At 67.1% G+C, this 50,949-nt stretch carries 47 protein-coding genes and 1 tRNA gene; 25 read left to right on the top strand and 23 right to left on the bottom strand.

The genetic code is table 11. The features are described 5' to 3' along the window. The 4 genes from AB1I47_RS23185 to AB1I47_RS23170 all read right to left on the bottom strand — a co-directional run. On the bottom strand, positions 1 to 474 hold a 474-nt coding region (locus tag AB1I47_RS23185), incomplete at its 3' end, for an ABC transporter substrate-binding protein (RefSeq protein WP_354686057.1). A gap of 72 nt (positions 475 to 546) precedes the next feature. After that, on the bottom strand, positions 547 to 1,836 hold the full coding sequence (locus AB1I47_RS23180) for an NAD(P)/FAD-dependent oxidoreductase (RefSeq protein ID WP_354686056.1): 1,290 nt from the start codon (positions 1,834 to 1,836) through the stop codon (positions 547 to 549). 28 nt (positions 1,837 to 1,864) lie between these two features. Continuing rightward, complete coding sequence (locus AB1I47_RS23175; protein WP_354686055.1) at positions 1,865 to 2,530, bottom strand: haloacid dehalogenase type II; 666 nt, start codon at positions 2,528 to 2,530, stop codon at positions 1,865 to 1,867. Positions 2,531 to 2,752: 222 nt separating this feature from the next. Beyond that, positions 2,753 to 4,276 (bottom strand): aldehyde dehydrogenase family protein, encoded by a 1,524-nt coding sequence (locus AB1I47_RS23170; protein WP_407935889.1) that lies wholly within the window; start codon positions 4,274 to 4,276, stop codon positions 2,753 to 2,755. 415 nt (positions 4,277 to 4,691) lie between these two features. On the opposite strand from AB1I47_RS23170, the gene AB1I47_RS23165 reads away from it, so the two are divergent. The 6 genes from AB1I47_RS23165 (at position 4,692) to AB1I47_RS23140 (ending at position 13,038) form a co-directional block, all read left to right on the top strand. Next, positions 4,692 to 6,095, top strand: a complete 1,404-nt coding sequence (locus AB1I47_RS23165) for an aspartate aminotransferase family protein (RefSeq protein WP_354686054.1) — start codon at positions 4,692 to 4,694, stop codon at positions 6,093 to 6,095. Between the two features lie 49 nt (positions 6,096 to 6,144). Beyond that, complete coding sequence (locus AB1I47_RS23160; protein WP_354686053.1) at positions 6,145 to 6,519, top strand: (2Fe-2S)-binding protein; 375 nt, start codon at positions 6,145 to 6,147, stop codon at positions 6,517 to 6,519. After that, positions 6,516 to 7,916, top strand: coding sequence for an FAD/NAD(P)-dependent oxidoreductase (locus AB1I47_RS23155; protein WP_354686052.1), 1,401 nt, complete (start codon positions 6,516 to 6,518; stop codon positions 7,914 to 7,916). The genes AB1I47_RS23160 and AB1I47_RS23155 overlap by 4 nt, the downstream gene beginning before the upstream one ends. Continuing rightward, on the top strand, positions 7,913 to 9,079 hold the full coding sequence (locus tag AB1I47_RS23150) for an NAD(P)/FAD-dependent oxidoreductase (protein ID WP_354686051.1): 1,167 nt from the start codon (positions 7,913 to 7,915) through the stop codon (positions 9,077 to 9,079). Before AB1I47_RS23155 ends, AB1I47_RS23150 begins: the two co-directional genes overlap by 4 nt. A 514-nt stretch (positions 9,080 to 9,593) precedes the next feature. Then, positions 9,594 to 11,717: a TonB-dependent siderophore receptor gene (locus AB1I47_RS23145; RefSeq protein WP_354686050.1), complete on the top strand. Its 2,124-nt coding sequence runs from the start codon at positions 9,594 to 9,596 to the stop codon at positions 11,715 to 11,717. Positions 11,718 to 11,937: 220 nt separating this feature from the next. Next, positions 11,938 to 13,038 (top strand): tartrate dehydrogenase, encoded by a 1,101-nt coding sequence (locus AB1I47_RS23140; protein WP_354686059.1) that lies wholly within the window; start codon positions 11,938 to 11,940, stop codon positions 13,036 to 13,038. Positions 13,039 to 13,291: 253 nt separating this feature from the next. Here the strand turns inward: AB1I47_RS23140 and AB1I47_RS23135 are convergent. The 6 genes from AB1I47_RS23135 to cysS form a co-directional block, all read right to left on the bottom strand. After that, positions 13,292 to 13,385: transfer RNA gene (locus AB1I47_RS23135), tRNA-Ser, on the bottom strand. Between the two features lie 129 nt (positions 13,386 to 13,514). Then, a complete protein-coding gene (locus tag AB1I47_RS23130; protein ID WP_354686049.1) occupies positions 13,515 to 14,765 on the bottom strand; it encodes an aspartate kinase in 1,251 nt (416 codons plus the stop codon). Positions 14,766 to 14,885: 120 nt separating this feature from the next. Then, positions 14,886 to 16,349 carry a tRNA lysidine(34) synthetase TilS gene (gene tilS / locus AB1I47_RS23125; protein ID WP_354686048.1) on the bottom strand — a complete coding sequence of 488 codons (1,464 nt, stop codon included), beginning with the start codon at positions 16,347 to 16,349 and terminating at the stop codon, positions 14,886 to 14,888. Next, the gene (locus AB1I47_RS23120; protein ID WP_354686047.1) at positions 16,315 to 17,286 is read right to left on the bottom strand and encodes an acetyl-CoA carboxylase carboxyltransferase subunit alpha; all 972 of its coding nucleotides are present in this window, start codon (positions 17,284 to 17,286) and stop codon (positions 16,315 to 16,317) included. The genes tilS and AB1I47_RS23120 overlap by 35 nt, the downstream gene beginning before the upstream one ends. 115 nt (positions 17,287 to 17,401) lie before the next feature. Continuing rightward, positions 17,402 to 18,241: a DNA-3-methyladenine glycosylase gene (locus tag AB1I47_RS23115; RefSeq protein WP_354686046.1), complete on the bottom strand. Its 840-nt coding sequence runs from the start codon at positions 18,239 to 18,241 to the stop codon at positions 17,402 to 17,404. Further along, positions 18,238 to 19,626 (bottom strand): cysteine--tRNA ligase, encoded by a 1,389-nt coding sequence (gene cysS / locus AB1I47_RS23110; protein ID WP_354686045.1) that lies wholly within the window; start codon positions 19,624 to 19,626, stop codon positions 18,238 to 18,240. The genes AB1I47_RS23115 and cysS overlap by 4 nt, the downstream gene beginning before the upstream one ends. A gap of 272 nt (positions 19,627 to 19,898) precedes the next feature. Here cysS and AB1I47_RS23105 point away from each other — a divergent pair, with 272 nt between their 5' ends. The 4 genes from AB1I47_RS23105 to AB1I47_RS23090 all read left to right on the top strand — a co-directional run bounded on the left by AB1I47_RS23105 (position 19,899) and on the right by AB1I47_RS23090 (position 22,683). Beyond that, entirely contained in the window at positions 19,899 to 20,639 is a 741-nt protein-coding gene (locus AB1I47_RS23105) for a tetratricopeptide repeat protein (RefSeq protein ID WP_354686044.1), read from the top strand. Between the two features lie 73 nt (positions 20,640 to 20,712). Continuing rightward, a complete protein-coding gene (locus tag AB1I47_RS23100; protein ID WP_354686043.1) occupies positions 20,713 to 21,297 on the top strand; it encodes a peptidylprolyl isomerase in 585 nt (194 codons plus the stop codon). Positions 21,298 to 21,318: 21 nt separating this feature from the next. After that, a complete protein-coding gene (locus tag AB1I47_RS23095) occupies positions 21,319 to 21,819 on the top strand; it encodes a peptidylprolyl isomerase (RefSeq protein WP_354686042.1) in 501 nt (166 codons plus the stop codon). A gap of 66 nt (positions 21,820 to 21,885) precedes the next feature. Beyond that, complete coding sequence (locus tag AB1I47_RS23090; protein ID WP_354686041.1) at positions 21,886 to 22,683, top strand: UDP-2,3-diacylglucosamine diphosphatase; 798 nt, start codon at positions 21,886 to 21,888, stop codon at positions 22,681 to 22,683. Between the two features lie 144 nt (positions 22,684 to 22,827). On the opposite strand, the gene cysE is transcribed toward AB1I47_RS23090, so the two are convergent. Together cysE and AB1I47_RS23080 are read right to left on the bottom strand one after the other, a co-directional pair. Beyond that, positions 22,828 to 23,571, bottom strand: a complete 744-nt coding sequence (gene cysE, locus AB1I47_RS23085; protein ID WP_354686040.1) for a serine O-acetyltransferase — start codon at positions 23,569 to 23,571, stop codon at positions 22,828 to 22,830. 281 nt (positions 23,572 to 23,852) lie between these two features. Further along, positions 23,853 to 24,740: an RNA methyltransferase gene (locus tag AB1I47_RS23080; RefSeq protein WP_354686039.1), complete on the bottom strand. Its 888-nt coding sequence runs from the start codon at positions 24,738 to 24,740 to the stop codon at positions 23,853 to 23,855. Positions 24,741 to 24,933: 193 nt separating this feature from the next. On the opposite strand from AB1I47_RS23080, the gene AB1I47_RS23075 reads away from it, so the two are divergent. The 6 genes from AB1I47_RS23075 (at position 24,934) to AB1I47_RS23050 (ending at position 31,909) form a co-directional block, all read left to right on the top strand. Further along, entirely contained in the window at positions 24,934 to 25,755 is an 822-nt protein-coding gene (locus AB1I47_RS23075; protein WP_354686038.1) for an inositol monophosphatase family protein, read from the top strand. A 215-nt stretch (positions 25,756 to 25,970) separates the two neighbouring features. Beyond that, positions 25,971 to 26,192 carry an HP1242/YdcH family protein gene (locus AB1I47_RS23070; protein ID WP_354686037.1) on the top strand — a complete coding sequence of 74 codons (222 nt, stop codon included), beginning with the start codon at positions 25,971 to 25,973 and terminating at the stop codon, positions 26,190 to 26,192. Between the two features lie 13 nt (positions 26,193 to 26,205). Next, positions 26,206 to 27,357, top strand: coding sequence for a polyphosphate kinase 2 (ppk2, locus tag AB1I47_RS23065; RefSeq protein ID WP_407935888.1), 1,152 nt, complete (start codon positions 26,206 to 26,208; stop codon positions 27,355 to 27,357). 77 nt (positions 27,358 to 27,434) lie between these two features. Then, positions 27,435 to 27,869 carry a universal stress protein gene (locus AB1I47_RS23060; RefSeq protein ID WP_354686036.1) on the top strand — a complete coding sequence of 145 codons (435 nt, stop codon included), beginning with the start codon at positions 27,435 to 27,437 and terminating at the stop codon, positions 27,867 to 27,869. Between the two features lie 270 nt (positions 27,870 to 28,139). Then, on the top strand, positions 28,140 to 30,836 hold the full coding sequence (mutS, locus tag AB1I47_RS23055; protein ID WP_354686035.1) for a DNA mismatch repair protein MutS: 2,697 nt from the start codon (positions 28,140 to 28,142) through the stop codon (positions 30,834 to 30,836). After that, a complete protein-coding gene (locus AB1I47_RS23050) occupies positions 30,833 to 31,909 on the top strand; it encodes a hypothetical protein (protein WP_354686034.1) in 1,077 nt (358 codons plus the stop codon). Before mutS ends, AB1I47_RS23050 begins: the two co-directional genes overlap by 4 nt. A gap of 99 nt (positions 31,910 to 32,008) precedes the next feature. Here the strand turns inward: AB1I47_RS23050 and AB1I47_RS23045 are convergent, their stop codons facing one another. Then, entirely contained in the window at positions 32,009 to 32,536 is a 528-nt protein-coding gene (locus AB1I47_RS23045) for an FKBP-type peptidyl-prolyl cis-trans isomerase (RefSeq protein ID WP_354686033.1), read from the bottom strand. Positions 32,537 to 32,547: 11 nt separating this feature from the next. Between AB1I47_RS23045 and AB1I47_RS23040 the strand changes: the two genes are divergently transcribed. Together AB1I47_RS23040 and AB1I47_RS23035 are read left to right on the top strand one after the other, a co-directional pair. Further along, positions 32,548 to 33,753 carry a cupin domain-containing protein gene (locus AB1I47_RS23040; RefSeq protein ID WP_354686032.1) on the top strand — a complete coding sequence of 402 codons (1,206 nt, stop codon included), beginning with the start codon at positions 32,548 to 32,550 and terminating at the stop codon, positions 33,751 to 33,753. Positions 33,754 to 33,952: 199 nt separating this feature from the next. Next, the gene (locus AB1I47_RS23035) at positions 33,953 to 34,192 is read left to right on the top strand and encodes a hypothetical protein (protein ID WP_354686031.1); all 240 of its coding nucleotides are present in this window, start codon (positions 33,953 to 33,955) and stop codon (positions 34,190 to 34,192) included. A gap of 99 nt (positions 34,193 to 34,291) precedes the next feature. Here AB1I47_RS23035 and AB1I47_RS23030 read toward each other — a convergent pair whose 3' ends face one another. From AB1I47_RS23030 to AB1I47_RS23000, 7 genes are all read right to left on the bottom strand, one after another. Further along, entirely contained in the window at positions 34,292 to 35,080 is a 789-nt protein-coding gene (locus AB1I47_RS23030) for an MBL fold metallo-hydrolase (RefSeq protein WP_354686030.1), read from the bottom strand. A 73-nt stretch (positions 35,081 to 35,153) separates the two neighbouring features. Next, positions 35,154 to 36,380, bottom strand: coding sequence for an outer membrane protein assembly factor BamC (bamC, locus tag AB1I47_RS23025; RefSeq protein ID WP_354686029.1), 1,227 nt, complete (start codon positions 36,378 to 36,380; stop codon positions 35,154 to 35,156). Between the two features lie 48 nt (positions 36,381 to 36,428). Further along, on the bottom strand, positions 36,429 to 37,313 hold the full coding sequence (gene dapA, locus AB1I47_RS23020; protein WP_354686028.1) for a 4-hydroxy-tetrahydrodipicolinate synthase: 885 nt from the start codon (positions 37,311 to 37,313) through the stop codon (positions 36,429 to 36,431). Positions 37,314 to 37,450: 137 nt separating this feature from the next. After that, positions 37,451 to 38,041, bottom strand: a complete 591-nt coding sequence (locus tag AB1I47_RS23015) for a class I SAM-dependent methyltransferase (protein WP_354686027.1) — start codon at positions 38,039 to 38,041, stop codon at positions 37,451 to 37,453. 17 nt (positions 38,042 to 38,058) lie between these two features. Then, positions 38,059 to 38,724 (bottom strand): site-2 protease family protein, encoded by a 666-nt coding sequence (locus tag AB1I47_RS23010; protein ID WP_354686026.1) that lies wholly within the window; start codon positions 38,722 to 38,724, stop codon positions 38,059 to 38,061. 78 nt (positions 38,725 to 38,802) lie between these two features. Then, positions 38,803 to 39,426 carry an L-threonylcarbamoyladenylate synthase gene (locus AB1I47_RS23005; protein WP_354686025.1) on the bottom strand — a complete coding sequence of 208 codons (624 nt, stop codon included), beginning with the start codon at positions 39,424 to 39,426 and terminating at the stop codon, positions 38,803 to 38,805. A 75-nt stretch (positions 39,427 to 39,501) separates the two neighbouring features. Next, positions 39,502 to 40,347: a 3',5'-nucleoside bisphosphate phosphatase gene (locus tag AB1I47_RS23000; protein ID WP_354686024.1), complete on the bottom strand. Its 846-nt coding sequence runs from the start codon at positions 40,345 to 40,347 to the stop codon at positions 39,502 to 39,504. A gap of 151 nt (positions 40,348 to 40,498) precedes the next feature. Between AB1I47_RS23000 and AB1I47_RS22995 the strand changes: the two genes are divergently transcribed. Next, positions 40,499 to 41,581, top strand: a complete 1,083-nt coding sequence (locus AB1I47_RS22995) for an NAD(P)/FAD-dependent oxidoreductase (protein WP_354686023.1) — start codon at positions 40,499 to 40,501, stop codon at positions 41,579 to 41,581. 9 nt (positions 41,582 to 41,590) lie between these two features. Here AB1I47_RS22995 and AB1I47_RS22990 read toward each other — a convergent pair whose 3' ends face one another. Continuing rightward, complete coding sequence (locus AB1I47_RS22990) at positions 41,591 to 42,484, bottom strand: alpha/beta fold hydrolase (RefSeq protein WP_354686022.1); 894 nt, start codon at positions 42,482 to 42,484, stop codon at positions 41,591 to 41,593. 137 nt (positions 42,485 to 42,621) lie between these two features. Here AB1I47_RS22990 and AB1I47_RS22985 point away from each other — a divergent pair, with 137 nt between their 5' ends. After that, on the top strand, positions 42,622 to 44,352 hold the full coding sequence (locus AB1I47_RS22985) for an acetate--CoA ligase (protein WP_354686021.1): 1,731 nt from the start codon (positions 42,622 to 42,624) through the stop codon (positions 44,350 to 44,352). On the opposite strand, the gene AB1I47_RS22980 is transcribed toward AB1I47_RS22985, so the two are convergent. Then, complete coding sequence (locus AB1I47_RS22980; protein WP_354686020.1) at positions 44,349 to 45,284, bottom strand: LysR family transcriptional regulator; 936 nt, start codon at positions 45,282 to 45,284, stop codon at positions 44,349 to 44,351. The genes AB1I47_RS22985 and AB1I47_RS22980 overlap by 4 nt on opposite strands. Before the next feature lie 148 nt (positions 45,285 to 45,432). Between AB1I47_RS22980 and AB1I47_RS22975 the strand changes: the two genes are divergently transcribed. After that, a complete protein-coding gene (locus AB1I47_RS22975) occupies positions 45,433 to 46,653 on the top strand; it encodes a serine hydrolase domain-containing protein (protein ID WP_407935890.1) in 1,221 nt (406 codons plus the stop codon). Continuing rightward, a complete protein-coding gene (locus AB1I47_RS22970) occupies positions 46,650 to 47,855 on the top strand; it encodes an MFS transporter (RefSeq protein WP_354686018.1) in 1,206 nt (401 codons plus the stop codon). Before AB1I47_RS22975 ends, AB1I47_RS22970 begins: the two co-directional genes overlap by 4 nt. A 30-nt stretch (positions 47,856 to 47,885) precedes the next feature. On the opposite strand, the gene AB1I47_RS22965 is transcribed toward AB1I47_RS22970, so the two are convergent. Then, positions 47,886 to 48,740: a ferritin-like domain-containing protein gene (locus tag AB1I47_RS22965; protein WP_354686017.1), complete on the bottom strand. Its 855-nt coding sequence runs from the start codon at positions 48,738 to 48,740 to the stop codon at positions 47,886 to 47,888. Between the two features lie 161 nt (positions 48,741 to 48,901). Between AB1I47_RS22965 and AB1I47_RS22960 the strand changes: the two genes are divergently transcribed. From AB1I47_RS22960 to AB1I47_RS22950, 3 genes are all read left to right on the top strand, one after another. Further along, complete coding sequence (locus tag AB1I47_RS22960) at positions 48,902 to 49,426, top strand: gamma carbonic anhydrase family protein (protein ID WP_354686016.1); 525 nt, start codon at positions 48,902 to 48,904, stop codon at positions 49,424 to 49,426. A gap of 50 nt (positions 49,427 to 49,476) precedes the next feature. Next, on the top strand, positions 49,477 to 50,478 hold the full coding sequence (gene hslO / locus AB1I47_RS22955; protein ID WP_354686015.1) for an Hsp33 family molecular chaperone HslO: 1,002 nt from the start codon (positions 49,477 to 49,479) through the stop codon (positions 50,476 to 50,478). A 121-nt stretch (positions 50,479 to 50,599) separates the two neighbouring features. Continuing rightward, on the top strand, positions 50,600 to 50,949 hold a 350-nt coding region (locus AB1I47_RS22950; RefSeq protein ID WP_354686014.1), incomplete at its 3' end, for a hypothetical protein.

The following is a 50,949-nucleotide window of genomic DNA, read 5'->3' as shown; positions in this document are numbered from 1 at the left end:
CGGGTCCTTGTGGCGCATGATCGAGTACACCACGTCAGCCGGGGACAACGCCTTGCCGTCGTGGAAGGCCACGCCCTTGCGCAGCGTGAAGACCCAGCTCTTGGCATCGGTGGTATTGAACGACTCGGCCAGCGCCGGCCGCGGCGTCAGGGTGGCATCGAGCGTAGTCAGCCCGTTGTAGACCATATTGCAGCGCACGTAGTCGTTCTGGTTCGACTGCTTCGCCGGATCGAGCGTATCCGAGGCGGCTGCCGTGGCGACAGCCACGCGGATACGGCCGCCACGCTTCGGCGTCTCTGCATGGGCCTTGACGGCCACGCCGGCCAGGCCGCCAGCCAGCGTGGCCTGCATGCCGCCCGCCAGCAGCATCGCCAGCACGTCACGCCGCGTCGCGCCCCGCTTGAGCAGGTCCATCATACGAAGGCTTTCGCCGGGGCCGACAATGTTCTCGAACTCCTTACCGCTTTCGTTCATGATTGTGCTCCGTGATTAATCTAAGAGAGAAACAAGGGGGGGCGCGGCGAAATACAGCAGGTGTCGCAAAGCTCAGGCAAGCCGGTCCTTGAGCTGGTAGTACAAGCCCACCGCCGGCAGGAACCACGGTGGGCCGAAATGTCCGGGAATGGCGGGCCAGTCGCGCTCGCGCCACGGATTGGCTGCCGGGTCGCCAGCCATCACCGCGGCCATGCACTCGCCCATGTGTACCGACATCTGCGTGCCGTGGCCGCTATAGCCCATCGAATAGAACAGGCCATCGCGCTCGCCTGCATGCGGCAGGCGGTCCTGCGTCATGTCGACCAGTCCGCCCCAGCAATAGTCGAGCCTGACCTGTCCGAGCTGCGGGAAGATCTCCGCCAGGCCGGCGCGCAGGATCTCGCCGCTGGCAGCATCCTGCTGCGGGCTGGAGATGGCAAAGCGCGCCCTGCCGCCGAACACCAGCCGGTGGTCGGGCGTCAGGCGGAAGTAATGGTGAATGTTCGCCACCGTGACATAGGTGCGGCGTTTGGCCAGCAGTGCCCTGGCGCGTTCGGCGCCCAGCGGTTCCGTGGTCACGATAAAGCTGCCGATCGGCACGATGCGCCGGCGCAGCCAGCCGAAGGTGCCGTAGCCACCGTGGCGCGAAGCTCCGGTGGCGAGCAGCACCTGCCGCGCCAGCACCGTGCCGCGCGCGGTGTGCAGGCGGTGCACCTGGCCTTGCACACGCTCGATGCGGTTCACGCAGGTGCCAGTGTGGATCTGTGCGCCGTGGCGCTGTGCGGCCAGGGCCAGTCCTTGCGCGAAGCGGCCCATATGCATCTGGCCGCTGCGCTTGTACAGCAGGCCGCCCTGGAAGCGCTCGCTCTGCACCTCGGCACGCACGCGGTCGGCGTCGAGAATCTCCACGTCGGTGTCCACGCCGTCGGCCACCAGGCGTTCGGCGCTGCGCCGCAGCACCTCCATCTGGTGAGCCCGGGTGGCGAGCTTGAGCTTGCCGTTGCGCTGGAAGTCGCAGGCAATGGCCTCGTCGCGCACGATGCGCTCGACGGTATCGACCGCGTCGTCATAGGCGTGGTACCAGCCGCGGGCGCGCGCCACGCCCACCTTGGTGGCCAGTTCCGCGTAGTCCACCGCGAGCCCGTTGTTCACATGGCCGCCATTTCGCCCCGAGGCCTCGGGCGCCACGGTGGCCCCGGCCTCCAGCACCACCACGCTGGCCCCGCGCCGGGCCAGCGCCAGCGCCGCCGACAACCCGGTGAAGCCGCCGCCGACAATGGCCACATCGACCTGTGGCGGCAGGTCGTGCGCGTCCAGTGCCAGTGTTGGTACTGAATCGTTCCAGTAGGAATCAAGCTTCATGGTGGGGACGGAACTGTGCAGGCTCGATTCAAAGGCCGACGACGCCGGGCAGGCCACCGATGTCCTGGATCTCGGTGTAGCGGTACGCCGCGTTGCCGGGGCCGTGGCCGCGGTTCACGAAGACCTTGTTGACGATGCCGATGTCGTCCGCGGACATCAGGTCGTAGCGCAGGCTCGACGACACGTGCAGCACATCTTCGGGATTGCAGCCCAGCGAGTCGAGCATGTACTCGAAGGCCTTCAGGCGCGGCTTGTAGGCCTGGGCCTGCTGCGCAGTGTAGACACGATGGAACGGCGCGCCGAGCATGGCCACATTCTTCTGGATCTGGGCGTCGGCCGCGTTCGAGAGGATCACCAGCGGAATCTCCTTGGCCACCTTGGCGAGGCCGGCGGGCACATCCTCATGCGGGCCCCACGTCGGCACGGCGTCATAGTATTGCTGGCCATCGGTGTCGAAGTACTGGATCTTCCATTTCTTGCACAGGCGGCGCACGGCGTTCTTCAGCACCACTTCGTAGGGCTGCCAGTCACCCAGTACCTCGTCAAAGCGGTAGGCGCTGAAGTCGGCGATGAACTGCTCCATCTGCTCGGCAGGAATGCGGTCGGCGAACAGTTCGCGCGTCATCTCGGCCATGCGGAAACGCGTCAGCGTGCCGTAGCAGTCGAAGGTCACATACTTGGGACGGAAGGTCATGGTCTCTGATCCTCAGGATTTACCGGTCGTCGACCGGGGTGGAGCCGCGCATGGTCCGGCGCAGGCGACAGAATGATTTCGAAGGGATTTAAGCACGCGGCCGAACCGCGTTTGTACGGAAATATGGGCGTGGCACGCGGTGAAACTGCGGTTTGTCAGGGGTCTTGCGGCATGTCATGCGGTCAGCACCGCGGGGGTGCGCGGGCAAGTCCTTACGCACCGCTAATGCGCTGCAGCAAAATCGATCAGCACGCTTTTGAAGCGCAGATTCGCCTCTACGGCCTGCCGCCCCAGATCCTTGCCGATGCCGGACTGGTGGTAGCCGCCGGTGGGAATCACGAAATCCGCGCTGCGTCCGTAGCGGTTGACCCATACCGTGCCGGCGGAAATGCCGCGCATGGCGCGCAGCGCTTTTCCGATATCGGCGGTGTGTACGCCGGCGGCCAGGCCGTAATGCTCGTGCGCGGCCAGCGCCAGGCCCTCTTCTTCGTCGTCGAAGGTTTGCACCGTGAGCACCGGACCGAAAATTTCCTCCTGCACGGCAGGGTTGTCGGCGCGCACTCCCTCGATCAGCGTGGGCTGGAAGTACGCCCCGCCCGGGCCACCGTCGAACAATTCGCCGCCGCTGCGAACCCGCACGCCCGGACCGCGCGCGCGCTCGACGATGTCGAGGATGCGCGCCGCCTGCGCCGCCGAAATAATCGGCGGCAGCGTCGCTGCGTTATCCCATGTCGCACCAGGCCGAAGCGCGGCAAAACGCGCAGCAATGCGATCGACCAGCTGCTCGGCGACGCCGCGCTGAACAATCAGGCGCGAGCCCGCGACGCATACCTGACCGGCATTGCCAGTAATGGCGCCGGCAATGATGCCGGCGAGCCTGTCGAGGTCCGGCGCATCGTCGAATACCAGTTGCGGGCTCTTTCCACCCAGCTCCAGCGTGACAGGCTTGGGGCCTTGCAAGGCGCAAGTGGCCATGATCGCCGCTCCCGTTTGCGTCGAACCCGTGAAGGTCATTTTCGAGACAAGGGGATGGCGCGTGAGCGCATCGCCCGTGGTCCGCCCGTCGCCCTGGACCACATTGAACAAGCCCGGCGGCACGCCCGCTTCGATGGCCAGTTCGGCCAGACGCACCGCGGAGAAGGGCGTCAGCTCCGAAGGCTTGAGCACCACCGCGTTGCCGGCCGCAAGCGCCGCGCCCACCTTCCACGACACCATCACCAGCGGGAAATTCCATGGGGTGATCGCCCCCACCACGCCGTACGGCTCAGCCACTACCATGCCAAGGTGGTCATGCCGTGTAGCCGCCACCTCCCCCCCGACTTTGTCGGCATATTCGGCGAAGAATCGCAGTCCCTCCGCGGTGAACGGGACATCCCAGGCCGAGGCATCGCGCACCGGCCGGGTGGAGCACACGGCTTCGAGTGGTGCGAGACCCTGCACATCGGCTTCGATCAGGTCGGCCCAGCGGCGCAGCACGCGCGCTCGCTCGCGCGGGGCACGACGCGCCCAGTCACTGGTACGCCACGCTTTCCACGCGTCCTGCACCGCCGCATCCACGGCGGCGGCGTCTGCCAGCGGCAGCTCGGCATGCACCTGGTTATCGGAGGCGCGCCGCACGGGGATGCGGCCGGCATCAGGCACGAGCCGTCCGCCAATGAAATGGCCCGAGGCAACGGAGACAGTCTGAGGGTCGAATATTTGCACGGAAGGACGAGCACCGCTGGTCGGCACCAATAGTGGATTCATGCCTCCATGCTAGACAAGAAGCCTCAGCATTTGTCTCCGTTACGGACCGCGCTACCGCATCGAATTGCGAAAGTGCTACCTTGCGCGGACGATTCTTGCATCACCCGGATAAACCCGAAGGCGCTCTGGCTCCACGCGGCGATATTGTCCGGGACAAGGTCGGGGTCGATCATCACAGCGACTTCGCCATGTACTACGCATGCAGGCCAGCCCAATGGCCGGATCGCTTTGACCTGCCGCGTGCCAGCTGCAGAACGCCTCCGACCAAACAATCTGCTGCCACAGTGCGCATAACAGCAGCCTGCTTCGTTCGACCCCCTCAATGCAGCACCACGTTATGTGCCCCCTGCCGTAATCTTCAGGCAAAGGCCAGCCTGTTGTGCTGCGCACATGAATGAACTGAACGGACTCTGCCATGACCCAACTCACTGACCTGCCCCAGCTCGCCGCGCTTGACGCCGCCGATCGCGCACACCTGATCCACCCTGTGTCGCCCTGGCGCCTGCACGAGCAGCGCGGCCCCACGGTTCTGTCGTCGGGCCGCGGCGCATGGCTGACCGACGCCAACGGCCACGAAGTGCTCGATGCCTTCGCCGGGCTGTGGTGCGTCAACGTCGGCTACGGCCAGGAAAGCGTGGTGCAGGCGGCCGCGGAACAGATGCGCCGCCTGCCCTATGCCACCGGCTACTTCCATTTCAGCAGCGAGCCGGCGATTCGCCTGGCCGACAAGCTGGTGCAGATCACGCCCCACTCGCTGAACCACGTCTATCTCACGCTTGGCGGCTCCGAGGCGGTCGATACGGCGGTGCGTTTTATCGCGCAGTACTTCAACGCCACCGGACGCCCGTCGAAGAAGCACTTTATCTCGCTGGAGCGCGGCTACCACGGCTCGTCGTCGACTGGCGCCGGCCTCACTGCCTTGCCCGCCTTCCACCGCGGCTTTGACCTGCCGCTGCCGACCCAGCACTACATCCCCTCGCCCAATCCCTACCGGGCCGCCGATCCGGACGATGCGCAAGGCATCATCGCCGCCTCGGTGGCGGCATTGCGCGCGAAAGTCGCCGAGCTCGGCGCCGACAATGTGGCCGCCTTCTTCTGCGAACCGATCCAGGGCTCGGGCGGGGTGATCGTGCCGCCCAAGGGCTGGCTCAGGGCGATGCGCGACGCCGCGCGCGAGCTGGACATTCTGTTTGTCGTCGACGAGGTCATCACCGGCTTCGGCCGCACCGGCCCCATGTTTGCCTGCGATGCCGAGGAAGTCGCGCCGGACATCATGACGCTGGCCAAGGGCCTCACCGCCGGCTACGTCCCCATGGGCGCGACGCTGATCTCCGACCAGATCTATGCCGGCATCGCCGACGGCGCACCTGGCGCAACGCCCATCGGCCATGGCGCCACGTATTCGGCTCACCCCGTCAGTGCGGCAGTCGCGCTGGAAGTCCTGCGGCTGTATGAGGAAGGGGGCATCCAGGCCAACGGCCAGCGTGGCGCGGCCACCTTCGCCGCCGGCCTGGATGCGCTGCGCAGCCATCCGCTGGTGGGCGATTCGCGCCATCGCGGCCTGCTGGGCGCGCTGGAACTGGTCAGCGACAAGGCCAGCAAGCGCGGCTTCGACGCAGCGCTGGGCCTGCCCGATCGCATTGCCGCGACCGCCTACCGCAACGGCATCGTGTTCCGCGCCTTCGGCGACAATGTCCTCGGCTTTGCGCCGGCGCTGACGTACACCGAAGACGAATTCGCGCTGATGTTCGCGCGCGTGAAGAAGACGCTCGACGACGTGCTTGCCCTGCCGGAAGTGCGTGCCGCGCTTGCGAGCTGAGATTGCCGCCGTCAGACCCTGTTTCCAGATCATCGTTGAGCCGCCGCCCATGCCCGACAACGCTCCCCCACTGCCTGCGCGCTTCATGCGGCTGGCGGAATCCAACCGCCCCACCATCACGCTGCGGATCGATGGCCACAGTGCCACCGCAATGGCGGGCGACACCCTGCTGGTCGCACTGCTGCTGAATGGCCGGCGCGTGCGCGACAGTGAGTTCGGCGACGGCCCGCGCGCGGGTTTCTGCCTGATGGGCGCCTGCCAGGACTGCTGGGTATGGACGCCCGCGGGCGAGCGCCTGCGCGCCTGTTCCACACCTGCCGAGGCCGGCATGGAAGTGCTGACCCGACCGCCCGCGCACCACTGGCCCCCGACGCCGGACCTGCAGGAATCGCTCGCGCGCCACGCGCCGGGAGCCGCCGCATGAGCGCGCCGTCGGCATTGCCCCGCATCGTCGTGGTCGGCACCGGCCCCGCCGGCGTACGCGCGGCCCAGGCACTGGTGCAGGCAGGGCTGCGCCCTACCGTGGTCGATGAAGGCCGGCGCGACGGCGGCCAGATCTACCGGCGCCAACCCGAAGGCTTCAAACGCTCCTACGCCAAGCTCTATGGCACCGAGGCCGACAAGGCCCAGGCGCTGCACCGCGATTTCGACGCACTGCGCGCGCAGATCGACTACCGGCCTGACACGCTGGCGTGGAACCTGACGGAGGGCGAGCTGCACGTCGTGTGCGGCGACGAGCCGCAGACGCTGCCCTTCGATGCACTGGTGGTGTGCTCCGGCGCCACCGACCGGCTCATGCCGGTGCCCGGCTGGCACCGCGCCGGCTGCTACAGCCTGGGCGCTTCGCAGATCGCGCTGAAGGCGCAGGCCTGCGCCATCGGCACGCAGGTGGTCTTCCTCGGCAGCGGGCCGCTGCTTTACCTCGTGGCCTCGCAGTACGTGCAGGCCGGTGCGCGCGTGGCGGCGGTCCTCGACACGTCTCCCGCCAACAAGTCCTGGGGCGCCATTGCCGGCCTGCTGGCGCGCCCGCGCCTGGCGCTGCGCGGGCTCGGACTGATCCGCGGCCTCAAGTCTGCCGGCGTACCGGTGCTGCAGGGCGTGACCCCGCTGGCAATCGATGGCGATGACCGCCTTGGCGTGCAGGGCGTGACCGTGCGCGATGCGCGCGGGCGCGAGCAGCGCTTTGCGTGCGACGCCGTGGGACTGGGCTGGCACCTGCGCGCCGAGACACAGTTGGCCGACCTCGCGCGCTGCGAGTTCGCCTTCGAACCTGTGAGCCGCCAATGGCTGCCGCGCATCGATCAGGACGGCCGCAGCAGCACGCGCGGCGTCTACCTGGCCGGCGATGGCACACGCATCCTCGGCGCCGATGGCGCAGAGGCCGCGGGCCGGCTCGCGGCGCTGGCGGCGCTGGCCGACCTGGGGCATGAGCGCGGCCGCACGCAGTACGCCACCGAATCGGCAGCGCTGCGCCGCACGCTCGACCAGATGGACCGCTTCCGCCTGGGGCTGGCACGCGCCTTTCCGTGGCCGCATGCGCAGGCGGCCTCACTGCCCGATACCGCGGTGGTCTGCCGCTGCGAGGCCGTGACGGTGGGCGAGCTGCGCCGCTGCGTGACTGAGCTGGACAGCCAGGAAGTCAATCGCGCCAAGGCCTTCAGCCGCATCGGCATGGGCCGCTGCCAGGGCCGCTTCTGCGGCCATGCCGCGGCCGAGATCGTGGCGCAAACCTGCGGCATTCCGGTCGAACAAGTCGGTCGCTTGCGCTCGCAGGCACCGGTCAAGCCCCTGATGATGAATACACGCGAGGTGAAGGCATGAGCAACACGGCAACCAAGACACACGACGCCGATGTGCTGATCCTCGGCGGTGGCCTGATGGGCACCACCACCGCCTTCTTCCTGCGCCAGCAGGGCCTCTCGGTCGTGCTGCTGGAACGCGAGCTGGTCGGGCGCCAGGCCAGCGGCACCAACTTCGGCAATGTGCGCCGCCAGGGACGCGCGTTGCACCAGATGCCGCTGGCCAACCGCGCGCGTGCCGTCTGGGGTCGCGTCAAGGAGTTGCTGGGCGAAGACCTCGAGTTTGTCCCGTACGGCCACCTGCGCGTGTGCTACACCGAACAGCAGGCCGCCGTGCTCGAGCAACACGCCCACGACGTGAAGCCGCTCGGGCTGGACCTGCAGCTCTTCAGCGCCGAGCAGTTGCGCCGGCGCTGGGGCATCTTTGCGCCCGGCGTGGTAGCCGGTTCGTATTCGCCGCAGGACGGCCATGCCAACCCGCGCCTGGCCGGCCCGGCCTTCGCGCGCGCCGCGCGGCGCGCCGGGGCACAGATCGTCGAGCATGCCGAAGTGATGCAGGTGGAGCGCGACCCCAATGGCTTCGTTGCCTACACCGCCGATGGCCGCCGCTTTCGTGCTCCGCAGATGCTGGTGGCGTGCGGCGCCTGGTCCAACCGCATGGCTGAGCAGTTTGGCGAGGCCGTACCGATGGAGGCGCGCGGGCCGCAGATGGGCGTGACCGAGCCGCTGCCCTATGCCATCGGCCCTTCCATCGGCGTTTCGACGCCGATCGAGCATGAGAGCCTGTACTTCCGCCAGATCTCACGCGGCAACATTGTCTTCGGTGGCGGCCTCAAGGGGCCGGCGTACACCGACCGCATTCGCGCCTACGTGAAGCCCGACAACGTGCTGCGCCAGTTGCGCGAGTTGCGCCGGTTGGTACCGGCTTTCGAGCATGTGCAGCTGATTCGCGTGTGGAGCGGCATCGAAGGCTATACCTCTGACTGGCAGCCAGTGATGGGCCCCAGCGCCACGGTGCCGGGCCTGTACTATGCCTTCGGCTTCAATGGCGAGGGCTTTGCGATCAGCCCCGGTGTGGGCGAAACCATGGCTGAATTGATTGCCACGGGCCGTACCTCGACTCCGCTGGAGCCTTATGCCATCGGGCGCTTTGCCCGTGCGCAGGTGCTGCAGGAAACGAGCTGATCGGCGTGGCTTGATCGAGATGACGCGGGTGTGCGATGCGCGAGTTGCTCGCTACGCTCACCCTGCGGGCCGTCCTGCGGACGTCCAATGCACTATCGTGCATTGTCCCGCTTTCGCGGGAATGACGGTCGTCTTTGATTTTTTGGTGGCACTGACCAAATCACGCATCGCGGCGCCTCACTTCGAGGAGATGCCCGCGCTCTCCCCCGCCTCTCTCCCATAAATGACCCATAAATGGGAGAGGGGAGCAAACATCGCCGCCCAACTGCAGCGCACCGCACGGCAGTGAATTGTGTTTTGCCGCAGCGTACGAACAGCTTGTTGGGCCGACTTGAAAGGCTCGAGCGTTCGCAGTTCGCGTATCTGTCGTAGCGACTTTTTGTCGGCTTTGCCTTGCCTAGCATGCAACCCCCCGCGTCAGGCAATTCCCCGCCAAAAAATATGTTAATGAGAATCCCTCTCATCTACGCAATACATTGTTGCCGCTCTTGCCTTCACGTTGTTTTCCCCCTTCATGTCAGTATTTCCCTACCCCGCCCGGCGCCTGGTCCGCCATGCCTGCCACGCCAGCCTGATCCTGTTCCCCCTGTCCGATGCCGCGCTTGCCGAAGCGCAAGAACTGGCGGCAGCGGCCGGACTGCCCGAGGTTCGCGTCAGCGCCAGTGCCGGCGGTCATGGCTATGTTCCGACCGAGGCCAGCGGCGCCACCCGGACCGATACGCCGCTGCGTGAAGTGCCGCAGTCAGTGCGCGTGGTCACATCGGAGCTGATTGACGACCTGGGCGCAACGCGGCTTGCCGACACCGTCGACTATGTCAGCGGCATTGCCCGCCTCAATGACTTTGGCGGGACCTGGGACAACTACGCCATCCGCGGCTTCAGCAGCACGGATATGGGTTACCTGGTGAACGGCTTTCCCGGATCGCGCGGATACAACCCGATGCGGGACGCCGCAACGGTCGAGCGCTTCGAATTCCTTAAGGGCCCCGCGGCAGCGCTGTACGGTAGCAGCGAACCCGGCGGCACCATCAATATCGTCACGAAGAAACCAAAGTTCACGCGCGCCACGACGGCGGAGGTCAGTGCCGGCACGCTTGGCTTCGCACGCGCCACGGTCGACACCACCGGCCCGATCCACGACAAGGTGGCATATCGCCTCAATGTCATGGCGGAGGACAGCGCCAGCCGCAGTTCGCTGATCGACAGCCACAAGTACCTGGTTGCGCCGGCGCTGGCCTGGGCGATCGATAGCCAGACGCTGCTGCAGTACGAAGGCGAATTCATGCGCGTGCGCACGCCGCTGGACCGGGGCATCGTCAACGTCAACGGAAAGCTCACCCTTCCCAGGGACCGTTTCCTGCAAGAACCCAGTGACCCCAATCTTCATCTTTCCAGCGATACGCACCAGTTGACGCTCGACCGCGAACTCACCACCGGCTGGCGCACCCGGCTGGGCGTGAGTTACAAGGAATCCGGTTTCGAAGGATACGCCGCTGAATTTGGCAGCGTGCTGGCGGACGGCCGCACATTAACGCGCCGCAACAGCTGGCGCACCTTGCCGTCGCGCGACACCTCCGCCAACGCAGAGATCGAAGGGAATTTCCATACGGGTGGCCTGGCGCACCGCATGCTCGTTGGCATCGAAGCGTCGCGCCTGTTCATGGGGATGGATATCGCCTATTCGAGCCTGGCGACGAATCCGTATGCCATCGATATCTACGAACCGGTCTACGGGCAAGCGAAACCGCCGGTATTGCCAAACATCTCGACGCGCGAAAACCAGCGTAACGTTGGCGCCTATCTTCAGGATGAAGTTTCGCTGGGAGAGCGATGGAAGCTGCTGGCCGGCGTCCGGTTCGACAACTACCACCAGTCGGTCGATAACCTCCTCACCGGGAGGTCGACCAGCCAGAGCCAGACAGCCGTTTCGCCCAGAGTGGGGCTGACGTGGCTGCCGACCGCGCAGCTCTCGGCCTATGTGTCCCTTGGCAAGTCATTCCGCCCCAACAGCGGCGTGGACGAGGCCGGCAATGCGTTCGATCCGCAGCACGGACGCGCCGTCGAGGCGGGCCTGAAGTGGCAGTCCAGCGACGCGCGGCTGGGAGCGACGCTTGCGGTGTTCGATATCCGCAAGAAGAACGTGCTGACGCGCAGCCCCACCAACGCCAACTTCAATATCGCCGCCGGCGAAGCCACCAGCCGCGGGCTGGAGGTGGACGCATTCGGGCAGCTCGATCAGCATTGGCGCATCAGCACCAGCTTCGCGCTGGTCAACGCCAAGGTCACCGAGGACAACGCCATTGCGCCCGGCACCCGCCTGACCAATATCCCCAAGGTCAGCGCAAGCCTGCTGGCGATCCGGGAAGATGCCATGCCCTGGGGCGGCGGACGGTATGGCGTCGGCACGGGTATCGTTTATGTGGGCTCGCGCTCGGGCAACGCCACCGATACGTATTCACTGCCCGCCTACGCCACCGTGAAGCTGATCACTTACTGGCAGATCGATCGCCGCACGCGCGTCTTCATGGACGTCCATAACGTGTTCAACAAGAACTACTATCCGGCGTCGTGGGGCAACCTGGCGGTAATTCCGGGGCTGGGCCGGCAATTTGTTGCCGGACTGCGATATCAGTTCTGAGTTCGGACCGATGCCATCGGCACAGGATGGCGCGGTGCCAGCATGCAGGCACGCCAGCGCACAGCGTGCCGAATGTGAGCCTGAATAAAAGATTTCCTTCTGCTTTCCTGCCGCGTTACGCAAGCTCCCCCTGAGAACCGGCGTCTAAAATGGGCCAACATTAGTCGTGGCCCTGGTACCGACCAAGGCGGCGTCGCGTTATTTTTCAGGAGAGATCGCCATGAAGACCAGGACTTTCAACATCGCCGTTATCCCAGGTGATGGCATCGGCAAGGAAGTCATGCCAGAAGGCTTGCGCGTGCTGGAGGCCGCCGCCAGCCGCTTTGGTATCCGCCTGAACTTCACCCATATCCAGTGGGCAAGCTGTGACTACTACGCCGCCACCGGAAAGATGATGCCGGACGACTGGAAGACACAGCTTGCCGGCATGGATGCCATCTATTTCGGCGCAGTCGGCTGGCCGGATACCGTGCCGGATCATGTCTCGCTATGGGGGTCGCTGCTGAAATTCCGCCGCGAGTTCGACCAGTACATCAACCTGCGCCCCGCCCGCTTGTTCGAAGGCGTGCCCTGCCCGCTTGCCGGGCGCAAGCCGGGCGATATCGACGCGATCATCGTGCGCGAAAACACCGAAGGCGAGTATTCGTCAGTCGGTGGCGTGATGTACGAAGGCACGGAACGCGAAGTGGTAATGCAGCAATCCATCTTTTCGCGACTCGGGACGGATCGCGCGTTGCGTTTCGCGTTCGATCTGGCGCAGCAACGACAACGCAAGCACGTCACCGTTGCCACCAAGAGCAACGGCATCGCCATCAGCATGCCGTGGTGGGACGACAGGGCGGCCGCCATGGCCGAGCACTATCCGGACGTCAGTTGGGACAAGCAGCACATCGACATCCTGTGTGCCCGCTTCGTACTGCAACCCCAGCGTTTTGACGTGGTGGTGGCATCCAATCTGTTCGGCGATATCCTGTCCGACCTCGGCCCCGCCTGCACCGGAACGCTCGGACTGGCGCCTTCCGCCAACCTGAATCCCGAGCGCAAGTTCCCGTCGCTGTTTGAGCCGGTGCATGGCTCCGCGCCCGACATCTATGGGAAGAATCTGGCAAACCCCATCGGCATGATCTGGTCAGGCGCCATGATGCTCGACTTCCTCGACACCGATGGCGATGCAGGGCGCAAGGCGCACGATGCCATTCTTGCCGCCATCGAGCATGTGCTGATTCACGGCCCGCGCACCGCCGACCTCGGCGGCACCGCCTCGACAACGGAACTGGGCATGGCGATCGCTGCAGAAGTGGAAAAGCCTTCTGGTTCCTGAGACGGATCAGGGCGCCGTATACGGTGGAAAGTCGATGTAACCGCGATCGTCTCCACCGTCATACACCTCGTGTTCCGCCTCTGCTGCCGGCCACCCCTGACGGAACCGCTCCCGCTGCCGCCGTCGTGCAAGACGGATGACGAGCGGATTCGCTACTAGTCCACGTGCAGACTCAGGTGGCTCTGCACAAATCCCGACGCACAAAAAACAAAACCCCGGAAGACCGCGATCTTCCGGGGTTCGCCGCCATTGCTGGCGGAGACGGAGGGATTCGAACCCTCGATCCAGGTTTTGGCCCGGATGCTCCCTTAGCAGGGGAGTGCCTTCGACCTCTCGGCCACGTCTCCCAAACTTGCGTTGTGTGAGGGAGCCACACAACGAAGCGCGTATTCTAGCGGCGTCGCGCGGGTTGGTCAACGAAAAATCGATGACACAACACAAAATCTGCTGCGCCGCCAGAAGTGTTCACGAACGGATCACGCCTGTTCCAGTTCGAATGCCTTGTGCAGCGCGCGCACGGCCAGTTCCATGTACTTCTCGTCGATCAGCACCGAGATCTTGATTTCCGAGGTGGAGATCATCTGGATGTTGATGCCCTCTTCCGACAGCGTGCGGAACATCTTGCTGGCGATGCCGACGTGCGAGCGCATGCCGACGCCGACCACCGATACCTTGGACACCTTCGGGTCGCCCGACACGCTGCCGGCGCCGATATGGGTCTTGACGCCGTCGTTCAGGATGGCCAGTGCGCGCTGGTAGTCGCCGCGCGGCACGGTGAAGGTGAAGTCGGTCTTGCCGTCGACGGACTGGTTCTGGATGATCATGTCGACGTCGATATTGGCGTCGGCGATCGGGCCCAGGATCTGGTAGGCGATGCCCGGCTTGTCCGGCACGCCCAGAACGGTGATCTTCGCCTCGTCACGGGCAAAGGCGATGCCGGAGATGACGGCTGCTTCCATTTCAGACTCTTCCTCAAAAGTAATCAGCGTGCCCGAATGCATTTCCTGCTCGAGCGGCATAAGCGGGTCGGTCAGCGACGACAGCACGCGGGTCTTCACGCGGTACTTGCCGGCGAACTCCACGGAGCGGATCTGCAGCACCTTGGAGCCGAGGCTGGCCATTTCCAGCATTTCTTCGAAGGTGATCTGGTCCAGGCGGCGGGCGTCTTCCACCACGCGCGGGTCGGTGGTATATACGCCGTCGACGTCGGTGTAGATCAGGCACTCGTCGGCTTCGATCGCGGCGGCGATGGCCACGGCCGAGGTGTCTGAGCCACCGCGGCCGAGCGTGGTGATATTGCCGTCGTCGTCGATGCCCTGGAAGCCGGTGATCACGACCACGCGGCCGGCTTCGAGGTCACCCAGGATGCGCTCGTCGTCGATCGATTCGATACGGGCCTTGGTGTATGACGAATCGGTCTTCACCGGCACTTGCCAGCCGGTGTAGCTCACCGCGTCGATGTTCTCGCCATGCAGCGCGATCGCCAGCAGTGCCACGCTGGCCTGTTCGCCGGTGGAGGCGAGCATGTCCAGTTCACGCGGATTCGGCTGCGGCGAAATTTCCTTGGCGAGTCCCAGCAGGCGATTGGTCTCGCCCGACATGGCCGAAGGCACCACGACTACGCGGTGACCGGCGCGGTGCCACTTGGCCACGCGCTTGGCGACATTCTTGATGCGTTCCGTGGAACCCATCGAAGTGCCGCCGTATTTGTGAACGATGAGAGCCATCTTCTTGTCGACGCCAGCGATTGCAAAGCCCTTGAAAATACACGAACAAGCCCTGGCAGGCAAGGCGGCGCGGGGTTGCGGGGGCTAAATCGATGTGACGGCTTCGGCGTACGCCGGGATTCAGCGCGGCGCCGCGTGCACAACGGGCGGCTGCGGCAGCCACTCCACGCGCCAGCGCGGCGCGGCGGAGTCGGCCGGCCAGCGCCGGTGCATGCCGAGGCCGGCGGCCAGCACCAGCGTGTCGCCCGCCCACAGCAGCGGCAGCCAGGCCCGGCGCCACGCCGGGATGCCGGCCTCCTGGCAGGCCTGCTTGAGCGCGCGCGCGGGCCCGCCGGGGCGCAGCACGATGCGCTCGCCACCGGCACGGGCGGCCAGCCGCAAGGGCTGGCGCAGCACCGCTTCGGGCACGCCGAAGGTGTCGTCGCGGAAAAAGCGCAACTCGCCGCGCCACGCCGGCACCACGATGCGCGCCTCGCCGCGCCAGTCCAGCATCACGGGCGCGGGCGCCACTGCGGGCGGCGGCGTGCAGGCCAGCACGCGGTCGCGGAAGCGGCGCAACACCAGCCCGTCGTGCGGAATCGCCGGTTCGCCGCCGGCGTGCGTGACCAGTTGTTCGCGCATCGCCGCCAGCCGCGCGCCGGACGGTGCGCGCACGCCGAGATCGCGCAACCACAGGCGCAATACGGCGTCGGCGTGGGCCGCCGACAGTGCGCGCAGGCCGGTCAGGTCCAGCTCCGAAAGCGTGTCGCTGTCACGGCCGGCCCGCGCCAGTTGCGACAGCGCCGTGGCGGCGAGCTGGTCGATCAACTGGCTGGCCTGCGCGAAATGCGCCGCGGCCTGGACCACATTGGCGCGCAGCGCCGGAAAGGCCGACACCAGCGCCGGCATGTGCGCGCGCAAGGCATTGCGCGCGTAGCGGGCATCGGTATTGGAAGGATCTTCGATCCATTGCAGCGCATTCGCCGCGCAATAGGCATCGATCTCGTCGCGCGCGACGTCGAGCCAGGGGCGCAGCAGCATGACGCCGCTGTGTTCGTCGAGCGGGCGCATCGCCGGCATCCCCGCCATGCCCGCGACGCCGGCGCCGCGGAACAGCCGCAGCAGCACCGTCTCCACCTGGTCGTCCTGGTGATGCGCGAACAGCAGCAGGCGCGCGCCGCTGTCGGCACACATCGCCGAGAGCGCGGCGTAGCGCGCGCGGCGCGCGGCCGCCTCGACCCCCTCGCCCGCCTCTGGCTGCACCAACACGCGCCGCACGAAGTAGCCGACCTGCCACTGCGCACACAACCCGGCGCAGAAGCGGTCCCAGTCATCGGCGGCGGCCTGCAGCCCATGATGGACATGCAGCGCCACCACGCGCGCCGCCGTGCCCCAACCCGCCGCGGCGGCGCAGGCGGCATGCAGCAGCGCGACCGAATCGCGCCCGCCCGACAGCGCCACCGCCACCGTCAGCGCGCCCTCGCCCGCCCGCGCGCCATCGCCAGAAACAACAAAGGCCGCACCGGCCTGCATGGCCTGTGCGACCTTGTCGGTCAGCCGGGCGGAGGGGTCAGTCCTGGACGCCGGTTTCCTTGAACTTGCCATAGGCGAGCAGGCGTTCGTAGCGGCGAGCCTGCAGCTCCTTCACGCTCATGCCCTGGAACTGGCGCAGCGACTCGGCCAGCGAGCGCTTGAGCAGCGCCGCCATGGCCTTGTGGTCGCGGTGCGCGCCGCCCAGCGGCTCGCTGACGATCTTGTCGATCAGGCCCAGCGCCTTCAGGCGGTGCGCGGTCAGGCCCAGCGCCTCGGCGGCTTCCGGGGCCTTCTCGGCGGTTTTCCACAGGATCGAGGCGCAGCCTTCGGGCGAGATCACCGCGTAGGTGGCGAACTGCAGCATCTGCACCACGTCGCCCACGGCGATCGCCAGCGCGCCGCCCGAACCGCCTTCACCGATGATGGTGGCGATCAGGGGCACCTGCAGGCCTGCCATCACATACAGGTTGTGGCCGATGGCTTCGGACTGGCCGCGCTCTTCGGCGTCGATGCCGGGGAATGCGCCCGGGGTGTCGACAAAGGTGAAGATCGGCAGGCCGAACTTGTCCGCCAGCTCCATCAGGCGCTTGGCCTTGCGGTAGCCCTCGGGCTTGGGCATGCCGAAATTGCGCATGGCGCGCTCTTTCGTGTCACGGCCCTTCTGGTGGCCGATCACCATGCACGACTGGCCGTTAAAGCGCGCCAGGCCGCCGATGATCGACAGATCGTCGGCAAAGGTGCGGTCGCCGTGCAGTTCGTGGAAATCGGTGAAGATCTCGCGCACATAGTCCAGCGTATAGGGACGCTGGGGGTGGCGGGCGATTTGCGCAACCTGCCACGGGGTCAGGCTGGCGTAGATGTCTTTGGTGAGCTGCTGGCTCTTGCCGGCCAGCCGCGAAATCTCTTCGGAAATATCAACAGCCGAATCGTCCTGCACAAAGCGCAGTTCTTCGATCTTTGCCTCGAGTTCGGCAATGGGCTGCTCAAAATCCAGGAAGGTGGTTTTCATAAAATCACACGTACCTGTCTGTGAAGGGGCGCATTCTACCGGAATTTGGTCGCTATCTTAGCGCCAGCCAGATAGCCTGCAATGCACCTGAAGTTAATTTTTATTGCCGTGATGCCTAATACGTCACTGGCAGCGGGTCGAGACTGCGCCACATATACCAGGTTGCGACCGTGCGCCACGGTTCCCAGTTAGCCGCCACTTCGCGTGCCTCGCTGCGGGTGACGGGTTCGCCGCTGAAGTAGTTGGTAGAGATAGCATTGATCAGTCCCACGTCGTCGAGCGGCAGCACGTTGGGACGCATCAGGTTGAACATCAGGAACATCTCGGCGGTCCAGCGGCCGATGCCGCGGATCTGCGTCAGCTCGGCAATGACCGCTTCGTCGTCCATCTGCGCCCATTCTGCGACATGGACCCGGCCCGCCTTGAAGTGGTCGGCCAGGTCGATCATGTATTCCGCCTTGCGCTTGGACAGTCCGCAGCCGGCCAGCTTCTCGGTTCCCGCGCGCAGGAACTGCGCCGGCGTCAGTTTCGGGCAGGCCGCATGCAGCCGCTCCCACACCGACTGCGCCGCCTTGACCGAGATCTGCTGACCCACCACGGCGCGCGCCAGCGTGACGAACGGGTCGCCGCGCGACACCAGGTGCGCCGGGCCGTAGGTCGGGATCATCTTGCGCAGGATGCGGTCGCGCTTCATCAGGTCGGCGCAGGCCTCGTCCCAGTAGGCGGGGCGCACCGCGTCGATGACGGTCTCGACCGGCAGCGGCACCGCCTCCGCCTCCGGCAGCACGGCTTTGTGATTGCGCGCAGTCTTTGCCGAAACCGTGGTGGTGTCCTTGCCGTCGGGCAGCGGCGCCTCTTTGGCGCCGGCCTTGCCCGGCCGCGGCCCGGCCGCCTTCACGCGGCCGGTCGGGGCCGGCGGCGTGGCGTTGGCGGGCTTGCGCACGGCAGCGTTCAAGCACGCCTCCACTCGGTGGCACCGCCGGGCTTGTCTTCCAGCACGATGCCCGCTTCCAGCAGTTGAGCGCGGATGCGGTCCGCTTCGGCGAAGTCGCGCTGGACCTTGGCGGTCTTGCGCGCGGCGATCAGCGTTTCGATCTCTTGCGGCGACGGGCCGTCGTCGGACTTGCCGCCCTGCAGGAAGGTATGCGGATCACGCTCGAGCAGGCCGAGCGTGCCGGCCAGGCCCTTGAGCTGGCGCGCGGCAGCAGACGAGCCGGTGCGGTTGATTTCGCTGGCCAGGTCGAACAGCACTGCCATCGCGATCGGCGTGTTGAAGTCGTCGCCCATGGCTTCGGCGAAACGCTTTGCGTGCGGTTCCTCCCAGTCCACCGCGCAGCCGCCGGGCTGGTTGTCCTTGAGCGCGGTGTACAGGCGCGTCAGCGCATGGCGTGCATCGTCCAGGTGGGCGTCGCTGTAGTTCAGCGGACTGCGGTAGTGCGCGCGCAGGATAAAGAAGCGTACGACCTCGGCATCGTACGACTTCAAAACTTCCCTGATCGTGAAGAAATTGCCAAGCGACTTGGACATTTTCTCGTCGTTGATACGCACGAACCCGTTGTGCATCCACATGTTGACGAAGGGCTTGCCGCTGGCACCTTCGGACTGTGCGATCTCGTTTTCATGGTGCGGGAACTGCAGATCCGCCCCGCCGCCATGGATGTCGAAATGCTCGCCCAGCAGCGCGCAGCTCATCGCGGAGCATTCAATGTGCCAGCCCGGACGGCCGGCGCCCCACTTCGACGCCCACTTGCTCTCGGGCGGCTCGCTGTCCTTGGCGGATTTCCACAGCACGAAGTCGAGCGGATCCTGCTTGGCGTCGTTGGCGCTGACACGCTCGCCGGCGCGCAGGTCTTCCAGCGACTTGCCGGACAACTTGCCGTAGCCGTCAAACTTGCGCACCGAATAGTTGACGTCGCCGTCGCTGGCCTGATAGGCCAGGCCCTTCGCTTCGAGCTTGCCGATCATGTCGAGCATCTGCGGCACGAAGTCGGTGGCGCGTGGCTCGTGGTCCGGGCGGATCACGCCCAGCGCGGCGGCATCCTCGTGCATGTACTGGATGAAGCGCGTGGTGAGCTGGCCGATGGTCTCGCCGTTCTCGACGGCGCGACGGATGATCTTGTCATCGATATCGGTGATGTTCTGCACATACGTCACGTCGTAGCCCGCGGCGCGCAGCCAGCGGTGCACCATGTCGAACACCACCATCACGCGCGCGTGGCCGACGTGACAGTAGTCGTACACGGTCATGCCGCACACATACATGCGGACCTTGCCGGGTTCGATCGGCACGAATGGCTGTTTCTCACGCGCGAGCGTGTTGTAGATGTTCAGAAGCTGCATGAAACGAAGTGAGTGGTATGAGGAGACTGCCGGGTTCGCCCAGCAGGCAACGCGGATCCTTGCCGCGCCCGCGCCACGGGCGCGCCGCTGGCACCAGCCGCGACCGCATCGGCTGGCGCTGGCACAAATCCGCCGCGCCCCATATCTTACCGGAAGGCGGTGTACCGGTCGGCTGCCCGGCACCGCCCGGCCTGGGCCTGACTGATGCCCCAGCTTCGTGACCAACTTGCCGCTTTGCTAGAATGCCGCGGAGTATAACGGACCCGCCCTCAATGAGCCTGCTGCTGCCCTCCCCGTCCCCCGCCGCATCCAGCGGCCCCGCGCGTGCGCGCAGCCATCGCGCCGTGCTGGCCATGCTGGCCATGGCCGCCACGCTGGCCGGCGCTGCGCATGCGCAGCATGGTCCGCTGTCGATCCCGGCACCCACCTCACCGGTGGGCGATATCCGCTCGCTCGACCCGGGCATGAGCGAAGCCCAGCAGGCCGCCAACGCGCGCCGCTACGAGGAGGCCATCAAGGGGTACGACCGGGTGCTCGCCAACAACCCGCGCAATGCGCAGGCCCGCTTCCAGCGCGCCTGGGCGCTGGCGCAGCTGGGCCGGGATGACGAGGCGATCAAGGCCTTTGCCGAAATGGCGCAGGATTTCCCCGAACTGCCCGAACCGCACAACAACCTGGCGCTGCTCTATGCCAAGCGCGGCGACCTGAAGCGGGCCGAGTCCGAACTGCTGCTGGCCACCGAGGTCAAGCCGGCCTTTGCCATCGCCTATACCAACCTGGGCGATGTCTACCGCCGCCTGGCCGAGCAGGCCTACGCCGAGGCGCTGCGCCGCAATCCGGGCGATACCCGCGCCAGTGCCGCGCTGCGCGAGCTGCGCCCCGCGGGCACGCCTGCGGACACGCCTTCGGTCACGCCGGCGACGCCAGCAGCCACGCCGGCCGCGCCCGCCACCGGCCGCAAACCGAAACCAGCGGGCCGCAAGATGCCCGCCAGCGCTCCCGCCGCCAACTGACGGCGTCACTCCCAGCGATGCCCGGCTGCGGCGCAGCCGGGTCGCATGAATCCAGCCCTACCGGAGTTCCTATATGATCCGTTCCCGTCGCATCGTCCTGGCCGCCGTCGCGGCAAGCGCACTGGCGCTGTCGTCGTTCAGCGCCATCGCGCAGCAGAAGGCCGCCGAGCGCGTCCAGTTCGTCACCAGCGCCGGCAAGTTCACGGTCGAGCTGTACCCCGATGCGGCGCCGAAGACGGTTGCCAACTTCCTGGAATATGTGAAGAGCGGCTTCTACAGCGGCACCATCTTCCACCGCGTGATCAACGGCTTCATGGTGCAGGGCGGCGGCTTCGACCGCGACATGAAGGAAAAGCCCACGCGCGCGCCGATTCCGCTGGAAGCGCGCAGCGGCCTGAAGAACAAGGCCGGCACGGTGGCGATGGCACGCACCAGCAACCCCGACTCGGCCACCGCGCAGTTCTTCGTCAATGTGGTGGATAATCCGAGTCTCGACTACCCGCAGCCGGACGGCAACGGCTACGCAGTCTTCGGCAAGGTGGTGGAAGGCATGGACACGATCGACAAGATCAAGACCGTGCCGACCACGGCCTATGGCCCCATGCGCAATGTGCCGGCCTCGCCGATCGTGATCGAGTCGGCCACTGTCGTCAAATAACACACCGAACAGAGGAAACCCATGTCCAAGGTACAGCTCCACACCAACCAGGGTGTCATCACTATCGAACTCGACGCCGAGAAGGCACCGAAGTCCGTCGAGAACTTCCTGTCGTACGTGCGCAAGGGCCACTATGACAACACCATCTTCCATCGCGTGATCAAGAACTTCATGATCCAGGGCGGCGGCTTCGAGCCCGGCATGAAGCAAAAGGGCACCGACGCCCCGATCGAGAACGAAGCCGGCAACGGCCTGAAGAACGACCGCTACACCGTGGCGATGGCGCGCACCAACGCGCCGCACTCGGCCACCGCGCAGTTCTTCATCAACGTGGTCGACAACGACTTCCTGAACTTCACCTCGCCCACGCCGCAGGGCTTCGGCTACGCCGTGTTCGGCAAGGTGGTGGAGGGCACCGAAGTGGTCGACCAGATCAAGGGCGTGCGCACCGGCAGCTCGGGCTTCCACCAGGACGTGCCGCTGGAAGACGTGGTGATCGAGAAGGCTGTCGTCGTCGAATAAGCCTATGCGTATCGATTGCGGTTCCGTGCGCGCCCCCGTGCCGGCATTTTTCTACCGACACCGCGCATGACCGCAATCTCCCACACGCCGGTGGCCGGTCCCCTCGAGGTCCAGGCGCCGGCGTGGTTCATTTCAGACCTGCATCTGACGCCTGGCATGCCGCGCACGCTCACGGCCTTCGAGCGCACGCTCGAGCGCGCCGCGCACGGCGCGCGCTCATTGTTCATCCTGGGCGACTTCTTTGAATTCTGGGTCGGCGATGAAGAAACCGACTCGCCGTTCGCGCAACGCGTGGCGGACGCGCTGCACGCGCTGTCGGCACGCGGCGTGGCGGTGTACCTGATGCATGGCAACCGGGACTTCCTGCTGGGCAAGCGCTTTGCCGCCGCGGCAGGAGCGAAGCTGCTGCCCGATCCCACCGTCATCGATTGCGCCGGCCAGCGCGTGGTGCTGAGCCACGGCGACATGCTGTGCATCGACGACGAACGCTATAACCGGTTCCGTCGCTGGACGCGCAAAGGATGGGTGCAGCGGGTATTCCTGGCGCTGCCGCTGCGCTTGCGTTTGTCGATTGCGCGCAAGTTGCGGGCCGATAGTGAAGGCAATCGCGCAAGGCAGCGAAGCGCGGGAGCGGCCATGCCGGTGATCTATGGCGATGTGGCGCCTGCCGCCGCGGCCGAATTGCTTGGTGCGGCCGGGGCGTCGCTGCTGGTGCATGGGCACACGCATCGGCCGGCGCGGCATGAAGAGGCCGCGGGGGTGCGGTGGGTGCTGACGGATTGGGACCTGGATGGCGCGCATCCGCGGGCGGCGGTGCTGGAGCTCGCTGAGGGCGGCTTCAGGTTGTTGCCGCAGACGGATTGAGAACGCCGCGCAAATGGTATTCCCAAGCATCTAAACCGCTGCCTGTTTGCTCCCTCTCCCGCACGCGCCGCAAGCGGGAGAGGGGAGCAGACCCGCAGCGCGCCAGGCGCGTACTAGCGAGCCAGGCCTTGACCCCTATCCCACTCACTTCATCAGCTTGCGCAACTCACTAGCATCGAAGCGATCATTCGGCGTGTTCTCCAGGTGTTCCCCAAGCCGGTCCAACGCCGCCAGCACTGCCTCGATCCGCTCATGCTGGCGCGCCGCATTGTCGATCAGGCTCTTCAGCGCCAGCGACACCGGATCGTCCGCATTGGGCGTGATGCCGTAGGCCGAGAACTCCTGCTTGGCGCCCTGCTGCGCGGCCGGCGCGTCGGGCAGGATGATGCGCGCCGGCACGCCGACCGCGGTCGCGCCCGGCGGCACCGGCTTGAGCACCACGGCATTGGAGCCCACGCGCGCGCCATCGCCCACCACGAACCCACCCAGCACCTTGGCACCGGCGCTCACCACCACATTGGCGCCCAGCGTCGGATGCCGCTTCTGGCCCTTGTACAGCGAGGTGCCACCCAGCGTCACGCCCTGGTAGATGGTGCAGTCGTCGCCGATCTCGGCGGTTTCGCCGATCACCACGCCCATGCCGTGGTCGATGAATACGCGCCGCCCCAGCCGCACCGCCGGGTGGATCTCGATGCCGGTCAGGAAGCGCGACCAGTGCGAGATCCAGCGCCCCAGCCAGTGAAAGCCGGAGTTCCAGCAGGCGTGGGCAAAACGGTGAAACACCACGGCATGCAGGCCGGGGTAGCAGGTGAGGACTTCGAGACGACTGCGCGCGGCGGGATCGCGCAGCATGATCGTGTCGATATCTTCCTTCAGGCGAGAGAACATCTTGGTCGTGTCGTGTTGCCGCGCCGTGCGCCGCGCCACGCGAGGCATGTGCCTGGGGCAGGGTCGCCGGCGAGGTCGGTGGCCGGTGAGGACGGAATCAGCGAGTGTAAGAGATTCGAGCGCCGGATGCCGTCAGGGACATTGGGGCGAAGCGGCGATCAACATCGCCCGGGCACGCGCGCGACCGCAGCGGCAGGATGGCAGCACACGCGCTTGCCGCGCATGCCAGCATCGTCCTGCATCGAATCGCTACGGGTTGCTGCCACTTGTCCTTGCTCCAGTCACTGGTCCCCTGCGGTGCTCCCTTCAGCAGGCGCACCGGGGGCCGGCTTGTCTTTGGCGGCGATCAGCATGTGCTTGGCGATGCCGCGCAGGATATTCACTTCCTCGCGCTCCAGGCCGCTGCGGGCCAGCAGCCGGCGCAGCCGCGTCATCAGCTTGCGCGGGTTGGACGGATCGAGGAAACCGATCGCCTCCAGGCCCGACTGCAGATGCCCGAACATGGCCTCGACCTGTTCGGCCGTGGCCGGCTCACCAGCATAGCCGATATTGGCGCCCGCGTCCGCCGGCGCCGCAGGCGCCTCGGCCGCATCCAGCAGTGCCAGCCGCAGCTCGTAGGCGACAAGCTGCACCGCCTGCGCCAGGTTCAGCGAGGTATAGGCGGGATTGGCGGGGATATGCGTGACGGCCATGCAGCGCTCGACCACCTCGTTGGGCAGGCCATAGCGCTCGTTGCCGAAGATAAAGGCGATATCGCCGCTGCCGGTCAGCGTCTGGCAGGCGCGCTCCGCGGCGGCGCGCGGCAGCAGCCGGGGCGGGCCGAACTCGCGCTGGCGTGCAGTCATGGCCACGGTCAGCGCCGCGCCCGCCAGTGCCGGGTCGATCCGGTCGACGATCACGGCGGCCGCCAGCACATCGTCGGCGCCGCTGGCCATGGCGATGGCGTCGGGGTGGCGCAGCACATCGGGCTCGCGCGGCGAAACCAGCACCAGGCTGCCGAAGCCCATGGTCTTGATCGCACGTGCCACCGAGCCGACATTGCCCGGATGGCTGGTCTCGACCAGCACAAAGCGCACCCGGCCGAAGGCATCGCGGTCACTGCTGCCTGGGTCAGGCTGGGCCGCGGATGGGGTCTGGCTCGTGCCGCTCGTGTCGATTGCCGGGTTCATATACAATTCGGGGTTCTTCTTTGGCGCGGCGCCAGGTTTTCCGCTTGCTCGCGAGACTTTCGCGACACATTGACAGCAGAGCCGGCGACGCCCGACGTTCTTCTACAATCCGTTGTGTTGTTCGCTGCCCATGGGCGAGCGCGCGGTGCCATGAGCACCCCGCCGCTTCGTCGTGGCCGGCCTGGAGAGATTCATGCATCCGATGCTCAATATCGCCATCAAGGCGGCCCGCAAGGCGGGATCCATCATCAACCGCGCGTCCCTGGACGTCGATCTGGTGCGCGTCTCGCGCAAGCAACACAACGATTTCGTTACCGAGGTGGACCGCGCCGCCGAAGCCGCGATCATCGAGGTCATCCGCGCCGCCTACCCGGAACACGCCATTCTAGCGGAAGAGTCCGGCCAGTCCTGGGCCGAGGGCGACGACGCGCACGAGTACACCTGGGTCATCGACCCGCTCGACGGCACCACCAACTTTATCCACGGCTTCCCCCAGTACGCGGTCTCGATCGCCCAGCTCCATCGCGGCATGCCGGTGCAGGCTGTGGTCTACGACCCGACCCGCGACGAGCTGTTCACCGCCACCAAGGGTGCCGGCGCCTTCCTGAATAACCGCCGCATCCGCGTGACGCGCCGCGACAAGCTGGCCGATTGCCTGATCGGCACCGGTTTCCCGTACCGCGACCTGGAAGGCGTTGACGAGTACCTGGAAGTTTTCTCGGTGATGACGCGCAGCTGCGCCGGCCTGCGCCGCCCGGGCGCGGCCGCGCTGGACCTGGCTTACGTCGCCTGCGGCCGCCTGGACGGTTTCTTCGAGCGCGGCCTGCAGCCGTGGGACATGGCCGCCGGCATGCTGCTGATCACCGAATCGGGCGGCCTGGTCGGCAATTACGCCGGCGAGCCGCGCCAGATGGAACAGGGCGAAGTGCTGGCGGGCAACCCGAAGGCGTTCGCCCAGATGGTACGCCTGCTGTCGCCGTACTCGCTCGACAACGCCAAGCCCGCCGCCGCCTGACAAAGGCCACGCCGATGACCTGACGGTCATCACGGCAGCAACGCCCGCCGCAACCCGGCGGGCGTTTTGTTTTCCGGCCGCAGACCGTTCCCGCAGACGGTTCTCATACCTCCGACGACCATGATCCTTGTCAAGGTCGCACCGCCCTGCCCTCCCCAGAATGAAACCATGCGCCACGCACCGTGCGCGCGGATTCATGCAGAGGAGAGCCCAGGATGTTTCCCGAGTACCGCGACCAGATCTCAGCCCTGAAGACGCAGGACGCCCACTTCGCCCGCCTGTTCCATCGGCACAATGCACTGGACCAGGAAATCCGCAATATGGAGGCCGGCATCATCCCGGCCTCGACCTTCGAGATCGAGCGGCTGAAGAAGGAAAAGCTGCACATCAAGGACCAGCTCTACGGCATCCTGCGCAACGCCGCGGCCTCGGCCTGACGGGAGGACCGGAATGACCGAGCAGGACACCACCCCGGCACTTCCTCGCCCCGCACCTCTTCGCCCCGCAGCCACCACCGGCACCGCACCGCCGCAACGCCCCCGCGCCGCCGGCAAGGGCGACGTGCTGCCGACCAACTCGGCGCTGTCGGCCGAGCGCAACGAAGTCAGCGGGGCCGTCGACGCCGCCGTGCAGCTCGCGGCCAGCAGCATGCAGGACATCCTGGCCAGTTGCGCCGGCAAGGACGGCCCCGGCGTGCTGGATACGATGCGCACGCTGCTTGACGGCCTCGCTCCCGATGAAGCCGCGCAACTGCGCAGCCTGATCCTCGAAGGCGATCCTTCGGCCTGGCAGTCCGGCCGCAAGCGCCACCCTGACGATGAGCTGGCCCCCGGCTGGCGCGAAGGTGCATACCCGTACCTGAACCTGATGTCGCGGCGCAATTACGAGAAGCAGAAATACCGGCTGCAGGTCGAGCTGCTCAAGTTCCAGGCCTGGGTGCGTGAAACCGGGCAGCGCGTGGTGATCGTCTTCGAAGGACGCGATGCCGCCGGCAAGGGCGGCACCATCAAACGCTTCATGGAACATATGAACCCACGCGGCGCACGCGTGGTCGCGCTGGAGAAGCCGAGCGAATCCGAACGCGGCCAGTGGTACTTCCAGCGCTACGTCCAGCACCTGCCGTCGGCCGGCGAGATCGTGCTGTTCGACCGCTCCTGGTACAACCGCGCGGGGGTCGAATACGTGATGGGCTTCTGCACGCCGCGCGAGTACCAGGACTTCCTGCAGCAGGCACCCGAGTTCGAGCGGCACCTGGTCCGCAGCGGCATCCACCTGTTCAAGTTCTGGTTCTCGGTCAGCCAGAAGGAACAGCGCCGGCGCTTCCGCGAGCGAGAGATCCATCCGCTCAAGCAATGGAAACTGAGCCCGGTCGACGTCGCCTCGCTGGACAAGTGGGAGGACTACACCCGCGCCAAGGAAGCGATGTTCGCCCACACCGACACCGCCGATGCGCCTTGGACCGTGATCCGCTCGGACTGCAAGAAGCGCGCGCGGCTCAATGCGCTGCGCTACATCTTGTCGCGCTTCCCTTACGCCAACCGCGATACCACCGCCATCGGCCAGCCCGATCCGCTGATTGTCGGGCGCGCACTGGCCAACTGAACCGGCGGCGCCGCCTGTGCGGCGGCACCGGCCAGGTTTCCCTTCCCCTTTCTCCCTCCCTTACTGAAAAGGCCCCAATGTTCAAGCACATCCTGCTGCCCGTCGACGGTTCCGAGCTTTCCCAGAAAGCCGTGTCCGCCGCCATCCAGTTCGCCCGCACCGCCGCGGCGCGCCTGACGCCCTATATGTGCGTGGAGACCTATCCCTACTCGCTGACCAGCGACAGCAGCCATGAAAAGCGCGAGGTGTTCCAGCAGCGCGTGGAAGCGCAGGCGCGCCAGGAACTTGGCAAGATCGAGTCCGCGGCGGCGCTGGCCGGCGTGCCATGCACCGGCCACATCTCGTCGGCGATGGCGCCGTACCACGGCATCATCAATGCCGCCCGGGAACTGAACTGCGACGTGATCTTCATGGCCTCGCACGGCCGCAAGGGCATCAGCGGGCTGCTGCTGGGCAGCGAGACGCAGAAGGTGCTGACCCACAGCGACGTGCCGGTGCTGGTGTTCCGCTGAGTTTCCGCTGGTTTTTCCGCTCAGGGCGCAGCGTTGACGCCCCACGCGCCGCGCGCAAATCCGGTCCGCGCAGCGCGGCAGCCGCTGCCCCGTGCTGTACCATATCGCCCATATTCGAAAACACCCCCTCGCGCCACGGCCACAGACCGCCGGATGCCCCGCCCTGAGAGCCTGAAGGCCCCCGCGCGGCCGCCCTCCGGAGCGCGCCAGGGCGGTGATCGTGCGGACGGGGCGGCACAGCGCAGCCCACCGCCAGACAGGCTAATGGCAATGGGATTGCAGAAAAAAACAGACCCGGAACAGGCACAGGCGCAGGCTGATTCAACGGCCAGCCGCCACACGCCAATGATGCAGCAATACCTTCGCATCAAGGCAGACCACCCCGACACCCTGCTGTTCTACCGCATGGGTGACTTCTACGAGCTGTTCCACGACGACGCCGAAAAGGCGGCCCGGCTGCTCGATATCACGCTGACCGCACGCGGCGCTTCCAATGGCGTGCCGATCCGCATGGCGGGCATCCCGTTCCATTCGGCCGATCAGTACCTGGCGCGGCTGGTGAAGCTGGGCGAATCGGTGGCGATCTGCGAGCAGATCGGCGATCCGGCCACCAGCAAGGGACCGGTGGAGCGCAAGGTGGTGCGCATTGTCACGCCGGGCACGCTGACCGACAGCGCGCTGCTGCCGGACAAGGCCGATACCTTCCTGATGGCGGTGCACCAGCAGACCACACGGCGCGGCATCAGCAAGACCGGGCTGGCGTGGCTTAACCTGGCCAGCGGCGAACTGCGGCTGATGGAGTGCGAGGTGGCACAGCTCGGCCGCGAGCTGGAGCGTATCCGCCCGGCCGAACTGCTGTATGCCGATGGCATCGAACTGCCCGCGCTGGCGTGCGCTCGCACGCGGCTGCCGGAATGGCATTTCGACCAGGATGCCGGCACGCGCCGGCTGCGCGAACAGCTTGGCGTTGCCAGCCTGGACCCGTTCGGCTGCGTCGGCCTCGGTGCGGCGTTGGGCGCCGCCGGTGCGCTGCTGAACTATGCCGCCAACACGCAAGGCCAGTCGTTGCGCCATGTTCAAGGCGTCAAGGTGGAGCGTGAGTCGGAGTATGTGGGCCTGGATTCGGCCACGCGGCGCAATCTGGAACTGACTGAAACGCTGCGCGGCGGCGAGTCGCCGACGCTGTTCTCGCTGCTCGACACCTGCTGCACGGCGATGGGCAGCCGCGCGCTGCGCCACTGGCTGCACCACCCGCTGCGCGACCCCGCGGTGCCGCAGGCGCGCCAGCAGGCCATCGGCGTGCTGATCGACCAGGGCACCGATGCGCTGCGCTCGGCGCTGCGCCGTCTTGCCGATGTCGAGCGCATCACCGCGCGCCTGGCGCTGCTGGGTGCGCGTCCGCGTGACCTGTCGTCGCTGCGCGATACGCTGCGGGCGCTGCCTGACGTGCAGGCCTGCATTCCCGCCGACCAGGACAGCACGCTGCTGGCGCAGACGCTCGATGACCTGGCCGTGCCGCAGGACTGCCTGGACCTGCTGGTACGCGCCGTCGCCGATGAGCCCGCCACCGCGGTGCGCGATGGCGGCGTGATCGCGCGCGGCTACGACAAGGATCTGGACGAACTGCGCGATATTTCCGAGAACTGCGGCCAGTTCCTGATCGACCTGGAAGCGCGCGAGCGCAGCCGCACCGGCATCGCCAACCTGCGCGTGGAGTTCAACCGCGTGCATGGCTTCTATATCGAGGTCACTAACGGCCAGGCCGACAAGGTGCCCGACGACTACCGCCGCCGGCAGACGCTGAAGAACGCCGAGCGCTATATCACGCCGGAGCTGAAGGCGTTCGAAGACAAGGCGCTGTCGGCGCAGGACCGCGCGCTGGCGCGCGAGAAGCAGCTCTACGACGGGCTGCTGCAGGCGCTGCTGCCGCATATCGGCGAGCTGCAGCGCGTGGCGGGCGCGCTGGCGCGGCTCGATGTGCTGGCCGCCTTGGCCGAGCGCGCGCAGACACTGGACTGGTCGGCGCCGGTGCGCGTCGCCGAGAACGTGGTCGATATCGTGCAGGGCCGCCACCCGGTGGTAGAGGCCCAGCTCGCGGCGGAGTCGGTGGCGTTTATCGCCAACGCCTGCCAGCTCAATGAAGCGCGCAAGCTACTGCTGATCACCGGCCCCAACATGGGCGGTAAATCGACCTTCATGCGCCAGACCGCGCTGATCGTGCTGCTGGCCTGCGTGGGCGCCTACGTGCCGGCGCGGCGCGCGGTGATCGGTCCGATCGACCGCATCTTCACCCGCATCGGCGCCGCCGACGACCTGGCCGGCGGGCGCTCCACCTTCATGGTGGAGATGACCGAGGCAGCCGGCATCCTGCACCATGCCACGCCCGCGTCGCTGGTGCTGATGGACGAGATCGGCCGCGGCACTTCCACGTTTGACGGGCTGGCGCTGGCGTGGGCGATCGCGCGTCACCTTTTGTCGCACAACCGCAGCCATACCCTGTTCGCCACGCACTATTTCGAGCTGACGCAACTGCCGCAGGAATTCCCGCAGGCGGCCAACGTGCACCTGTCGGCGGTCGAGCATGGCGACGGCATCGTGTTCCTGCATGCGGTGCAGGACGGCCCCGCCAGCCAGAGCTACGGCCTGCAGGTGGCGCAGCTCGCGGGCGTGCCGCAGCCGGTGATCCGCGCGGCGCGCAAGCACCTGGCCTGGCTGGAGCAGCAATCGGCCGATGCCACGCCCACGCCGCAGCTCGACCTGTTCGCCGCGCCGCCGACGCCCGAGACCGACGACGAAGAGGACGACATCACCGCGCCGGCCACCCTGTCCGCCGCGCCGGCGCCCGAGCAGGCCGCCGTCATCGACGCGCTGGCGGACCTGGACCCCGACAGCCTGACGCCGCGCGCCGCGCTCGATGCGCTGTATCGCCTCAAGGCGCTCGCCGGCGAGTCGTTCGACACCGTATGAACACCTCGCGCCGGCGGGCCCTGCTCGCTGTCACCGCCCTGCTGCTGCCGCTGCTGTGCGCGGCCGGCATGGCCTGGGCCGCGCCCGCGGGCCGCGGCGGCAAGGCGCCGCCCAAGCCGCCGCCCAAGCCGCGGGTGACGCGCATCGCGCTGCTTGCCGACCTGCCGCAATGGCCCGCCGCCGAGGCCAATGCGGCGACGCTGTTCGACTACCTTGCCGAGCGCAAGCTCGACCTGGTGATCCATGCCGGCGGCATCAAGGGCGATACGGAATCGTGCAGCGATGTGGTGCTGACCAGCCGCCAGCAACTGCTGAGCCAGTCGCCGCTGCCGCTTATCTACGTGCCCGGCGAGACCGACTGGGCTGAATGCAGGCTGCCGGTCAACGGCGGCTTCGATGCGGTCGAACGGCTGAACCGGCTGCGCGAGCTGTTCTTCCCCGAGGACGCCACGCTGGGCCGCAATCCGCGGCCGGTGCAGCGGCAATCGGACCAGGCGCTGTTCCGCAGCTTCCGCGAGAACATGCGCATGAGCGTGGGCGATGTGCTGATCGTCGGCCTGAATGTGCCGGGCGACAACAACCACTATCGCAACGAAGGCGGGCGCAATAGCGAATTCGAAGACCGCCGCGAGGCCAACCGGCAATGGCTCGCGCGCGCGTTCACGCTGGCGCGGCAGCGCGACATGGATGGCATCGTGGTGGTCGCGCACGGCGATCCGCATTTTGCCAACGGCTGGGAGAAGAAGGGCCGGCCGTCGCTGCTGGACGGCTTCATGCGCCATCGCACGCGCGATGGCTACCTCGAATTCAAGCGCCAGTTGCGCGATCTGACCGCGCGCTTCCGCGGCCAGGTGTTGCTGGTGCATGCGGGCGAGACCGGCGGCGAAGGCGGCGATGCTGGCGGCTTCGGCACCGACAAGCCGCTGCGCGACAGCAATGGCAAGACCCTGCAGAACTTCACGCGCGTGTCGCTGCCCACCGCCACGGTGTCGCAGTGGACCGAGCTGCTGATCACGCCGGGCGCGGCGTCGCCTTTCTCGGTGACGCTCAAGGACGCGCCGCCGGTTCACTGAACCGCTTTCACTAACGAACCAACGTCGCCACGGAGCGCCGCCACAAAATGAAAAAGCCGGCGATCAGCCGGCTTTTCCATGGGGCGCTGGGGAGCGGGATCAATGCAGCGTACGCGGCGTATCGTCGTCCTCGTCCTCGTCCACCACCTCGACGCCGGAGGCGCCATGGGCGTGGCCGTGCTCGATTTCCTCGGCAGTGGCTTCGCGTACCTCGGAGACCTTGAGCCAGAAGCGCAGCGCCATGCCGGCCAACGGATGGTTGCCGTCCAGCACCACCTTGTCTTCGGCCACGTCGGTCACGGTGTAGATGACGGAGTCTTCTTCGTCGCCATCTTCGGGCATGCCTTCGAACTGCATGCCGACTTCCAGCGGCTCGGGGAAGCGGTTGCGCGGCTCGACCTTCACCAGATCGGCGTCGTAGTCACCGAACGCGTCTTCTGGCTCAAGCTGAAGCTGGGTTTCGAAGCCGGCGTCATGGCCGTCGAGCGCTTCCTCGATCTTGGGGAACGTGCCATCATACCCGCCGTGCAAATAGACCATGGCTTCATCTGATTCCTCGATCAGATTGCCCTGCGCGTCCGACAGCTTGTACATCACGGACACTACCGTGTTCTTAGCGATTTTCAATTCTTGACTCCATGAACGATTCCGCATTATACGCGCAGGCCCTGCCCCCTGGCCCCGTCGATCCAGACACTCCGCTCGACCTGCTTGGTGGCATGACGCCTGCTGCATTCATGCGGGATGTCTGGCATCAAAAGCCCTTGCTCATTCGACAGGCGGTACCTGAAATCGTGCCACCTGTGTCGCGCGAGGCCCTTTTCGACCTTGCCGATCGCGACGACGTCGAGTCGCGCCTGGTGACGCACTTCCGCAACCGCTGGAAGCTCGAACATGGTCCATTTGCGCGCGAAAACCTCCCCGGCGTCAAGACCCGGCAATGGACCCTGCTGGTACAAGGGGTGAATCTGCACGATGCCGCCGCGGCGGAACTGATGGGCCGCTTCCGCTTCGTGCCCGACGCGCGGCTGGATGATCTGATGATCAGCTACGCCACTGACGGCGGCGGCGTGGGCCCGCACTTCGACTCCTACGATGTGTTCCTGCTGCAAGTGTCGGGCCGGCGGCGCTGGCGCATCTCGTCGCAGACCAGCCTGGAGCTGGTGCCCGACATGCCGCTGAAGATTCTTGCCGATTTCAGTGCGGAAGAAGAATTTGTGCTGGAACCCGGCGACATGCTTTACCTGCCGCCGCAATATGCGCACGACGGTATTGCCGAAGGCGAATGCATGACCTGCTCGATTGGTTTCCGCGCGCCCGCCTACCGCGAACTGGCGGGGCATTTCCTCGCATGGTTGTCGGAGACAGTGGAAGATAACGAAGACCTCGGCGGCCGTTATGCCGACCCCGGCGAGCGCGCCGCCGCGCGTCCCGCACAATTGCCCGCCGGCATGGCCAAGGCGGTTGCCGAACGCCTGAAGGCGCTGCAGTGGAACAGCCAGATGGTGTCTGAATTCCTGGGCAGCCATTTGTCCGAACCCAAGCCCGGCGTCGAGTTTGCCGAGATATCAGAGATTCCGCAGCGCCGTTATGCGAAACTGGCGGCCCAGCATGGCGTCGTTCTTGCATCGGCATCCATTGCCCTATACGACCGGACCAATTTCTTTCTGAATGGCGAAGCCTACGAGCCGCCGGTCGAACTGATGCCCTGGCTGAAAAAGCTGGCCGATTATCGCCACCTTAGTGCCGAGGACGTTGTGGCCTGCGCCGACCTGCCAGACTTGATGGAAACTTTCCATCACTGGACGCTTGAAGGATGGCTGCTATTGGGCCCGCGGCTGTAATAATGCGTAACAATGCGAATCAGCAAATTTCTGCGCTACACAAGCCGGGAAAACGCGGATATAATCGGCGGCTGGCTAGTACTGTGGACCACTGCATATGTCGGCACCCGGGAGGGCCTCTATTTTGCAGTACAAGAGCGATAATTACCGGTAATTATTCATCGCCTGTTTTTCGTTATTACAAGTTAAAGGACGAACAATGAAGAAGTCTCTCCTGATCGCATCGCTGCTGGCCGCTGTTGCTCTCGCCGCCTGCGGCAAGAAGGAAGAACCGGCTGCTCCGGCCGCTGACACGGCTGCTCCGGCTGCCACGGCTCCGGCTGCCGAAGCTTCGGCTCCGGCTGCTACGGCTCCGACCGCTGCTGCTGACGCATCGGCTCCGGCTGCTGACGCATCGGCTCCGGCCGCTGACGCTTCGGCTCCGGCTGCCAAGCAGTAATCGGTTCCTGACCGATAAAAAAACCGGCCTTCGGGCCGGTTTTTTTATTTGGGGCGGCGCCACTGCATTGCGCCCCACTACCCTTCCGCGGCCGGCCCGTCAGGCGCGCACCGCCTGCCAGTCCAGGCCCTCGTCCTGGTCCGCCACCAGCACATCGGCCGGCAACGCGCCCAACGCGCCCGCCAGCGCGCCGGTAGCCAGCTCGCGCGTGTTGTTCTGCTTGCTCAGGTGCGCGGCGACCACGCGCTTCAGTCCCGCATGGGCCACCTGCGCGAGGATGCTGGCCGCCACCTCGTTGGCCAGGTGGCCGAAGTCGCCGCCGATGCGCCGCTTCAGCGACGCCGGATAGACCGAATTGCGCAGCATCTCGCGGTCATGGTTGCATTCCAGCACCAGCGCGTCGACACCCGACAGCCGTGCCGTCACATAGGGTGTTTCCATGCCGGCATCGGTCAGCACACCCAGGCGGGCCTGCCCGTCCGACAACACGAACTGCAGCGGCTCGCGCGCATCGTGCGGAACGGTATAGGGCATGACCTGCAAGCCGCCTACGCTGAACGTATGATCGGCGCAACAGACCCGCACGTCGGCCGCATCGGCGCCGCGCAGACGGGAAGTGGCCAGCCAGGTGCCGTGGCTGGTGTAGACGGTGAGGCGGTGACGTGCCGCGAAGGCGTACGCCGAGCCGACATGGTCGCCGTGTTCGTGCGTGACCAGCACCGCGTCGAGCTGGTCCGGCGTGACGCCCAGGCGCTCCAGGCGCCGGGCGGTCTCGCGGATGCCGAAACCGCAGTCAAGCAGTACGCGTGTGGTGGTGGTGTCTTCGCGGGATTCGATCAGCAGCGAGTTGCCCTCGCTGCCGCTGCCAAGGAAGGCGAAGCGCATCATGGCCGCGCCCACCCAGGCTCGCCCCGCCGGCGCCGTGGGCGCCGGCCGGTGGAGATGCCGGTCACCCGCCGGCTCAGTGCAGTTGCTCGTCGAGCAGCGACAGGATGCGCTTGCCGATTTCGCCGGTCTCCGGCTGGCCGGCGTCGTTGAGCACCGTCACCAGCGTACCGCTGCCCGTGCCCTTGAGCGACACGCGGTACTTCTTGGCGGTCTTCGGATCCTCGGGCTTGGTGAACAGCTTGGAGAAGAAGCCGCGGTTGTCGGCGGTGGTGCGCGGGTCGACATAGCGCACGTAGTACAGGCCCTGCGCGCGGTCGCGGTCTTCAACGGTGAAGTTGACGCGGTCCAGCGACAGGCCCACCGAGCGCCAGGCGCGGTCGAACGGCTCCGGCAGCTGCAGCGCCGGGGCTCCGTTGACCTGGGCCAGGTACGACTTCTGCGGGGCGCCTTCCGCCGGAGCGGCTGCACCAGCCGTAGCGGCAGCGGCCGTGCCGCCAGCAGCGGCAGTGCCGGCCGCGGCCGGGTTCTTGGCCATGCGGTCGGCCTGCTCCTTCTGCACGCCCAGGCGCTGGGCCAGGCGCGACAGGAACTCGGCTTCCAGTTCGGGATCGGCCGGGCGCGGGGTCCAGACCGTGCTGGACTTGTCGATGCCGGTCAGCTGCTCCTGCGCGCCGCGGTGGCTGACATAGACCTCCAGCGTACCGTTCTGCGAGCGCTCGACACGGGTGCGGAACTTGTCGCGCTCCGAAGTCGAATACAGCCCGTCGAACACCTTGCCGATGGTATTGCGGACGATGTCCTGCGGAATCTTGGCGCGGTTCTCGGCCCAGTCGGTTTCCATGATGCCGGTCTCGGGCGAGTCCTGCACCAGCAGGAAACCGCTTTCCTGCCAGAAGCCGCGCAGTTGCTGCCAGAGCTGGTCGGCACGCATGCCGTTGCTGATCACCAGCCAGCGCTGGTTGCCGTCGCGCTCCATGCGGATGCCCTGCGCGGAGGGCAGCACGTTCTCGGTCGGGGATTGCTCGCGTACCTTGGTGGCCTGGCTGTAGTTCGACAGCGTCGAGGTGCCGTTCGCGTCGGGCACCGAATAGCGGCGATCGCCCTCCAGCTTGGTCAGGTCCGGCGGGATGTCCAGCGTGGGCGTGCGCTTCTGCGCCGACGACTTGTAGTCGATCTTGTCCGGCTGCATCGCTTCGTTGATGCTGCTGCAGCCGGTAATCACGCCCGCGGCAAGCACGGGCACAACCAGTGCGGCGCGGCGGACTTGCGTCGCGCCGCGGCGGTTAAGCTTCAGTTTCATTGACACGCAATCCTAGTAGAGCGAGCGACAGCTAGACGCCGCGTGAGATCAGGCCAGCAGGCCGGCGGCGGCCAGTGCCTTGCGTACGGTTTCGTGGTTGCTCTCGGACAGCGGGGTCAGCGGCAGGCGGATACCGCCCTGCATCTTGCCCATCTGCTGCAGCGCCCACTTCACCGGGATCGGATTGGCTTCGATGAACATGGCCTTGTTCAGTCCGATCAGTTCCATATGCAGGCGGCGTGCGGTGACAACGTCGCCCTTGAGTGCCGCGGCGCACATTTCGTGCATCTTGCGCGGCGCCACGTTCGCGGTGACCGAGATATTACCGTGGCCGCCCAGCAGGATCAGCGCGACGGCCGTGGGATCGTCGCCGCTGTAGATGGCAAAACCTTCCGGCGCGTCGTTGATGAGCTGCGCGGCACGGTCGATATTGCCCGTGGCTTCCTTGACGCCGACGATGCCCGGCACCTGCGCCAGGCGCAGGATGGTGTCGTTGCTCATGTCGGCAACGGTGCGGCCCGGCACGTTGTACAGCAGCACCGGCAGCTCCACCGCTTCGGCGATGGTGCGGAAATGGCGGTACATGCCTTCCTGGGTCGGCTTGTTGTAGTACGGCACGACCTGCAGCGAAGCGTCAGCACCCACCTTCTTGGCGAACGCCGTCAGCTCGATCGCTTCCTTGGTGGAATTGCCGCCGGTGCCCGCGATGATCGGGATGCGCTTGCCGGACTGTTCCACGGCCACGCGGATCAGTTCGCAGTGCTCCTCGACGGTAACCGTCGGGGACTCGCCGGTGGTGCCCACGATCACGATGGCGTCGGTGCCTTCGGCAACGTGCCAGTCGACCAGTGCGCGCAGGGCCGGGAAGTCCAGGCTGCCGTCCTCATGCATCGGGGTGACGATGGCGACGATGCTGCCGGTAATCTGTGTCATAACGTTAGGGATTCGGGATGCGAATAACGGGATTGTACCGGAACCGCAGGCCGCTTCGACCGCTGCCCGGACAGGGGTTGATACCAACTGTTTCAACGTGTGCAGCGGCATTCTCGCCGACAGCCGCCGGCCCCGCCTCAGGGGTCGAGCCGGTAGCGTGGCGGCGCCTGCCCATGGCCAGCGCCATCCACCTCGCGCACCGCACATAGGCGCTGCACGAAGGCTGTTTTCGGCACTTCGATGACGCCGTCTTCATAGGCGATCACACGCAGGCCATGGGTGCGGGCCACCTCCAGCAGCTCGCCGGGGCGCAGCAGAAAATCCGGCCGCGATGGCTTGCCGACGGTCTCGTTGCCCGCGGCAAAGGTCTCGTACAGCCAGATGCCGCCCGGCGCCAGCGCCGCGGCCAAGTGCGGCCACAAGGGCCGGTGCAGGTAGTTGGTGACGACGATGGCGTCGAACGGCGCCTCGTTTTCCAGCGGCCAGGCGCCCTGCTCCAGCTCGACCACGAGGCCTTGCACGCCAGCCGGCAGGCCGGCGATGGCGTCGGCATCGCGATCCACCGCCAGCACCGCATGGCCGCGCGCGGCCAGCCAGGCGGCATGGCGCCCGCTGCCGCAGGCCAGGTCGAGCACGCGCGCCCCGGGGCGCAGCAGGTGGACCCAGCGCCTGACCCAGGCGGACGGTTCTGAAATACCGGCATGCGCGGTCGGCTGCAGCGGGATCATCGCGTTGCCCTCCCCGCTCACTGCAGCAGCATCACGATCGGGCGCAGCATCAGCTCGATCAGCGACATCAGCACGTTGACCACCGGCGTCATCCAGATCGTGGTGATCACGCCGGCGGCCACCAGCGCCAGCACCACGAAGATGCCGTACGGCTCGATGCGCGACACCGCGCGGGCAATGCCCTGCGGCAGCAGCGCGGTCAGCACGCGGCCGCCATCCAGCGGCGGCACCGGGAACAGGTTGAAGGCGGCCACCACCAGGTTGACGCGCACGCCGGCCAGCGCCATCTCGCCGAAAAACGGCTCGCGCACGCCGCCCCAGGTGAGGCCGATGGCCAGCAGCACCCAGACGAAGGCCTGCACCACGTTGCTGGCCGGGCCGGCGAGTGCCACCCACATGCCGTGCCAGCGCGGGTTGCGCAGGCGCTCGAACACCACCGGCACCGGCTTGGCGTAGCCGAACACGAACTGGCCGCTGGTCATGATGTAGAGCAGCAGCGGCACCGCGACCGTGCCGATCGGGTCGATATGGCGGATCGGGTTCAGGCTGACGCGCCCGAGAGAATAGGCGGTGTCGTCGCCGAAGACTTTGGCCACGTAGCCGTGCGACGCCTCGTGCAGCGTGATGGCGAACAGCACCGGCAGGGCATAGACCGCGAAGGTCTGGATGAGGGAGGAATCCATGGCCCCTATTCTAACTGCCCGGCATGCCGTCAGGCGCACGCTCGCGCACCCCCGGCAAACGCCCCGCGGGCACCGCTCTCAGAGCCCGAAGCGCGAGATATCGCCGCGGCCCTCGCGCACCAGCACCGGCTCGCCGCCGGTCAGGTCGATCACCGTGGTCGGCTGCGCCGGCGCCGGGCCGCCGCACACCACCAGGTCGAGATGCTTTTCCAGCCGGGCGCGGATTTCAGCCGGGTCGTTGAGCGGCTTCTCGTCGCCCGGCATCTGCAGCGTGCACGAGATCAGCGGTTCGCCGGTCTCGCGCAGCAATTCCAGCGGGATGGCATGGTCGGGCACGCGCACGCCGATGGTCTTGCGCGCCGGGTGCGACAGGCGCCGCGGCACTTCCTTGGTGGCTTCCAGGATAAACACGTAAGGGCCCGGGGTGGCGCCCTTGATCCAGCGGTATTGCCGGTTGTCGACGCGGGCGAAGTTGCCGATCTCGGACAGGTCGCGGCACATCAGCGTCAGGTGGTGGCGGTCGTCGATGCCGCGCAGCCGGCGCAGGCGCTCGACCGCCTGCTTGTCGTCGAGCTGGCAGGCCAGCGCGTAGCTGGAATCGGTCGGCAGCGCGATCAGCCCGCCCTTCTGCAGGATCTGGGCCGCCTGCTTGACCAGGCGCGACTGCGGATTGAGCGGATGGATCTCGAAGTACTGTGACATGGGCCAGGTGTCGGTGACGGATGCGGACGGATCGGGGGATCGGAACTGGCGCGCCGGCCCATGCCGGGCATGCGCTTACCAGTCGTGCCAGACCGGCGTGACCGACGCCGGCAGCGGTGGCAGCGAGCCCAGCTCCACCCGCCCTTCGCCAAGGCCGTGGAAGTCCGAGCCGCGCGAGGCCAGCAGGCCGTAATGGCGCGCCACATCGGCATAGCGGCGGTACTGGTCGGGGGTATGGCTGCCGGTCACGACCTCGACCGCGCCGCCGCCCAGCGCAGTGAATTCGTCGAACAGCGCATCGTGCTGGATGGCGGTGTAGTTGTAGCGGCCCGGGTGCGCCATCACGGCGACGCCGCCGGCGGCGCGGATCCAGCCGATCGCATCCGCCAGGCTGGCCCAGCGGTGGCCGACATAGCCGGGGCGGCCTTCGGACAGGTATTCGCTGAAGACGTCGCCAATGGTGGCGCAATGGCCCTCGTCGACCAGCCAGCGTGCGAAATGCGTGCGCGAGATCAGGTCCGGGTTGCCCACGAATTTAAGGGCGCCTTCGAAGGCGCCGGGGATGCCGACCCTGGCCAGCGCGTCGCCGATATCGCGGGCGCGGCGGGCGCGGCCGGAGCGGGTGTCGGTCAGGCCGTCGATCAGTTCGGGACAGAACGGGTCGATCTGCAGGCCGACGATATGGACGGTCTGCCCCGCCCAGGTCACCGAGATCTCCACGCCCGGCACATAGCGCATGCCGAATTCTTCCGCCGCGGCGCGCGCTTCGGCCTGTCCGGCCAGCTCGTCATGATCGGTCAGCGCCCACATCTGGACCCCCGCATCGCGCGCGAGCTGCGCCACCGCGCGCGGCGACAGCGTGCCGTCGGACACGGTGGAATGGCAGTGCAGGTCGGCGTTCAGGGCATGGGCGTTTTGCATCCGGCCATTCTACTCCCGTCGCCCCCCGTTGCGTGACGCGGGCGCGCCCCGCCAAAGCCCTGCCGGCAACGCTGGCGTCAGCGGAAAGCGGTCGTGCGGGGGGTATAGTCGGGCTTTGCACCGTCTTCTTCGGGCACCTGCCGTGCCTGCCATGCCAATGTCCAACGACACCTCCCCCGCCGTCACCACTACCGACGTCCTGATCGTGGGCGCCGGCCCGGTCGGGCTGTTCGCCGCGTTCCAGGCCGGCGTGCTCGGCCTCAAATGTGAACTGATCGATGTGCTCGACCGCGCCGGCGGGCAGTGCACCGAGCTGTATCCCGAGAAACCGATCTACGACATTCCCGCCGTACCGGGCTGCCTGGCGCAGGAGCTGGTGGACCGCCTGCTGGAGCAGTGCGAGCCGTTTGCCTTCCCGATGCACTTCAGCCAGCGCGCCGAAAGCCTGTCCGAAGTCCTGCCGCAACCCGCACAGGATGGCCATCCCGCCCACCCACGCCTGCTGGTGACCACCGACGCCGGCAAGCGCTTCGATGTCGCCGCGGTGCTGATCTGCGCCGGCGCTGGCGCGTTTGCGCCGCAGCGCGTGGCGCTGCCGGAAGCGCCGGCGCTGGAAGGCCGGCACGTGCACTACGCGGTGCGCGATGTGTCGCGCTTTGCCGGCAAGCGCGTGGTGGTGGCCGGCGGCGGCGACTCGGCGCTGGACTGGGCGCTGGCATTGCGCAAGGTGGCCGCGCGCGTGACGCTGCTGCACCGGCGCGAGGGCTTCCGCGCCGCCGATGGCACCGTTGCCGAGATGCGTGAAGCGGTGGCCGCGGGCGAGATGGATTTCGTGGTCGGCATGCTGGGCGCCTTGCGCACCGACGGCGCGGACGGCCCGCTCGCCGAGGTGGAAGTACGCACCCGCGACGGCAGCACCGTAGTGCCCGCCGACGAGCTGGTGGCGCTGTACGGCCTGGTGTCCGAACCCGGCCCGATCGCGCAGTGGGACATGGACATGCGCGCCGGCCGCATCCTGGTCGACACCACCACCTACGAAAGCTCGCGCCGCGGCATCTTTGCCGCGGGCGATATCGCCTACTACACCAACAAGCAGAAGCTGATCCTGTCAGGCTTCCATGAAGCGGCACTGGCGTTGCGCAAGGCCTATCACTATGCCTTCCCGGAAAAGGCGCTGGTGCACGTGCACACCAGCAACAACGCCGCGCTGAAGGAAAAGCTCACGCACGCCTGAGCGGCGGCGTCAGCCGCAGAACGCCTCGACCAGGGCCGCCACCGCGGCCGGCTGGTCGTGGTGCAGCATGTGGCCGGCATCGTCGACCACTTCTTCACGGAAATCGCGGAAGGCGCGGAAGCGCTCCTTGAACTCGGCGATGGTCTGCTTGTGGGCGATATGGCGCAGCGTGTCCGAATCGCGCGCCTCCACATGCAGCACCGGCGCGCTGACCTGCTCCCAGATCGCCATCACCTCATCGACCCGGTACAGCATCGGGTTGATCAGCTTGTGCGCGGGATCGCCCAGGATCTCCCAGCGGCCGTCGGCGTTCTGGCGCGACCAGTGCGCGGCGAGGAAAGCGGCGCGATCATCCGGCAGGCGCGGATTGGTCTTCTGCAAGCGCGCGGCGACACCCTCCACGCTGTCATACGTCTTCAGTGCGCCCCCCGCGCGCAATTCATCGAGCCAGCGGGCGTAGCGCTTCGGCGCGTGCTGCGGCCGCGTCGCGGTCATGCCGAAGCCCTCCAGGTCCACCACGCGGCGCACGCGCTCGGGGCGGATGCCGGCGTACAGGCAGATCACGTTGGCGCCCATGCTGTGGCCGACCAGGTCGACCTGCCCTTCGGGCTGGTAATGGTCGAGCAGCGCCTCGAGGTCGGCGATGTAGTCGCCGAACCAGTACGACTGCGTGCCCGGGTAGCGCGTGGGCCAGTCGGTCTCGCCAAACCCGCGCCAGTCCGGCGCGATCACGTGCCAGTCGCCGCGCAAATGGTCGACCAGGAACTGGAACGACGCGGCCACATCCATCCAGCCATGCAGCATGAACAGCTTGCGCGCGCCGGGCGCGCCCCAGTGGCGCACGTGGTAGCGCAGCCCGCGCAACGTGATAAATTCAGACCGCGAGGTTTCCTTGATTGTCATTGTCTCCACCCTTGCGTCTGGGTCTTCCTGCCGCTGAGCGCGGCGCCGCCGCGGGGGTGCACGGGAAGCCCAAACAAAATAGAACGATCGTTCGCTTGCGGCCATTATAGCGCCGGGCGGACCTACAGGAGACTTGGATGGCCGCAGCAGCCTTGCCGGCAAGCCGGCGCGACGATTACCGCGCCCTGTATGAATCCTTCCGCTGGGAAATCCCGCCACAGTTCAATATCGCCGAGGCCTGCTGCGCGCGCTGGGCGCGCGACCCGGCCACGATGGACCGCATCGTGGTCTATACCGAGCACGAGGACGGCCGCCGCAACGCCCATACCTTCGCCTATATCCAGGCCGAGGCCAACCGGCTCTCGGCGGCGCTGCGCGCGCTGGGCGTGGCGCGCGGCGACCGCGTCGCGATCGTGATGCCGCAGCGGATCGAAACGGTGATCGCGCATATGGCGATCTACCAGCTCGGTGCCATCGCGATGCCGCTGTCGATGCTGTTCGGGCCCGAGGCGCTGGCCTACCGCATCGCGCATAGCGAAGCCAGCGTGGCCATCGCCGACGAAACCTCGATCGACAACGTGCTGGCCGCGCGCCCGGAATGCCCGACGCTGGCCACCGTGATCGCCGCCGGCGATGCGCACGGCCGCGGCGACCACGACTGGGACGTGCTGCTGGCCGCGCAACTGCCCGCCTTCACCGCGGAGCAGACCAAGGCCGACGAGGCCGCGGTGCTGATCTACACCAGCGGCACTACCGGCCCGCCCAAGGGCGCGCTGATCCCGCACCGCGCGCTGATCGGCAACCTGACCGGTTTCGTCTGTTCGCAGAACTGGTATCCGCAGGACGACGACGTGTTCTGGAGCCCGGCCGACTGGGCCTGGACCGGCGGCCTGTGGGATGCATTGATGCCGGCGCTTTACTTCGGCAAGCCCATCGTCGGCTACCAGGGGCGCTTCTCCGCCGAGCGCGCCTTCGAGCTGCTGGAGCGCTACGCCGTCACCAACACCTTCCTGTTCCCGACCGCGCTCAAGCAGATGATGAAGGCCTGCCCCGAGCCGCGGCAGCGCTATGCGATCAAGCTGCGCGCGCTGATGAGCGCGGGCGAGGCCGTGGGCGAGACCGTGTTCGGCTGGTGCCGCGACGCGCTGGGCGTGATCGTCAACGAGATGTTCGGCCAGACCGAGATCAACTACATCGTCGGCAACTGCACCGCGCAGTACGACGACGAACGGCTGGGCTGGCCGGCGCGGCCGGGTTCGATGGGACGTCCCTACCCCGGCCACCGCGTGCAGGTGATCGACGACGAAGGCCGGCCCTGCGCGCCGGGCGAGGATGGCGAAGTCGCGGTCTGCGCCACCGATATCGCCGGGCATCCGGACCCGGTGTTCTTTCTCGGCTACTGGAAGAACGAGGCCGCGACCGAAGCCAAGTACGTCGAGCGCGACGGCCTGCGCTGGTGCCGCACCGGCGACCTGGCGCGCGTCGATGCCGACGGTTACCTGTGGTACCAGGGCCGTGCCGACGATGTGTTCAAGTCATCGGGCTACCGCATCGGCCCGAGCGAGATCGAGAACTGCCTGCTCAAGCATCCGGCGGTGTCGAACTGCGCGGTGGTGCCCTCGCCCGATCCCGAGCGCGGCGCGGTAGTCAAGGCCTTCGTGGTGCTGACACCGTCGGTGGCGCGCTCGTTCGACGGCGACGCGGCGCTGGTGGCGGAGTTGCAGGCGCATGTGCGCGGGCAACTGGCACCGTACGAATACCCGAAGGCGATCGAGTTTATCGACCAGTTGCCGATGACGACGACCGGCAAGATCCAGCGGCGGGTGCTGCGGCTGCTGGAGGAAGAGCGCGCAGCCAAGCACGCCTAAGCCCGCACGCGGCTGGCCGGCGGTTTGGCAGCGGGCCGGGCGTCATCCGCGGGAAAGACGCGCGCGCAGAGGAAATCGACCAGCGCCCGCACCTTGGGCGACGGATGCTTGCTTGCCGGCCAGAGGACATGGAAGGCCTTGGCCGGCCCCACATGGTCAGGCAGCACCTGGCGCAGGCTGCCATCGGCCAGCAGCGCACGGACCGAGAAATCCGGCAGGCAGGCAATGCCCAGGCCGCGCAGCACAAAACACAGGCGTGTCTCGATGTTGTTGCAGATCATCGAGGTCGGCAATGCCAGCTCGGGCGCGCCCGGCGCGCGCCGCAGCGGCCATGCCTCCAGCTTGCCGGTGTTGGGGAAGCGGTAGTGCAGGCAGGCATGGCTGGCCAGGTCGGCGGGCACCTTCGGCGTGCCGTGCCGCGCCAGGTACCCGGGCGAGGCGACCAGCACCGCCCGGAACGCCCCCAGCCTGCGGGCCGACAGGCGCGAGTCGGTTGGATCGCCGGTGCGGACCACCGCATCGAAGCCCTCTTCGATGACATCCACCACCTGGTCGGTGAAGTCCAGATCCAGCTCGATGTCCGGGTACCCGCGCATGAAATCGCCGAGCACGGGCAATACCAGCGAGCTGACCTGCGGCAGGCTGACCCGCAGGCGCCCGCGCGGGGCTGCGGTGGCCTCGGCCAGCTCCAGCTCCGCCGCTTCGATCTCGGCCAGCACGCGGCGGCTGCGCTCAAGGAACAGCGCGCCTTCGGCGGTCAGCGTGACGCTGCGCGTGCTGCGGTGGAACAGCCGCACGCCAAGCCGCTCTTCCAGCCGCGCCACGCTCTTGCCGACTGCGGACGCCGACACGCCCAGCAAGCGGCCGGCGGCGACAAAACTGCGCGTCTCGGCAACCTGCACGAACACCGCAAAGCCACTCAGGCTGTCCATGATGCCACCCCGATTACGGACATAAAGTTCCGGAGAAAAAGGAACTGTAACCCACTTTTTCTTTAATGGCCGGCTGCTTATCGTGGGCGGGTCGTTCATTGAAAAAGGAATCCCCGTGTCTCTCCCCGCATTTGCACCGCATGCCGGCGTGCTCTCCGGCGTGTCCCCAGCTTCCCTGCCTGAGCGCATCGACGCCGTTGTCCGGCAGGCGCTGGACGAGAAGCGCCTGGTCGGCGCGGTGGTGCTGGTCAGCCGTGATGGCGAACCGGTCCACCGGCAGGCGGCTGGCGTGGCGGACCGTGAGAGCGGGCGACCGATGACGCTCGATGCCGTCTTTCGCCTCGCTTCCGTAAGCAAACCCATCGTCTCCGTGGCTGCGCTGGTGCTGGCGGCGCGGGGCCGGCTCGACCTTGACCAGGGTATCGACCGGTGGCTGCCCGAGTTCCGCCCGCGCCTGGCCGACGGCCGCCCGGCACGGATCACGGCGCGGCAATTGCTCAGCCATACGGCAGGTCTGGGCTATCGCTTCTTCGAGCCCGACGCGAACGGGCCCTATGCCCGCGCCGGCGTCTCCGACGGCATGGACGACGCCGCCATCAGCCTGCAGGAAAACCTGCGGCGCCTCGCCAGCGTGCCGCTGCGGTACGAACCCGGGACCGGTTGGGGCTATTCGCTGGCAACCGACGTGCTCGGTGCATTGATCGAGCGCGTGCACGGGTCGCCGCTGGACGTGGCAGTGCGCGAGCTGGTGACCGGCCCGCTGGGCATGGCGGATACCGGCTTCGTTGCGCGCGATGCGGCGCGGGTGCCGACTGCCTATGTCAACGACACACCGCAGCCGCACCGGCTGCTGGAAGGCGAAGTGGTGCCGGTAATGGAAGGCACGGTCGGCATTCCCTTCAGCGGCGCCCGCATCTTCAGATCCGACGCCTTCCCTTCCGGCGGCGCCGGTATGGCCGGCACCGCCGGCGACTTCCTGCGTTTGCTGGAAACCCTGCGTCAGGGCGGCGGCACCCTGCTGCCAGCCAGCCTGGTGGACGACATGGCGCGCGATCACGCCGCGGGCCTTGAGCTGCCCGATGCGCCGGGACTCGGCTTCGGGCTGGGCTTCTCGGTACTGCGCAACCCGCGCCAGGCCGACTCGCCTGAATCGGCGGGAACCTGGCGCTGGGGCGGTGCCTACGGCCATGCCTGGTTTGTCGACCGCAGCCAGGGACTGAGCGTGGTGGCGTTCACCAACACGCTGTACGAGGGCATGTCCGGCCGCTTCGTCACCGACGTGCGTGACGCGGTCTACGGCCTCACTCCGGCCGCTGCGCCAAAGCCATCCACCCGCAACGCAGAAACCCCGACCAAGGTGCCGGCATGACGACAGCCATCGACACACTCGCGACCCATGCTGAGCAGAAGGCGCAGCCCGCGCGGCTGCCGCTCCGGGCCCTCCTTGCACTCGCCGTCGCGGGGTTCATTACGGTCCTGACCGAGGCCCTGCCAGCAGGGCTGCTGCCCCAGATCGGCGCCGGCCTTGCCATCTCCGAGCCGCTTGCCGGCCAGCTCGTCACCATCTACGCCTTGGGCTCGCTGGTCGCCGCCATTCCGCTGACGGCGGCGACGCAAGGCATGCGGCGGCGGCCGCTGCTGGTGCTGGCCATCGCGGGTTTCGCCGTCGCCAATGCCGTGACGGCCTGGTCAGGCAGCTATGTCCTGACGCTGGCTGCGCGCTTTGTCGCCGGCGTGTCGGCTGGGCTGCTGTGGGCGCTGCTCGCGGGCTATGCCGCGCGCATGGTGCCGGATCACAGGAAGGGCCGCGCCATTGCCGTCGCGATGGTGGGCATCCCGCTGGCCTTGTCGCTGGGGGTGCCGTCCGGGACGTTCCTCGGTGCCATCATGGGCTGGCGGGCATGCTTCGGCATCATGAGCGTGATGACGCTGGGTCTGGTTGCCTGGGTGCTGGCAAGCGTGCCTGATTTTGCCGGCCAGCCCGCCAGCCAGCGGCTTCCGCTTGCGCGCGTGTTCACCATGCCGGGCGTGCGTCCGGTGCTGTTCGTGACGCTCGCCTTCGTGCTTGCGCACAACATCCTGTACACCTATATCGCGCCGTTTCTGCGGGAAGGGAACGCCGGAGCACGGCTTGACCTTGTGCTGCTTGTGTTTGGCGTGGCAGCGCTGGCCGGCATCTGGATCACCGGCGTGCTGATCGACAGGTGGCTGCGGACCCTGACGCTGGCGAGCACGCTGCTGTTCGGGGTTGCGGTAGTGGCGCTAGGCGCCGGAGGCGGGCACCCGGGCGTGATCTATGCCGCTGCGGCGATCTGGGGCGTGGGCTTTGGCGGTGTCTCGACGCTGTTCCAGACGGCGCTGGCGAAGACCGCCGGCAAATCCGCTGACGTGGCGCAGTCAATGCTGGTCACCGCATGGAATATCGCCATCGCCGGCGGCGGCGTCATTGGCGGCCTGCTGCTGGACGGGTTCGGGATCGGCGCATTCCCGCCGGCGCTGGCTGCGCTGCTCGCTGCCACATGGGTAGCGGTCTGGTCGGCGCGCAGGCATGGCTTCCCGCCGCGCGGCTGACGCCTGGGGCAGCACTGCGCGAGGGTCCGATCAACCGGCCGAAGCCTCCAGCCACGCCAGCTCATCCTCGTCAAAACCCGCGGCACGCCGCGCATCGAGATTGAACGGCCCGCGCAGCTTCGGCGCCCGGTACCGCTCGGCCAGTTGCGCGTAGGTGGCCACCGGCTCCAGCCCCCGCTGCCCGCACAGCCAGCGGTACCAGTGGTTGCCGATCGCCACGTGCCCGACCTCGTCGCGCAGGATGATGTCGATGATGGCCGCGGCGGCATGATCGCCCGCCCCCGCCAGCTTGGCCCGCACCGGCGGCGACGCGTCGAGCCCGCGCGCTTCCAGCGTGCGCGGCACCAGCGCCATGCGCGCCAGCACGTCGCCGGCGGTCTTGTCGGTCATCTCCCACAGGCTGTTGTGGGCCGGGTAATCGCCATAGGACGCGCCGAGCGTGCCGAGATGGTCGGCCAGCAGCGTGAAGTGATACGCCTCCTCGTCAGCCACACGCAGCCAGTCGCGGTAGTACGAAGGCGGCATGCCGGCGAAGCGCCATACCGCGTCGAGCGCCAGGTTGATGGCGTTGAATTCGATATGGCACAGGGCATGGATCATGGCCGCGCGGCCGGCCGGGGTATGCAGCGAGCGGCGGCGGTCGACGTCCTGCGGCGCCACCAGCAGCGGCCGCTCGGGGCGGCCCGGGATGCGACCGGCATCCCCGGCTTCGATCGATTCGGCCGCGTCCAGCGCGTCGTCCGTCAGCGCCATCGCCTGGCGATACAAGGCCCGCGCCGCGGCCGCCTTGGCGGGCGCATCCGTCATGCACAGCACCGCCAGGGCCTGGCGGCGAGCCGAAAGTGATGGATCAGGCGAAGCGGCGGCAGGTGTTTTTTCTGGCATGGGCGTAAAATCCGGTCTGCCGCCATTGTAGGGCCTCGCCGGCACCCCGCTGCCGCGCCGCCGCTGGCATCCCGGCCTTGCTGCCGCGCAGCGCCCCACCGACCCTTTAAAGTCCGGCGGCAACCCCCACTTCAACAAAAGCCTTTCGTGCAGGAGACCTCATGGCGCTTTACCAGCTCGGCGACGTCAAGCCCAATATCGACAGCGATGCCTACGTGGCGCCCGAAGCCACCATTATCGGCAACGTGACCCTCAAGTCCCGCGCCAGTGCCTGGCCCGGTGTCGTGATCCGCGGCGACAACGAGCCGATCGTGGTAGGCCGGGACACCAATATCCAGGAAGGCTCCGTGCTGCACACCGATCCGGGCTGCCCGCTGACCCTGGGCGACAAGGTTTCGATCGGCCACCAGGCCATGCTGCATGGCTGCACCGTCGGCGAAGGCTCGCTGATCGGCATCCAGGCCGTGGTGCTGAACCGCGCCGTGATCGGCAAGGAATGCCTGGTCGGCGCCGGCTCGGTGGTCACCGAGGGCAAGGTCTTTCCGGACCGCTCGCTGATCCTGGGCGCGCCCGCCAAGGTGGTGCGCCAGCTGACCGACGAGGACGTCGCCAACCTCTATCGCAACGCCGAGACCTACGCCACGCGCCAGGCCATGTACAAGCAACAGCTCAAGCGGATCGGCTGAACCCAGTCCAGCGCCCCGCCGCGGCACTAACCGAAGCATCGACAGACATTGTGACCGATACCACCCCCCCCGACACCCTGCAGAAGTTCCTGTTCGACGCGGCCCCCGTGCGCGGCGAGCTGGTGCGCATGGAAGCCACCTGGCAAGAAGTGCTGGGCCGCCACCGCTACCCCGCGCCGGTCCGCCGGCTGCTGGGCGAGATGATGGCCGCCGCGGCGCTGCTGTCGGCCAACCTGAAGTTCAACGGCGCGCTGGTGATGCAGCTCCACGGCGACGGCCCGGTGCGCATGCTGGTGGTGGAGTGCCTGTCCGACCTGTCGATGCGCGCCACCGCCAAGCTGGCCGAGGGCGCCGAGATTGCCGACGACGCCACGCTGGCCGACCTGGTCCACGCGCATGGCCACGGCCGCTTTGCCATCACGCTGGATCCCAAGGACAAGCTGCCGGGCCAGCAGCCATACCAGGGCATCGTGCCGCTGGCCGACGCGCACGGCCCGCTGGGCTCGATCAGCGCGGTGCTGGAGCACTACATGCACGCGTCCGAGCAGCTCGACACGCGCCTGTGGCTGGCTGCCGACGACCATGTCGCCGCCGGCATGCTGCTGCAGAAGCTGCCGTCCTACGGCGGCACCGCCGAAGTGGGCGAAACCGGCGCGCCGCTGTCGAGCCATGCCAAGGCGCAGGACCTGGATACCTGGGACCGCGCCGTACAGCTGGGTAACACGCTCAAGGCCGACGAGCTGCTGGCCGAGACGCCCGACACGCTGCTGCGCCGCCTGTTCTGGGAAGACCTGCAGGACGCCGGCCTGCGCGTGTTTGAGCCGCTGACACCGCATTTCCACTGCACGTGCTCGCGCCCCAAGGTGGCGGGCATGCTGCAGTCGCTGGGCCAGGAAGAGATCGAAAGCATCATCGCCGAGCGCGGCAGCGTCGAGATCCATTGCGACTTCTGCGGCCAGCGCTATGAGTTCGACCCGGTCGACTGCGCGCAGCTCTTCTCGGCCACCCATATCGCCACTGGCGCCGGAGCCGGCGCGCACCAGCACCACTGAACTCCGGCGCCAACGGCGCCGTCCCGGCAAGGCGCCAGGCGGCGCAACGGAAACATCCGCTGCGCCGCCTGGTCCAACGGCTGTACGATTGCAGTACCTCGCTGCAAGCCTGAGAACAGCCATGTCCGCCCGAGCCAATCCCTCCCTTCCTGAATCCCGCACGTCCGTGGCCGCCCTGCGCGGCCTTGCCACCGGCGTCGCCATCGGTGCGCTGCTGCTGGCCGCCGGCTGCGCCGGGATGCCGCGCGACGTCAATGGCGCACCGCCCACCGCGCGGCTCGCGCCCAATGCCATCCCGCCTGCGCCGCTGACGCCGGAAGCGAGGAAGAAGCTCGATGCGCTGAACCAGCAGGTGCTGCGCGAACAGGATGCGGCAATTGCGCGGGAGCAGCAGGCCGAGGCGTATGCGCGGGCGGCTTATGCCTATCCCAATACGAGCTGGAATCTGTATTACGGCGGGTGGGGTGGCGG

Origin of the sequence: Cupriavidus necator, assembly GCF_040578825.1 — a bacterium.
Taxonomy (GTDB): Bacteria; Pseudomonadota; Gammaproteobacteria; order Burkholderiales; family Burkholderiaceae; genus Cupriavidus; species Cupriavidus necator_E.
This window is presented reverse-complemented; position numbering and strand designations above follow the sequence as displayed.

Bases quoted from the DNA above. Each gene is read 5' to 3' on its own strand.
- AB1I47_RS23180 (WP_354686056.1), bottom strand. From the start codon at position 1,836: ATGAAGCTTGATTCCTACTGGAACGATTCAGTACCAACACTGGCACTG.
- AB1I47_RS23175 (WP_354686055.1), bottom strand. From the start codon at position 2,530: ATGACCTTCCGTCCCAAGTATGTGACCTTCGACTGCTACGGCACGCTG.
- AB1I47_RS23170 (WP_407935889.1), bottom strand. From the start codon at position 4,276: ATGAATCCACTATTGGTGCCGACCAGCGGTGCTCGTCCTTCCGTGCAA.
- AB1I47_RS23165 (WP_354686054.1), top strand. From the start codon at position 4,692: ATGACCCAACTCACTGACCTGCCCCAGCTCGCCGCGCTTGACGCCGCC.
- AB1I47_RS23160 (WP_354686053.1), top strand. From the start codon at position 6,145: ATGCCCGACAACGCTCCCCCACTGCCTGCGCGCTTCATGCGGCTGGCG.
- AB1I47_RS23155 (WP_354686052.1), top strand. From the start codon at position 6,516: ATGAGCGCGCCGTCGGCATTGCCCCGCATCGTCGTGGTCGGCACCGGC.
- AB1I47_RS23150 (WP_354686051.1), top strand. From the start codon at position 7,913: ATGAGCAACACGGCAACCAAGACACACGACGCCGATGTGCTGATCCTC.
- AB1I47_RS23145 (WP_354686050.1), top strand. From the start codon at position 9,594: ATGTCAGTATTTCCCTACCCCGCCCGGCGCCTGGTCCGCCATGCCTGC.
- AB1I47_RS23140 (WP_354686059.1), top strand. From the start codon at position 11,938: ATGAAGACCAGGACTTTCAACATCGCCGTTATCCCAGGTGATGGCATC.
- AB1I47_RS23130 (WP_354686049.1), bottom strand. From the start codon at position 14,765: ATGGCTCTCATCGTTCACAAATACGGCGGCACTTCGATGGGTTCCACG.
- tilS (WP_354686048.1), bottom strand. From the start codon at position 16,349: ATGGCAAGTTCAAGGAAACCGGCGTCCAGGACTGACCCCTCCGCCCGG.
- AB1I47_RS23120 (WP_354686047.1), bottom strand. From the start codon at position 17,286: ATGAAAACCACCTTCCTGGATTTTGAGCAGCCCATTGCCGAACTCGAG.
- cysS (WP_354686045.1), bottom strand. From the start codon at position 19,626: ATGCAGCTTCTGAACATCTACAACACGCTCGCGCGTGAGAAACAGCCA.
- AB1I47_RS23105 (WP_354686044.1), top strand. From the start codon at position 19,899: ATGAGCCTGCTGCTGCCCTCCCCGTCCCCCGCCGCATCCAGCGGCCCC.
- AB1I47_RS23100 (WP_354686043.1), top strand. From the start codon at position 20,713: ATGATCCGTTCCCGTCGCATCGTCCTGGCCGCCGTCGCGGCAAGCGCA.
- AB1I47_RS23095 (WP_354686042.1), top strand. From the start codon at position 21,319: ATGTCCAAGGTACAGCTCCACACCAACCAGGGTGTCATCACTATCGAA.
- AB1I47_RS23090 (WP_354686041.1), top strand. From the start codon at position 21,886: ATGACCGCAATCTCCCACACGCCGGTGGCCGGTCCCCTCGAGGTCCAG.
- cysE (WP_354686040.1), bottom strand. From the start codon at position 23,571: ATGTTCTCTCGCCTGAAGGAAGATATCGACACGATCATGCTGCGCGAT.
- AB1I47_RS23080 (WP_354686039.1), bottom strand. From the start codon at position 24,740: ATGAACCCGGCAATCGACACGAGCGGCACGAGCCAGACCCCATCCGCG.
- AB1I47_RS23075 (WP_354686038.1), top strand. From the start codon at position 24,934: ATGCATCCGATGCTCAATATCGCCATCAAGGCGGCCCGCAAGGCGGGA.
- AB1I47_RS23070 (WP_354686037.1), top strand. From the start codon at position 25,971: ATGTTTCCCGAGTACCGCGACCAGATCTCAGCCCTGAAGACGCAGGAC.
- ppk2 (WP_407935888.1), top strand. From the start codon at position 26,206: ATGACCGAGCAGGACACCACCCCGGCACTTCCTCGCCCCGCACCTCTT.
- AB1I47_RS23060 (WP_354686036.1), top strand. From the start codon at position 27,435: ATGTTCAAGCACATCCTGCTGCCCGTCGACGGTTCCGAGCTTTCCCAG.
- mutS (WP_354686035.1), top strand. From the start codon at position 28,140: ATGGGATTGCAGAAAAAAACAGACCCGGAACAGGCACAGGCGCAGGCT.
- AB1I47_RS23050 (WP_354686034.1), top strand. From the start codon at position 30,833: ATGAACACCTCGCGCCGGCGGGCCCTGCTCGCTGTCACCGCCCTGCTG.
- AB1I47_RS23040 (WP_354686032.1), top strand. From the start codon at position 32,548: ATGAACGATTCCGCATTATACGCGCAGGCCCTGCCCCCTGGCCCCGTC.
- AB1I47_RS23035 (WP_354686031.1), top strand. From the start codon at position 33,953: ATGAAGAAGTCTCTCCTGATCGCATCGCTGCTGGCCGCTGTTGCTCTC.
- AB1I47_RS23030 (WP_354686030.1), bottom strand. From the start codon at position 35,080: ATGATGCGCTTCGCCTTCCTTGGCAGCGGCAGCGAGGGCAACTCGCTG.
- bamC (WP_354686029.1), bottom strand. From the start codon at position 36,380: ATGAAACTGAAGCTTAACCGCCGCGGCGCGACGCAAGTCCGCCGCGCC.
- dapA (WP_354686028.1), bottom strand. From the start codon at position 37,313: ATGACACAGATTACCGGCAGCATCGTCGCCATCGTCACCCCGATGCAT.
- AB1I47_RS23015 (WP_354686027.1), bottom strand. From the start codon at position 38,041: ATGATCCCGCTGCAGCCGACCGCGCATGCCGGTATTTCAGAACCGTCC.
- AB1I47_RS23010 (WP_354686026.1), bottom strand. From the start codon at position 38,724: ATGGATTCCTCCCTCATCCAGACCTTCGCGGTCTATGCCCTGCCGGTG.
- AB1I47_RS23005 (WP_354686025.1), bottom strand. From the start codon at position 39,426: ATGTCACAGTACTTCGAGATCCATCCGCTCAATCCGCAGTCGCGCCTG.
- AB1I47_RS23000 (WP_354686024.1), bottom strand. From the start codon at position 40,347: ATGCAAAACGCCCATGCCCTGAACGCCGACCTGCACTGCCATTCCACC.
- AB1I47_RS22995 (WP_354686023.1), top strand. From the start codon at position 40,499: ATGCCAATGTCCAACGACACCTCCCCCGCCGTCACCACTACCGACGTC.
- AB1I47_RS22990 (WP_354686022.1), bottom strand. From the start codon at position 42,484: ATGACAATCAAGGAAACCTCGCGGTCTGAATTTATCACGTTGCGCGGG.
- AB1I47_RS22985 (WP_354686021.1), top strand. From the start codon at position 42,622: ATGGCCGCAGCAGCCTTGCCGGCAAGCCGGCGCGACGATTACCGCGCC.
- AB1I47_RS22980 (WP_354686020.1), bottom strand. From the start codon at position 45,284: ATGGACAGCCTGAGTGGCTTTGCGGTGTTCGTGCAGGTTGCCGAGACG.
- AB1I47_RS22970 (WP_354686018.1), top strand. From the start codon at position 46,650: ATGACGACAGCCATCGACACACTCGCGACCCATGCTGAGCAGAAGGCG.
- AB1I47_RS22965 (WP_354686017.1), bottom strand. From the start codon at position 48,740: ATGCCAGAAAAAACACCTGCCGCCGCTTCGCCTGATCCATCACTTTCG.
- AB1I47_RS22960 (WP_354686016.1), top strand. From the start codon at position 48,902: ATGGCGCTTTACCAGCTCGGCGACGTCAAGCCCAATATCGACAGCGAT.